Genomic DNA, 56,605 nt, shown 5'->3' with positions numbered 1-56,605 from the left:
CTCTACCCGCGTCAAACCGCTTGCACCATCGGCCGCGGCCGGCCCGGTCGCCCTCCTGATCGCCACGCGCAAGGGCGCATTCATACTCAAGTCCGATCCGGCGCGGCGCACATGGACCAGCAGCGCACCAATATTTTTTGGTCATATCGTGCATCACATGGTGCTCGATCCGCGCGACCGAAAGACGTTGCTGCTGGCCGCGCGCACCGGCCATCTGGGACCAAGCGTGTTCCGCTCCGGCAATTTCGGCAAGACATGGGCGGAAGCGGCGCGGCCACCGGCATTTCCCAAAGCGGCGCCGGGTGAAAAGGGCCGCGTCGTCAATCACACTTTCTGGTTGACGCCCGGCCATGCCAGCGAGCCACGGGTCTGGTACGCGGGTACCTCGCCGCAAGGCTTGTTTCGCACTGAAGACGGCGGCGCGACGTGGAATCCGGTGTCAGGCTTCAACGATCATCCGATGTACCAAAAATGGACCGGCGGCGAACAGGACGGCACCCCTGACGGACCCAAGCTGCATTCGATCAACATCGACCCGCGCGATCCGTGCCATCTTTATATCGGCCTGTCGAGCGGCGGCGTGTTCGAGAGCACGGATCGTGGCGCAAACTGGCAGCCGCTGAATGCCGGTTGTGCGGCGGACTTTCTGCCCTTCCCCGACCCGGAATACGGACACGATCCGCATTGCGTGCGCCTGCATCCGCTGGCGCCAGACGTGCTGTACCAGCAGAATCACTGCGGCATCTACCGCATGGATCGGGCACTGGGGAAATGGAAACGCATTGGCATGAAAATGCCGAAGAAGATCGGCGACATCGGGTTCCCGGTCGTATTGCATCCGCGCGATCCGGACACGCTGTGGGTGTTTCCGATGGACGGCACCGCGGTGTGGCCGCGCACCAGTGTCGGCGGAAAACCGGCTGCCTACGTCTCGCGCAATGCGGGCAGAACCTGGCACCGCCTCGATGCCGGCTTGCCACCCAATCAGGGCTGGTTCACGGTGCTGCGCCAGTCGATGAGCTGCGATGCCCACGATCCGCCAGGACTCTACTTCGGCACCACGGGCGGCGAAGTCTGGGCCAGCCGGAACGAGGGTGAAAAATGGTCCTGCATCGCGCAACACCTGCCGCAGATCTACGCGGTCGAAGCCGTTGAGTTGGCGCGGTGAAAGTTTCCATTCCGACTCCGTTGCGTTCCTATACCGGCGAACAACGCGAGGTCGAGGCCGATGGCAACACGCTGGGCGAATTGCTCATCGATCTGGATCGCCGCTACCCCGGCATCCGCTTTCGCATGATCGACGAACAGGACGCCATACGGCGCCACATCCGCATCTGGGTGAATCAGGATCAGGCAGCCGCGCTGGACACGCCGCTGCGCAGCAGCGATGAGGTGATTATTTTCCAGGCACTCAGTGGCGGCTGATCGGCAGGCGATCAGGCATTGTTTTTCTTGCCGAAGCCGCCCAGCAATGCAGCGACGGGTTTGACCGGCCGCCGTGGCGGGGCGGCGGATTTGCTTGCCGCACCCTCGCCAGTTTTGCCTTCATAGGGTTTGCTGAAATCAAAGCCGTCGGGTGCGATAGTCGGCACATGCGCCGCAGGACGCGGCAGGGCCACCGAACTGCGCGGGCCATGCGGGCGGTGTTCTTCGCGTTCGCGAATATGCCCGTGGCGGCTGCGGCCGCGGACGCGGTCACGATCTTCGTGGTACACGGCTGTGCCAGGATCAAAATCGGGTAGCGTGACCTGTTCGATCTTGAACTTGATCAGCTTCTCGATATCGGCGAGGCGCGGTTTCTCTTCGGGGGCAACCAAGGAAGTCGCGTCGCCCCTCTTGCCGGCGCGGCCGGTGCGGCCGATGCGGTGAATGTAATCCTCGGCGGTATGCGGCAATTCGTAGTTGATGACGTGGGGCAGATCGTCGATGTCGAGGCCGCGTGCCGCGACGTCGGTGGCGACCAATACCCGCACCGTGCCGGCCTTGAAGGCTTCGAGCGCTTCGCTGCGCTGTTGCTGGCTTTTGTCGCCGTGAATGGCGGTGGCATTGATGCCCTGCCGCTCCAGCCACACCGACAGGCGGCTGGCGCCAAACTTGGTGCCGACGAAGACCAATACCTGCGACAGGTTCGATTCCTTGAGCAGATGCAGCAGCAGATGCCGCTTGTGATCGGCCGACACCATATGCACGCGGTGCGAGATGGTCTCCGACACCGTGTTGCGGCGCGCGACTTCGATCAACTGCGGATTTTTCAGCATCACGTCGGCGAGCTTCTTGATCTCTTCCGAGAAAGTGGCCGAGAACAGCAGGCTCTGCCGCGTTGCGGGCAGCATGGCGAGAATGCGCTTGATGTCGGGGATGAAGCCCATGTCGAGCATGCGGTCGGCTTCGTCGAGGACCAGCACTTCGACTTGCGCAAAGCTGACGCTTTTTTGCTGCACGTGATCGAGCAGGCGGCCGGGCGTGGCGACGACGATCTCGCGGCCTTCCTTGAGTTCGGCGATCTGTGGTTTGATATCCACGCCGCCGTAGATGCAGACCGAGCGCAGCGGCAGGTATTTGCTGTAGGTCTTGACGCTGTCTTCGACCTGGATCGCCAGTTCCCGCGTCGGCGCCAGGATCAGCGCGCGCACCGGATGACGGGCCGGGGAGGATGAAGTACTGGCGTGATGGGCGAGGCGTTGCAGCATGGGCAGAGTGAAGCCTGCAGTCTTGCCGGTGCCGGTCTGCGCGCCGCCCATCATGTCGAGGCCTTGCAGCACAATGGGAATTGCCTGGGCCTGGATCGGCGTCGGCTCGGTATAGCCGGCTTCGTGCACAGCTTTCAACAGTTCGGGCAACAGCCCGAGATCATCGAATGTCATCGCGCCTCCGCAGAGCCGTCTGCGCAAGCGCAGAGATACAGGACACCCCACCTTCCTCCCCCTCCAAGAGGGGGGAGGTAACCAATCGCCCCCGCCCTTGGGGCGGGGGAAGGGGGGTGGGCGCTGTTTTTCCCAAAGGGGGACACTTGTGTCCCCCTTTCCTTGGGAAAGGGGATAGGGGTAAGGCTGCCATAAATACTCCTGAATCGGCCCGTCCCTTGCGGGATACCGGTTCAGGCGGCGAAACTTTGTTGGGGGGTGAAACGAAGCCAGAACGGCCCAGAGTTTGCGCGCCAACCGGTGGGGCGCGACCCGCGCATTATACGGTGGGAGAGCTCTTGGCGGAAGAAATCGTCTTCATATGGGCTTTCAGCGTCGCCAGCAGGGAGTGGAGTTGATAGCGGTCCATCTCCTTCATGCCGTCGAAAAATTCGATGACCCATTTTTCGTAGATTATCGCCATTTTGGCGAACGCCTCGTGACCTTGCGGCGTGAACTTGACGATATAGGCGCGGCGGTCCTCTGGGTTGCCTTCACGCACCACGAGTCCCTCCGCCACGAGTTGGTCGGTGATGCCGGTGATATTGCCCCCGGTCACCATCATGCGTTTCGACAGTTCGCCCATCCTGAGGCCTTTGGGAGAGCGCTCCAGTTGCGCCATCAGGTCATAGCGCGGCAGCGTGATATCGAACTGGCTGCGCAGGCGGCTGCGGATTTGGCCCTGAATAAGGTTGCTACAGGCCTGCAGCCGCAGCCAGAGCCGCAGGGTATGGTGATCCTGTGACGTGGCGCGAGTTTCGGTGTCCAGCGTGTTGTTTTTGTCGTTCATGATGGGTCTCTCTTGGGGAATGAAACGATCCGGACAGTGTTGAGCCAACTCTTCCCCACGATAGTCGCATTTGAGAATTTTTAGAAGTGAAATGATTTGCCTTTAAGTAACACGAAGCAACCTTTCGGACAAGCGATTTGTTGTGGGATAGACTTATTGGTATACGTTCGGGATGGCGAAAATGAGAAAAGCCGTATTAGCCGTATTTCTGCTGAGCTTCGGAATTTCCCTGCATGCGCAGGAGGTGACCTTGCGCCACGCACTGAGCGCACGCAATCTCGACACCCTGTCGACGCTTGTTGTGCGCTTTAATGCCGCGCAAAAGGGCAAGGGCAAAGTGGTGTTGCAGGATATAAAAAGCGCCAATGATGGCCGCCATCTGCCGCACATGGCGCTGCTCGACAGCGACGACAGCATCACCTTCTTCGGCACCCTGCCGCGCTTCAAGCCGCTGTATCAGGCAATGAAGGAGTCCGGCGTGCCGCTTGATGCTGCCGGCATGTATCCGCAAATCGCCGAGGCGATGAGCGAAAAGCCGGGCCAGTTGCAGGCCCTGCCGCTGGGCCTGTCTTTGCCGGTGATCTACTGGAACAAGGAGCTGTTTCGCAAGGCCGGTCTTGCGCCCGATACCGCGCCGCGCACCTGGCACGAGGTGCAGACGGCGGCAGGGGCGCTTAATGATGCCGGCATTGCCTGCCCGCTGACTTCTTCGCGCTTCAGCTGGGTGCATCTGGAGAACGTCACCACGCAGCAGGGGCAGCCGATCTTCGGCCAATCCAATCGCGTGGCCCTGAACGGACTCATCAATGTCAAGCACATGGCCATGCTGGCGAGCTGGTATCGCAGTTCGTACTTCCGCTATTACGGCGCCCGCAGCGAAGCGGACGCGCGCTTCCTGTCCGGCGAGTGCGCCATGCTGACCGGCGAATCCTCGCTCTATGCCGACATCTATGCAGCGGGACGCATCAAGGCCGGTGTCGGCAGCTTGCCGTACTACGAAGACGAATATGGCGTAACGCCGGGCAACGTGGTACCGGATGGTGCGGGCTTGTGGATACTGGCCGGCAAAAGCAAAGAAGAATACAAATTGATGGCGCGTTTCGTCGCTTTCCTGATGCAGCCGGAAGTGCAGCGCGACTGGGTCAAGGGCACCGGCTACCTGCCGATGACGGCACAGGCAATCGCAGCGCTGCGCGAATCAGGCGCGCCGCCGGCGGTGCTCGACGCAGCCGCGCGCCGACTATCCATTCGCAGCGACAAGCCACGTTTGAAAAGCGGCGCCTTGCTGACGCGACTGCGCGACAACATCGGTGAACAGATCGAACTGGTCTGGCGCGACAAGATATCGGCCAAACAGGCGCTTGACGTCGCCATGCAGCGCGTCAATGCCATTGCAATTAAACAATAAGCGGTCAAGCCATGCCAAATCCTGCGAAAACGTTCGAGCGCAGCGAGCAAATTGGTAGCCGCCCCTTGAGGGGCGGATGGGTGGGGTGGGGCTTCAATTCGCCTTTCCGGCCAAACACCAAAGCACTTCATCGAACTCTCTCCTGTTTGGTTTCGGCTTGGCCGGTTTAGCAAATGTGGCCCTATCCGCGCCTAATCGTGCATCGCCTTGGCGGCGCCCTGGCGCCGGAGAACACGCTGGCGGGACTCGCCATTACCGCACGGCTTGGCTGCATGGGTGTTGAATTCGATGTCATGCTGTCGAAGGACGGCGTGCCGCTGGTGATTCACGACGAGACGCTGGAACGTACCACCAGCGGAACCGGTTGCGTCGCCGATCATGAGGCTGACATGCTGCGCCAGCTGGACGCCGGTGCCAAACACCATGCCGCTTTCGCCGGTGAAAAGATTCCCACCTTTGCCGAAGTGCTTGATGCCTGCCAGCGCCACGGCATCCTGCCCAATGTCGAAATCAAGCCGGCGCGGGGCTTCGATGTCGAAACCGCCGAAGCGACGGTGCGTGCCGTAACCGAACACTGGCGCGGCACCACATTGCCGCTGCTGTCATCGTTCTCCTATGCGGCGCTGGAGCGGGTGCGCGACATCGCCCCGCATCTGCCACGTGCGCTGGAGGTCGTCGAGATCCCGGCCGATTGGCAGGCCCAGGTGAGGGCACTGGGCTGTGTCGGCTTTCACGCGTCCGTCGAAGATAACGATCTCGAAATGTTGCGTGAATGCCGAAGTCATGGCCTGCAAATGGCGATCTGGACCGTGAACAACCGGCAGCAGGCCGAAGCGCTGTTTGCGGCCGGCATGGATGCAGTGTTCTCCGACCGCCCGGATTTGTTTCCGGCCGAATAGCGCGACTTGCGGCTGCTGTTTCGGCGGCACGGCGGCTTCCCACGGGGATTTCCGCCGGCCATCCCACGGGATTCGTTCCAGTCGTCCCATGGGATTCCCTCTGGTCATCGCGTAAAATCCGCGCATCGCCCATTGTTCATCAGCCCCGTCATGAAAAGCGCCGAGATCCGCAAGAAGTTCCTTGACTACTTCGCCTCCAAAGGCCATCAGGTCGTCGCATCGAGTTCCCTGGTACCGCACGACGATCCGACCCTGCTGTTCACCAACGCGGGCATGAACCAGTTCAAGGACGTGTTCCTCGGCTTCGACAAGCGGCCCTACACGCGCGCCACCACGTCGCAGAAATGCGTGCGCGCCGGCGGCAAGCACAACGACCTCGAAAACGTCGGCTACACCGCGCGCCACCACACTTTCTTCGAAATGCTGGGCAACTTCAGCTTCGGCGATTACTTCAAGCGCGACGCCATTCAATATGCATGGGAACTGCTGACCGAAGTCTTTAAGCTGCCAAGGGACAAGCTCTACGTCACCGTGTATGCCGAGGACGATGAGGCCTACGATATCTGGACCAAGGCGGTCGGTCTCGCGTCAGAGCGCGTCATCCGCATCGGCGACAACAAGGGTGCGCGTTATGCCAGCGACAATTTCTGGATGATGGGCGACACCGGCCCCTGCGGCCCGTGCACCGAAATCTTCTACGACCATGGCGCCGAGATTCCCGGCGGACTGCCCGGCACACCGGAAGAAGACGGCGACCGCTACATCGAAATCTGGAACAACGTCTTCATGCAGTTCAACCGCGACGAGGCCGGCGTGATGCATCCGCTGCCCAAGCCCAGCGTCGATACCGGCATGGGGCTGGAACGCATCTCGGCGGTGTTGCAGCACGTCCATTCCAATTACGAAATCGACCTGATGCAGGCATTGGTGAAAGCGGCAGCGCGCGAGACGAATTGCAGCGACATGGAGAGTCCGTCGCTGCGCGTGCTGGCCGACCACATCCGCGCCTGCTCCTTCCTGATTGCCGACGGCGTGATTCCGGGCAACGAAGGGCGTGGCTATGTCCTGCGCCGCATCATCCGGCGCGCGATTCGCCACGGCTACAAACTCGGTGCGCGCGCCGCATTTTTCCACCGCATGGTGAATGATCTTGTCGTAGAGATGGGTGATGCTTACCCGGAACTTAAGGACGGGCAGCAGCGCGTGACCGAGGTATTGAAACAGGAAGAGGACCGTTTTTTCGCCACCATCGAGCACGGGATGGCGATACTGGAATCTGATCTGGCCGAAAATTCGGGCAAGGTATTTAATGGTGAAACCGCATTCAAACTGCATGATACCTACGGCTTCCCGCTTGACCTGACCGCCGACATTTGCCGCGAGCGCGGCGTTAGTGTCGACACCGCTGCCTTCGACTCTGCCATGGCGCGGCAGAAGGAGCAGGCGCGCGCGGCAGGCAAGTTCAAGATGGCAACCAATCTCGACTATTCCGGGCCCACGACAACCTTCCACGGCTATGAGTCGCTCGAAGCCAAAGGCAATGTGCTGGCGCTGTACAAGGATGGCGCGGCGGTCAATGAATTGGATGAAGGCGATTCCGGCGTGGTCGTGCTCGACGCCACGCCGTTCTATGCCGAGTCCGGCGGTCAGGTCGGCGATCGCGGCGAGCTGCGCTCGACGCACGGCATCTTCGCGGTCGAAGACACGCAGAAGATCCAGGCCACGGTATTCGGCCATCATGGCGTGGTCAAGACCGGCAAGCTCGCCGTAGGCAACAGCGTCGCGGCACGCGTCGACGTGCAAGCGCGCCTGCGCACCATGCGCAACCATTCGGCCACGCACCTGATGCACAAGGCCTTGCGCGAAGTGCTCGGCCCGCACGTGCAGCAGAAGGGTTCGCTGGTTGACACCGACAAGACGCGTTTCGATTTCGCCCATACGCAACCGCTCGGCGATGACGAGATTCGTCGCATCGAGCAACTGGTCAATGCGGAAATCATCGCCAACAGCGCGACCGAAGCGCGCGTCATGGCCATCGACGAAGCGCAGAAGACCGGTGCGATGATGTTGTTCGGCGAGAAGTATGGCGACGAGGTGCGCGTGCTTGACATCGGTTCCTCGCGCGAACTATGCGGTGGCACGCATGTGAAACGTACCGGCGACATCGGCCTGTTCAAGATCGTGATGGAAGGCGGCGTCGCTGCCGGCGTGCGCCGCATCGAGGCAGTGACGGGCGATAACGCCCTGTCTTACGTGCAACTACAGCTGGCCCAGCTCGATGATGTCGCAGCGCAGGTGAAGACGCCGACAGAGGAAGCAGCAGCGCGCGTGGCGCAGATCGTCGATAGCGTGAAGGCGCTGGAAAAGGAACTGGCACGGCTCAAGTCGAAACTCGCGGCAAGTCAGGGTGATGATCTGCTGAGCGCAGTGATCGACGTGAAGGGCATCAAGGTGCTGGCGGCCCAGCTCGATGGCGCCGATGCCAAGGCCTTGCGCGAGACGCTGGACAAGTTCAAGGGCAAACTGAAGAGCGCGGTCATCGTGCTCGGCAGCGCCGCCGACGGCAAGGTGACTTTGATCGCGGGTGTGACGCCGGACCTCACGGCGAAAGTGAAAGCCGGCGAGCTGGTGAATGCCGTCGCCCAGCAGGTCGGCGGCAAGGGCGGCGGGCGGCCTGATATGGCGCAGGCCGGCGGCACGCAACCGGAACATCTTGCTGCCGCCATCGCTTCGGTCAGGAACTGGGTCGAGAGCAAACTTTAACGCGCATGGTCGCCAGCGCCAGCATCTAAAGATGAAAATGAGTAAAGGCAAATTGAACGCCCACCACCCCCATACCCCGCCCCGGGGCGGGGCTACTGATCAGCTCGCTGCGCTCGATACCACCATGCGCTCCGCTTCTGCTCTATCCCGTTAAGGGCGTCCCTCGATGCGCTTTTGTCCATTCTGTGCAGAACCGTTGGTCGATCTGCCGCTGGCAGGTCGTCAGAGGAGAGTGTGTGCTGACCCGCAATGCGGTTGGGTGCATTGGGACAATCCGCTGCCCGTGGTCGCGGCAATCGTCGAACACACCGATTCGGAGGGGAAAATTCTTCTGGCGCGCAATCGCGCCTGGGAGGCCGTTTTCTTCGGCCTCATCACCGGCTTCATTGAGCGTGGCGAATCGCCCGAAGAGGCCGCCGCGCGCGAAGTGAAGGAGGAGGTCGGCCTCGATGTTACCGCCACCTCACTGGTGGGCGTCTATGACTTCCAGCGCAAGAACGAACTCATCATTGCCTATCACGTCCGGGCGCAAGGCGAGATCGTGCTCAACGAGGAATTGTGCGACTACCGGCTGATTGCGCCGGAGAAACTGAGACCTTGGGATGCCGGCACCGGCCTGGCCGTGCGCGACTGGCTGGCACGACGCGGTTAACGTGAAAAAGCGGAACCAGTGCCCGGCGTGATATCGAGCGCAGCGAGCCAATTGATAGCCCCGCCTTGAGGCGGGGTATGAGGGTGGGGGGCGTTTAATTCGCCTTTGCGCATTTCTATCCTCAGGGGTAGCGCTGGCGACCCATATGCGCTAAGCGCCTGCCGGCGGTACGGTCTCGATGAACGAGGGGCGCTGCATCAACTTGTCATAGAGTCGCGTCAGATTCGGCTGCGCAGCGCGCCAATCGATGTCCGAAAAGCGGAAATCCAGATAGCCGAGCGCACAGCCGATGGCGATATCGGCGAGCCCGAAATGCGTGCCCATGCTCCAGGTGTTTTCGCCGAGGCGCTGTTCCATGGTCAGCAGGCTGCGTCCGATGACCAAATGATTGCGCTCGATCGCCGCGTTGTCGCGCACTTTGGCCGGACGCTGCGATTCCATGCGGATGGCGACCGCCGCGTCAAGCAAACCATCGGCGAGCGCTTCGCGGCATTTGACCTCGATGCGCTCACGATTCGGTTGCGGTGTCAGCTTGCTGTTGGGAGCGACGTTGTCGAGATATTCGACAATCACCGGCGAATCGAATATTGATGTGTCATCATCCAGCACCAGCACCGGCACCCGGGCCAGCGGGTTGTAATGGGCGACAGCCTCGCTATTTCGCGGGTTCTCAAGCACGAGTTCACAGTCGATTTTCTTTTCCGCCAGGACGACGCGGACTTTGCGTGCGTAAGGGCTGGTAAGCGTACAGAAGAGTTTCATTGCGTGTGCTGCGTCGTATGTCGATTTGCGTGTGGAGAGTATAGCATCGGCGCTGCAAGCGCCTTCCGCGGCATGTTGCCTGGGAGGCACATGCTAAAATTGCTTTACATTTACAAAGGTGTATTGATGTCCTCCAACCTTACCGCCCTGTCGCCGCTGGACGGCCGTTATGCCGCCAAAATCGAGCCGCTGCGCAGTCATTTTTCCGAATTCGGCCTGATCCGCAACCGTGTTCGAGTCGAGATCGAATGGCTCAAGGCACTGGCCGCGGAAAATGGACTGAAGGAGATCGCGCCGTTCTCGTCGGCAACGATTGCCGAACTGGATCGGATGGTATCCGCTTTTGCCGAGGCCGATGCGGAAGCGGTGAAGCGCATCGAGGCGCGCACCAATCACGATGTCAAGGCAGTCGAATACTGGCTGGTCGAGCGCTTTGCCGGTAATGCGGAAATCATTCGCGCGGCCAGATTCATCCACTTCGCCTGCACCTCGGAGGACATCAACAACCTTTCGCATGCCCTGATGTTGCGCGATGCACGCGCGCTGAACCTGCTGCCGCTCATCGGCAGCCTGATCGAAAAATTCCGCCGCCTCGCGCATGAGCATGCGGCGCTGCCGATGCTTTCCCGCACGCATGGCCAGACCGCGACGCCGACCACGCTGGGCAAGGAAATGGCGAACATCACGGCGCGCCTCCTGCGTGCGCGCGATCGCATTGCCGCCGTATCGCTCACGGCGAAGTTTAACGGCGCGGTCGGCAATTACAACGCGCATCTGGCCGCCTATCCTAATTTTGACTGGGAAAGCTTCAACCGCCGCTTCGTCGAATCGTTCGGCATCGAGTTTAATCCCCATACCATCCAGATCGAGCCACATGATGCGATGGCGGAACTGTTCGATGCCATCGCGCGCACCAACACCATCCTCATCGATGCCAACCGCGATCTCTGGCAATACATATCGCTGGGCTACTTCAAACAGCAGCCCAAGGCGGGTGAGATCGGCTCATCGACCATGCCGCACAAGATCAACCCGATCGATTTCGAGAATGCCGAAGGCAACCTCGGCCTCGCCAATGCGCTGCTGCGCCATCTGTCCGAGAAGCTGCCGATTTCGCGCCTTCAGCGCGACCTGACCGATTCGACGGTGCTGCGCAATATGGGCGTCGCCTTCGGTTACAGCATACTGGCCTACGATTCCTGTTTGCGTGGCCTCGGCAAACTCGAAGCCGATCCGAAACGACTGGCCGAGGATCTCGACGCGGCGTGGGAAGTGCTGGCCGAACCGGTGCAGACCGTGATGCGCCGCTACGGCATCGAGAATCCCTACGAGCAGTTGAAGGAGCTCACGCGCGGCAAGGGCATCGAACGCGATGCGCTGCACGCCTTCATCCGCGGCTTGGCGATCCCGGAGGCCGAGAAAACGCGCTTGCTGGCCATGACGCCGTCCAGCTATATCGGTAAGGCGGTGGAGCTAGCAGGAAGAATTTAAAATTAAAAAACCTCTCATCACAGAGAACACGAAGGACGCAGAGGAAGGCAAGAGCAACCTATAAAAGCGGGGGCTTTGGCCAAGTGTCAAGGATTTTGATTCCCTTTGTGTACTCTGTGGTGAAAAAGATTATCAGGAATCAATATGACTTTCGCCGACAATCTCAAGCAACTGCCGAAAATTTCGCATCTGGCGGCGATTGATCTGCTCGATGCGGAAGGCAACATGGTCGCCACCATTGAGAACAAACAAGGGCAGACCGGCTCGCTGATGGTGTACAACCATCTCGGTCAGATCTATGGTTCGATCACGCCGGAAGCGGCAGGAAAAGGCCTCGAACTCTATGCCGAGCATACGGAGGATGCGCGTGCCCATCCCGGCAAGCATCCCAACATCGACCGGCTGCTTGCCATTGAAGCCGGCGCAGGGGCCTTGCGCGTCAAACACCGATTCGCCACCTGATTCCAACGCGGGGGTTGACATTGGTACTAGGTAGAACTATATTGGTTCTACCTAGTACGAATTGCGTCGACTCCACATGTCCAAAACTGCCCGTCGGGCTCCGTTTCTTTCCGTCCTGCGCGAACTGACGCAGTGTTACCAGGCTTTCGAGCGTTATTCGGCGGCGCACATCCAGACGCTGAAGCTCACGCCGCCGCAGTTCGACGTCATCGCCACGCTCGGCAACACGCAGGGGATGACCTTCCGCGAATTGGGTGAGCGCACACTGATTACCAAAGGTACCTTGACCGGGGTTGTCGACCGGCTGGAGGCCAAAGGCATCGTGAGCCGCGAGAGTTGCCCGGAAGACGGGCGTGCGACCATCGTGCGCCTGACGCGCCAGGGCGATAAGATATTCGACCGGGCATTCCCGGCGCACATCAGCCATTTGCGCGAAGCTTTCGGGCAGGTTTGCGAACAGGAACTTGCTGTGCTGGAGCAAGGCCTCAGCAGTTTGCGAAAAGCACTCTCGGCCGCGGCCGATAATAAAAAGGAAAACCAATGATGGAACGCTACAACCCGGTTTCGATTGCACTGCACTGGCTGATTGCGCTGCTGATCTTTGGCGCTTTCCCGCTTGGCCTTTACATGGCCGACCTGCCACTATCGCCGCAAAAACTTCAGTATTACTCGTGGCATAAATGGGCCGGCGTGACGATATTTTTGCTTGTTCTGATCCGCATTCTCTGGCGCATTGGCCACAAGCCGCCGGCACCTGTACCGATGCCGCGCTGGCAGCGACAAGCGTCGGATGCCGTGCATTACATGCTGTATGCATTCATGATCGTCATTCCACTGAGCGGCTGGCTGTTGAGTTCGGCCAAAGGGATGCAGACCGTGTGGTTCGGCGTGCTGCCGCTGCCGGATCTGGTGGGCAAGAACAAGGAACTGGGCGAGACGCTGCATGAACTGCACGAAATGCTCAATTACGGCATGCTGCTGCTGTTCGGTCTTCACGTAGCGGCGGCGCTCAAGCACCAATTTATCGACAAGGATCATCTCCTGTCGCGCATGAATCCCTTTGCCAGGACATAGGAGGTGATATGAAATCGTTATTGGCCTTTATGGCGGCGGCCGCGATTGCCTGCGGCGCAGATGCCGCTGAGTTGAATCAGGTGGCGGCGGAGAAAAGCCACATCACGTTCGTCGGCAAGCAGATGGGCGTAGCGGTGGACGGAAGTTTCAAAAAGTTCGATGCCCAGATATCGATTGACCCGGCACGGCCGGAGGCCGGCAAGGCGCGGGTGGACGTCGATCTGGCGAGCATCGATGCCGGCAGCAACGAAGCCACGACTGAGGTAAAAGGAAAGAATTGGCTGAACATAGCCATCTTTCCCAAGGCCAGCTTCCTCGCCAGCAGTGTCAAGCCGCTCGGCGCGGGCCGTTATGAAGCCCGCGGTACGCTGAGCATCAAAGGCATCAGCCGGAATACCGTAATTTCGTTTTCGATCCGCAATGAAGGCCCCGGTAGCTGGCTGGAAGGCGGATTTGTTTTGCCCCGCTTGCAGTTCAAGATCGGCGAAGGCGAATGGGCGGATACGAGTACCGTCGCCGATGATATTCAAGTGAAGTTCAAGCTGTTTCTTTTCCCCAAGAAGTAGCCCCAAAACCCCAAGGAGATAATGATGAAAAAACTGTTTTCCACAATTGCACTGTCCGCGGCATTGATTACATCGGTTGCACCCGCTTTCGCCGCACCCGTCACCTATAACCTCGATCCAAGCCACACCTACCCGAGTTTTGAAGCCGACCACATGGGCGGTCTGTCGACCTGGCGCGGCAAATTCACCCGCAGCTCCGGTACCGTCGTTCTGGATGTTGAGAATAAGACCGGTACGGTCGAAGTCAACATCGATACGGGCTCCATTGATTTCGGCATGGCGAAGCTGAACGAGCACGCCAAGTCAGAGGAAATGTTTGATGTGGCCAAGTATCCGACCGCTACCTACAAGGGCAGGTTTACGAAGTTCGATGGTAACAAGCCCGCTGTCATTGTAGGGGATCTGACCCTGCATGGCGTCACCAAGCCGGTCACGCTACAGATCAATCAGTTCCTCTGCAAACCGCATCCCATGCTCAAGAAGGAAGCCTGTGGCGCCGATGCGCTGGCTACCCTCAATCGCAAGGATTTCGGCATTGCCTATGGCGAGGGGTACGGCTTCAAGATGGATGTCACCTTGCGTATCCAGGTGGAAGGATTACGCGCAGACTAAACATGGTTCGGCGCCAACAAAAAAGCCCGTTTGCGACGGGCTTTTTTGTTGGCCGTGACTGTGCATTCAAGCAGCTTGCTGTAGTACCGGCTCCAGCAATTTCTTCAATTCGCCGGAAGCATACATTTCGCTGACAATGTCGCAGCCGCCGATGAATTCGCCGTTGACATAAAGCTGCGGAACCGTCGGCCAATTCGCATACTCCTTGATGCCTTGGCGAACCTCTTCGTTGGCAAGCACATTCACGGCCGCAAAATCCTTGACGCCCGATGCTTTCAACATCTGCACTACTTTGGATGAAAAACCGCATTGCGGAAACTGTGGAGTACCTTTCATGAACAGCACGACCGGTTTGGAGGTCACAGTCTCGCGAATCAACTCTTGCACGCCCATTGGGAATCCCCATTTAATTGCCGACTGAAATAGTCGGGCATAAGTGTAGCGGCAAAATTGGCGCTGCGTCAACTGTGTTCATACCAGCGCTTCAGCCGGGCCGTGCGAAATACCAGGGTCGAAAGCGCCGTTACCAGCGCCACGCCGCCAAGAATCAGCACCAGCCTCAATACAGGCTGCCCGGCTTCGAATCGTGCAGCAACCCGCTCCACCAGTGTTCGCACCCATTCGGCAGCGCCGAGGAGAAGAGCTGTCTGGACCGTGTATGCAGCCCAGCGGCGGCGCACGAACACCAGCCCGATAATCACAAGAGCGACAGCCACCATGATGAGATTCCCTTCTCGCAGGAAATGGGCCCCAAGCACGATGAGGCTGAGCACCACGGGCAAGAACAGAAGTCCGGTCAAATTATTTTCTCCTATGGCATTGCAATTTTACCGGCACATTATCCGGTCTACTGAAAAAAATATGGCCATCCGCAATTTATAGCCATTTGACATGATGCAGCGCATATAGCATAGGCAAAAACTTCGCGTTACAGAATCGGTGCGATGCTCCACCGGCTACTGCTCTTGTCCTGACTGGCTAGCTTAACGAAATAAAACAAGCGCCAATTGCGGATTCTCAGTTATTGATATGGACCGATTATCGCCACATAAAGTTCTTGTTCTGCTTGCGCTTATCTAAAATTTATATTAGAAGTATGGGCAGTGGGTGGAGCGGTTCAGCGGGATTTTCGAATCTACCCATCAAAATGAGCGGCGCTGCATTAGTTGCTGCCTCTCATAGAGTTTTCTGTTTATGACAAAGCCAGACGTAAAGCCTGAATGTCATGCCAAAGGGATGATTGTATGTCACAACAAGACCTGGAGTTACGCGAGAAATTTCTCTTTACATTGGAATGGCTACTGGCGGTAACAGAACGCTACACTGGCCATGTTCAATTCGGTCTTATCCATATCGATTTTGTAAATCCCAGGGTGCTCGGTGACGCATTCGGCGCACAAGAAGCGTCGAAAAAACTTGATGAGGTTTTGCATTGCTTAAGCAAATCCTTCCGCAAGACTGATTTGGTAATGCGTGACGGGGTTGATTTCTGGATTCTGGTGCCTTATACGGCGGCCGACGGGAGGCTTGCCGAGAAAGTCAAGGACATCATCGAAATCGCATCGCAAAGTGGCCTTCATCTCGTAGAACGTGATATTTCCATTTTCTCATTGCCCTTTAATAAACGTGAACTGGAGCAAAACTGCTCCGCCACGGAATTTCTCGCACACCTCAAGAAAAATCATATTGCGCTCGCGAATCACGTCATTTCGCTACCGCCAGGGTCAACCTTTAGTACAATGGCCAAGGCGAGAGCTTGATAGTCACTTTTTTCAGTTGACTACCCGCGACTCCCTTCTTTAGCGGCCTGCTAATCGTCGAGGTTCCATCCCGACCAGCCCGACTGAATAATCATTCGGGATATGTGGTATTGGCCGAGCTGCGGCCGTGGCACATCAGTCCCAAAGCATTTGGCATCGCGTAATAGAAAATCAATCACACATTACGGATACCCAAAAATAGCCGCCCGTACGGGGCGCGTCAGAAACCCTGATCGGGAAACGCGCTTACCTCGCTGCCGCCTTGCGCCACGGTTTGTGCAAGTCCTGCAGCCGAACTGGCGACGTGGCTGAAATAAAACTGGGCCAGTGCGATTTGCGAGCGGTAATAGTCCGCATCGGTACTGCCCGCCTGGATGGCCTTTGCGGCGGCAGTCGTGGCGCGTCCCCACTGCCAGGCGCCACAGACAACGCCGGTCAGATGCAGGAAAGGTACGGCCACGCCCAATGCCGCGCCCATGTTGCCCATGCCGGTAACCAGCAAACTGTGCCCACCCTTGCCCAGCGTGTCGATCGCATTTTTCAGTGCGGGCGCCAGCGCAGCGGCTTCGGGCAAAGGTGCCGCCGCCAGCGCTTCGGCATCACGCAGCATGGTGCCGATCAGCAGTTTCAGGCTCTCGCCTCCGTCGCGCGCCAGCTTGCGCCCGAGCAGGTCGAGCGCCTGGATGCCGGTGGTGCCTTCGTAGATGGTGAGAATGCGCGCATCGCGCAGATGCTGCGCGGCGCCTGTTTCTTCGATGAAACCCATGCCACCGTGAATCTGTACGCCAAGCTGGACCGACTCATTGCCGATCTCGGTGCTCCACGCCTTGACCACTGGAATCAGCAGATCGACCAGCGCCTGGCTTTGCTTGCGGGCCTCTGCATCGGCGTGGTGCAGCGCCCTGTCGAATTGGGCCGCCACGGCATAGGCCAGCATGCGCGCGGCCTGGGTACGCGATTTCATCAAGAGCAGCATGCGCCGCACGTCGGGGTGGCGGATGATGGCAACGTCATGCTCGCCGCTCACGGCATCATGCCCCTGTATGCGTTCGCGCGCATAGGCCAGTGCTTGTTGATAAGATCGCTCGGCGACGGCGATGCCCTGCAGGCCGACGGAAAAGCGCGCCTCGTTCATCATCACAAACATGTGTTCGAGGCCGCGGTTGGCGCTGCCCACCAGATGGCCGACCGCCCCGCCTTCATCGCCGTAGGCCATGACGCAGGTCGGGCTGGCATGGATGCCGAGCTTGTGCTCGATGGAAACGCATTTCACGTCGTTGCGGGCGCCAAGCGAACCATCAGCATTGACGAGGAACTTCGGCACCACGAACAGCGAGATGCCCTTCACGCCGGGCGGCGCATCGGGCAGGCGCGCCAGCACCAGATGGATGATGTTTTCGGTGCAATCGTGTTCGCCATAAGTGATAAAGATTTTCTGCCCGGAAATGCGGTAGCTGCCGTCGGGTTGAGGCTCGGCGCGCGTGCGCACGGCGCCGAGGTCGGAACCGGCCTGCGGCTCGGTCAGGTTCATGGTACCGCTCCAGGTGCCGTCGATCATCTTCGGCAGGTACTTGTGCTTGAGTTCGGTGGAGGCGGTGCGCAACAAGGCATCAATGGCGCCGAAGCTCAGCAGCGGCAGTAGCGAAAAAGCAAGGTTTGCCGATTGCCACATTTCCTGCAGCGGTGTGGCGACTATCTTGGCGAGATTTTGTCCCCCGAATTCCTGCGGCCCTGCAACGCCGGTCCAGCCCGCTTCGCGGTAGGCGGCGTAGGCATCCTTCCAGCCCTTGGGCGTGGTGACGACGTTGTTCTGAAGACGGCAACCCTCGCGGTCACCGCTGCGATTGAGCGGGGCGAGCATTGCGGCGGCAAATTTACCGGCTTCCTCGAGAATCGCAAACGTGACATCTGCCGTGATTTCCTCCTGGCCAGGAAGAACGGCGACCTCGCCGAGGTAGCCCATGTCTTCGAGAATAAAGCGCATATCGCGCAAGGGGGGGGTGTAGTCAGCCATGACAACTCCTTTTCGGCTATGTGCCGGATGACGCAGTTTACGCCGGAAGCCGCCGCTTCGACATGCGCGCTGGATTTTTCCCGGTCCCGGCCGGCTGCCACGCCGGCACCAGATGCTTCTTGCCGCTACCGATCAGCTCGGCCCGGCCCATCTGTTTCAGCGCCTCGCGCAGGACGGGCCAGTTGGCCGGATCGTGATAGCGCAGGAAGGCCTTGTGCAGCTTGCGCTGGCGCGCACCGCGCGCGACCATGACGTTCTCCGATTCGGCCGCTACTCTGTGCAGTGGATTTTTCCCCGTGTGCCACATCGCCGTGGCCAGTGCCAGCGGCGTCGGCAGGAAAGTCTGCACCTGGTCGAGACGGAAGCCGTTTTTCTTCAGCCACAGCGCGAGGTTGAGCATGTCCTCATCAGTCGTGCCCGGATGTGCGGCGATGAAGTAGGGAATCAGGTACTGCTCCTTCCCGGCTTCCTTCGAGTAGCGGTCGAACATCTGCTTGAATTTGTCATAGCTGCCGATGCCCGGTTTCATCATTTTCGACAGCGGCCCCGGCTCGATATGTTCGGGTGCGATCTTGAGATAACCGCCGACATGATGCTGCACCAGTTCCTTGACGTATTCCGGCGCGCGCACGGCGAGGTCGTAGCGCAGGCCGGAGCCGATCAGCACTTTTTTGATGCCGGGCAGGGCGCGCGCCTTGCGATAGAGCTGAATCAGCGGTGCGTGGTCGGTGTTGAGGTTGGCGCAGATGTCGGGATAGACGCAGGAAAGCCGTCGGCAGTTTTCCTCGATCTTCTGGTCCTTGCAGGCTAATCGGTACATGTTCGCGGTCGGACCGCCGAGATCGGAAACGATGCCGGTAAAGCCGGGGGTCTTGTCGCGGATTTCCTCTATTTCATGCAGGATGGATGCTTCGGAACGGCTCTGGATGATGCGCCCTTCGTGTTCGGTGATGGAGCAGAAAGTGCAGCCGCCGAAGCAGCCGCGCATGATGTTCACCGAAAAACGGATCATCTCCCAGGCGGGAATCCTGGCTTCGCCATAAGCCGGATGCGGGCGGCGCGCGTAGGGCAAGGCAAAGACGTAATCCATCTCTGCCGTGGTGAGCGGCAGCGGCGGCGGATTCAGCCACACGTCGCGTTCGCCGTGCGCCTGCACCAGCGCGCGCGCATTGCCGGGATTGGATTCGAGATGGAATGTGCGCGAGGCATGCGCATACAGCACCGGGTTGTCCTTGACGACTTCATACGCCGGCAACCTTACGACGCTATGCGCGCGCGCATCCTGGCGAACCGCAAGCCGCTCGTTTTTCGACAACACTCGAATTGGTTGCGCAATAGTCCGAACCCTTCCCCCTTCCCCCTTCTCCCTTCCCGGCTCTTCCATGACATACGGATCGGCATGCCTAAGCAGCGCCCCCGGCGTGTCGACACTGCTCGAATCCGCCTCCACCCATGCGTCCGATGGACGCCAGCCGCGCGGCACCATGAAGGCGCTGCCGCGCAGGTCGCGAATGTCCTCGATGCGCTCCTTCTTCGCCAGCCGATGCGCGAGTTCGATCAGCGCGCGTTCGGCATTGCCGAAGAGCAGCAGGTCGGCCTTGCTGTCGGGCAGCACCGAGCGCCGCACCTTGTCCGACCAGTAATCGTAATGCGCGATGCGGCGCAGCGAGGCCTCGATGCTGCCGATCACGATATTGGCGTCGGGAAAAGCCTCGCGCGCGCGTTGCGCATACACGACCACGGCATGGTCGGGGCGCCGGTCGGGCGCAGCATCGGGCGTATAGGCATCATCGGAGCGCGGCTTGCGGTCGGCGGTATAGCGATTCACCATCGAATCCATATTGCCTGCGGTGATGCCGAAAAAAAGATTCGGCTGGCCGAGCCGCCTGAAATCCTTGGCCGAATGCCAATCGGGCTGGCTGATGATGCCGACGCGAAACCCTTGCGCTTCAAGCAGGCGCCCGACCAGGGCCATGCCGAAACTCGGATGATCGATGTAAGCGTCGCCGGTAACGACGATTACATCGCATGAATCCCAGCCGAGCGCTTCCATCTCCGCGCGCGTAGTGGGCAGGAAAGGTGCGATGCCAAAGCGCTTGGCCCAGTAGGGGCGATAGCTGTTGATGGGTTTTGCAGTATTCATCGCGGCCAAGTATATTCGTGAACCCCTCTGCTTTCCGCCGTATTTTCCAGCCTTTGCAATGGCTTCAAACCCTCATTACGACCATGGTCTGCTCTGGCGCGCGCTTGCCGTGTCGCTGCTGCTGCATGCCGTGTTGTTGCTGCAGCCAGGGCCGGGCCCTATGTCATCGCGTTCTTCCACCGGACCCTCGCTGCTGGCCCTGCTACGGCCCAAGGCGCTGCCTCCGTCGACGCCGGCAGCGGCGAAGGCTCCGCCAGCGCATGCGGCGCCCGCAGCGATGCTGGCGCGCGAAGTTCCCGCTGCAGCGGCGCGCGAGGTCGCTGTCGCCGCGCCCCCGCAACAGGGCATGGCGGAAACAGTTGCCGCGCCGACCGGGAGTGCGGGCACCTCAAGCAAAGCGTATGACAACAGCACTGCGGCAGCGGCCTCTGCCGGCGATGCCGGACTCGACTTCGCCGAAGCGCAAAAATCCTATGTGTTCGCGCTTGCCGCCGAGGCGCGACGGGTCAGGAAATATCCGCCGCGCGCCTTGAGCGCAGGATGGACGGGAACGGCGCAGATCCGCGTGACGATCAAGGCGGGCGGCAATGCGCAGGCGCCGCAGTTGCAGAAGTCGAGCGACTATGTCGACATCGACAATGCAGCGCTGTCGTTCGTTGGCATTGCCTTGAAACGAACTCCGGTGCCCGAAAATCTGCGCTCACGAAATTTCGACTTTATATTGCCCGTCAGCTTCACCATCAATGACGAGTAGTTGCCTACTCGCGCGGCTCTAGCTCCAGCGTGCGAAACCGGTACTGCCCTTCGCGCCGGTCGGCAAAATAGTGCTCCAGCGTGAGCTGCACGGTGCGGAAGGCGATCTCGTCCCAGGGAATTTCGTCTTCGCGGAACAGCCGCAATTCAATGGTTTCCTCACCCGGCGCGAAATCGAGGTCGAGCAGTTCGGCGCGATAGAACACATGCACCTGACTGATGTGCGGCAGGCTGATCATGGTCGACACATCACCGAGCGCGACGCGGGCGCAGGCTTCTTCCAGGGTCTCGCGCAGCGCCGCCGCGGCCACTGATTCGTCATTTTCCATGAAGCCGGCCGGCAGCGTCCATTTGCCGTAGCGCGGTTCGATGGCGCGCCGGCACAGCAGCACCTGATCGCCCCAGATCGGCATGGCACCGACCACCAGTTTGGGATTGCGGTAATGAATGGTCTGACAGGCATCGCAGACATGGCGCGGCAGGCTGTCGCCGGCGGGCACCTTGTGGCTTACCTTGGCGCCGCAAACACTGCAATAATTGATTTCGGGATCCATGCCCGATTCTAACCGCGCCGCGCAACGCTTCAAATACAGCATAGGCAAAGAGCGGAATAGCGGCCCTTCTTGCCACTCTGCTCGGCCTACTGCCGCGTCCAGCTTCGGTTACGATGCTGTCGTCGGCCAAGCACATGATGCTTCCACCGCATGAACCGCCACGGAATGTAGCGCCAGTTTTGGCACGTTTTGGTTCATGCAATCAAACAAATAGACATATTTTGTAAGGTTTTTTCTTACAGAGAAATGCTATTTGCCCTGACACAAAATCCCGCGGTCCACCACTGTTATTAAGTCTGTGGGTAAACAAGAATGTGTCCATTGCCTCAATTATTTACGGGCAACATTTTAGGGAGCGCATGATGAATCTGGCCGATACCCACAATGATATTAAGGAAGTCAATCTCGCCTACCTGATGCTGGCTCAGAACATGGTGCGGGCCGATCGCGAAGGCGCCATCTTCCGTCTTGGCATCAGCGATGAAATCGCCGATATCCTGGATCGGTTAACCCCGGGCCAGGTGCTCAAGATGGCCTCCTCCGACATGCTGATCTGCAATTTCCGCTTCGATGACACCCTGCTGCTGAACCTGCTCTCCAATCACGAACGCGAACGCGGCGTCGGTCACATTCATGCCGCCATCCTTGCCGCCGGCAAGCCCGTCGAAAGCGTTGCCTGACTGGGGAGAATCTCCATGCGCAACAAGTCACTGATTCTGGAAGCGCGCGATATTCGTCTTGCCGTCGAATTGATCGAACTCGGTGCCCGCCTGCAGTTGCTGGAGGCCGAGACCAAGCTGTCGCGCGAACGCCTGCTCAAGCTCTACAAGGAAGTGCGCGGCGAATCTCCGCCCAAGGGCATGCTGCCGTTTTCGACGGACTGGTTCATGACCTGGCAACCGAATATCCATGCTTCCCTGTTCATGGCCTATTACCGCTTCTTCGAACGGCACACCAAGCTGCGCGGGCTGGAACTGATCATCAAGGCCTACCGGATGTATCTGGAACAGGTCGAGCGCGGCCAGATGGAACGCGTGCTGTCGCTGACTCGCGCCTGGACCATGGTGCGTTTCTTCGAGGCCAGAATGCTGCAGATGGCGACGTGCAAGGAATGCGGCGGCGAATTCGTCGCCCACGCCTACGATCCGACCAAGGGCTATGTCTGCGGTCTTTGCCACATGCCGGCCCGCGCCGGCAAGACGCGCAAGGCGATCGAAGCCGCTGCCGCCGGCGCCTGACCGCTCTGCACCCGAACCGACCCCTCCCGCGCCAGACGGAGGGGTTTTTGTTTGGAAAAAACATTTGTCATTCCAGCATCCCCGGCAGCATTGCCACCCGCAACGTCGCGTGCAGTTTGCTGCCTTCCGGCGCTGAGCGCAGCCACCACAGCGCGCCTTTCCTGATGTCCCACGCCTCCGGATGACCGCACATGAGCAGGGCGGCGAGCTGGCCGAGAGTGGGCTGATGGCCGACCAGCAACACGTTGCCAGCGGCCGGCCAGCGCGCGGCGGCAAGATGGTCGGCGAGCGAGGCGCCGGTGGATATCTGCTCACAGAGTTCGAATTCGCGCCCGAGCGCCGCGGCGGTTTGTACAGCGCGCGTTGCCGGGCTGACAAGGATACGAATGTCATGCGGTAACCGCGGCGTCAGCCATTCAGCCATTTTCCGCGCCTGTCTTTTCCCTTTCGCGGTGAGCCTGCGTTCCTCGTCGCCGCCCCCGTTGTGGTCTTCGGCTTCGGCGTGACGCCAGAGCATGAGGTCCATTCAGTCTCCTTTCGGCAAACGCAGCTTGTGCAGTTTCACCAGCGTTTGCGGTATCTCAGTCAGCAGGCTGGCATAGCGCTGGCCATGCCAGCCGCCGATCAGGCTTACCGCTTCGCGCAGACCGGCCTCGGCGGCGGCGCAATCCATCAGCAGTACGCCGGCATTGGCGAGATCGTTGAGTTTCCCCAGCTTGTCCTGCAATTGCGTCAAGTGGTCAATGAGCGTGGCGACCCGTCGGGCAGGCAGCAGCGGAACAAAAAATTCGAGCGCATAGCGCAGACGTTTGGCCGCAATGCGTAATGCATGAAGACTGGCTGGGTCGTTTTGGCGTGCGGCGAGTGCGATGCGTAGTGTCTTGCGCCGCAAGCGTTTGAGGTGCGTGACGGCGAACGCACCAAGCGGCGTTTCGACGACTTCGGTTTCGCCAGCGGCGAGGCTGTTCAGTCTGGCCATGGCGAGCAGCAGCAGGCGTCCGTATTCGGGCGCGCCGAGCAGGGCGATTACCTGTTGCCGCGCGTGGCAGCGGCGTTCGGCAACCAGGCTGGCCAGCGCGGCGATGCGCGGTTCCTGCGGCAGTGCGGCAACGACGGGGGCAACGATTTCCGTGGCCAGCACGTCGAGATCGCGCGCGGTGCCAAGCACCGTCATCAGGCGGTGCAACGGCGGCAGCAACTGTTCGTCGAAATCAGCGGGCAACGCCACACGGAACAGGCGCATGGCGGCGCGCAGGCGACGCAGGGCCACGCGCATCTGGTGAATGTACTCGGCATCTTCGCTGTATATCGCGCCATGGTGATTCTGTTGCAGGTGGTTGAGACAGGAGTGCGCGATATGGCGAAACGCGGTAACTGGCGTCATTGCGCTGCCGAGTGCCACCGGCACGGCATGCGCGGGACGATCCGGCGTGCCGAGAAACAGGCGGTAGCCACGCTCGGCTTTGGACCATGGGCCAGGGGTGAGAGAAAAATGCTGTGCCAGCCGGCTGGCAAAGGTGAAAATCTGATCGACATGTCCGCCGGCCAGTTCGATTTCCACTTCCGAGATCGCGATTAATTTGCCATTGGCAATGATGCTGCCGCGATCCAGCACGATGACGAATTCGCTTCCTGTCTCGCGCATTTTCCATGTGGTGCGATGGAAATTGGTCTCGAATATCGGGCCGAAACGGGGCTTGAGCCGCTCGAGCCGTTTGCGCGTGAGGGGATCGTCGATGGCGCCGAAATCGAAATGGCCAGCGTAGGGGCTTTCCCACTCGGGCCGGGACGAAAGCCCGGCGTGGGAGAGACCGGCGCACTTGACCGTTTGCAGCCAGCGCCGCCGGCTTTGGCGCAAACGCAGGGCGATGCCATTGCAATGGAGGGCAAGATCGGGCGTGTCGTAATAAATATTGACCAGGCGTTCCGTGCTGCGCTGGGCTGCATGGCGCAACAGTGGGCTGCGCAGGAAACGGCGCTGTTCGGCTACCGGCAGGGAGAGTTTAAGTTCGACTTCCTGCGCCATGATCCGGCTTACTTTGGGGCCGCTGTCCAGTGCCCCGACTTGCCGCCGGATTTTTCCAGCAGCCGGATATTTTCGATGGCCATGCCGCGATCGACCGCCTTGACCATGTCATAGATGGTAAGCAGGGCAACGGAGACGGCCGTCAGCGCCTCCATCTCGACACCGGTGCGACCGAAGGTTTCGGCCACGGTTTCGCAGTCGATGGCATGCGCGCTGGCATCTGGCGTGAAGTCGACGGCAACGCGCGTGAGTCCGAGCGGGTGACACAGCGGGATCAGCTCGCCGGTACGCTTGGCGGCCTGGATCGCGGCGATGCGCGCGATCCCCAGCACATCGCCTTTTTTCGCCGTGCCGGCGAGAATCAGGGCGAAGGTGGTGGGCAGCATGACAATGCGGCCGCCGGCGCGGGCAATGCGACGGGTTTCGGGTTTGGCGCCGACATCGACCATATGCGCCTGGCCCTGCGGATCAAAATGGGTGAGTTCCATGAGGTTGTTTTGTTAACGTGAAAAAGGAGAAATGGCACTTATTGTGATATCGAGCGCAGCGAGCCAATTGGTAGCCCCGCCCTGGGGGTTGAGGCGGGGTTTCGCAAAGCACAGCTTTGCGCCGCCGAGACGGGCGAGCCATGCAGGGCGAGCCCTGGAGCAGGTATGGGGGTGGGGGACGCTCAATTTGTCTTTACACATTTTTATCCTCGGAGCTGGCGCTGGCGACCATGCGCGTTAGCCTGATTTACCAGCGGTAACACTTCGGTTGCGGCGGCGTCGCAAGATGAGGCGCCGAACCGAAGCTCCAAAACGCTATCATAGGCCGTATGAGGAAAACCTTGTTGTACTTGCTGGTACTGGCGCTTGTCCTGCCGCCCCCGATATTCGCGGATGGTTTGCCCGATCTGGGCGAATCTTCGCAGGTCGAGTTGTCCCCCTTCGCCGAGCGCAGTATCGGCGAAGCGGTGATGAACGATATCCGCCTGCACGAGCCAACCTATCTCGACGACCCGGAGATTGCCGCCTATCTCAATGAGCTTGGCCATCGACTCACCGCGCAGACGGAGGACGCGCATCAGGAGTTCGAGTTCTTCGTGTTGCATGATGCGACGGTGAATGCGTTTGCCATGCCAGGCGGCTATATCGGCGTGCACAGCGGACTGATCCTGCTGACCCAATCCGAATCCGAACTGGCTTCGGTGCTGGCGCACGAAATCTCGCACATCACGCAGCATCACCTGGCGCGCCAGTTGCGGCCGCAGGCCCAGTCGCAAATGCTCGCCATGTTGTCCATGGCCGCGGCGCTGATCGCGGCGCGCAGCCGGCCCGATCTGGCGCAGGGTGCGCTCATGGCCGGACAGGGCGCGGCGATCCAGACCCAGCTCAGCTACTCGCGCGATTTCGAGCGTGAGGCCGACCGCATCGGGATCAGATTACTGGAACGCGCGGGCTTCGATATTTACGCCATGGAAACCTTTTTTGGCCGCATGGAGAAGAATACCCGCCTCTATGAGGCCAACGCGCAGTCCTATCTGATGACCCACCCGCTGACCAGCGATCGCATGGCCGACATGGCCAATCGCATCCAAGCGCATCCCTACCATCAGGTCGTGGATTCACCGGCATACTGGCTGGTGCGCGCCAAGCTCACGGCGATGGAAGGTACGCCGCAGGAAGCGATCACCATTTTCCGTACCCAGATCAATGATCGCAAATTCAACTCCGAGTCCGCGGCGCACTATGGCCTGGCACTGGCGCTTTCACGCAACAAGAACTACAAGGGCGCCGAGGATGAGCTACTGGCGGCACGCAGGAACAAGATGTCCTCGCCCATGTTCGAGACGCTGGCGGCCGATCTCAAGCTCAAGCAGAACGACCCCGCCGCAGCGCTTGCCATCCTGCAGGCAGCCCAGGCGAAATACCCGCAGAGCCGGGCCGTGGTGTACCAGCTGCTCGATACGCAAATCCGCAATGGCCGCTTGCCGCAAGCGCTGCAACTCAGTTCACGCGAACTGCAGAGCTATACCGCCGATCCCAAACTGTATGAATTCCAGGCTCGCACCTACGCCGGCATGGGCAAGGTGATGCTGGAGCATCGTGCCCAGGCGGAAGCCTATGCGCTCTATGGCCAGAATGTCGCCGCCATCGAGCAACTCCTGCTGGCACAGAAGGCGCCTGACGGCGATTTCTATGAACGATCGCAGGTTGATGCGCGGTTGCGCGCATTGCGCGCGATAGAAGCGGCCAAGCCCCGCGCCGAGCAAGGCAGGGAACAACGTCATAACTGGAAAGGAGAGCATCACGATGGATTTTGATCTCGAAGTCGACGCGCGCGGCCTGGCCTGTCCGCTGCCGATCCTGCGTACCAAGAAAGCGCTGGCCACCATGCAGACGGGGCAGGTGCTGCGCATCGTCGCCACCGATCCCGGATCGGTGAAGGACTTTGAGGCATTCTCGCAGCAGACCGGCAATGAACTTCTTGGCCAGACGCAGAAGGACAAGGAGTTCGAGTTTTTCATGAAGCGGAAATAGCACCGGCTAATCGCCGTCAGCCCTTGTCGAAGGGCGGCGTCATCCCGCGGCGACTCCCTCTGATCTTTACGCGGAGACTGCACCTTTAACTGCGTGGTAACGACTGAAAAATCCTTAGGGGATAACCGGACGGAATTTCAGTCAGTTATTGTCGAATTGCGGTTTGAGCGCGTAGGCAGCCATGGCGTCTATCACCAGGCTTGACTCCCCCGCTGGCACCGCGACAGCAATCGCAATACCGGGGTGACGCTCCATGGCACTCACCACGAGTTGCGGCAGATCCTTGGCAATGTGACCGCCAGTCGCCAAAAATATCGGCACGATGTCGATTTCGGTCGCGCCATGCTTGACCAACTCGTCAATGGCTTCGTCGAGCGTCGGCCGCATGGACTCAAGAAAGGCCAGTGCCACCGGCGTGCCTGGCGAACGGGAATGAATCACTTCCCGAATGGCATGGAAGGGCTGCGCCCAATCGGAATTGCGCGAACCATGGCCGAACAGCACGATGCCTTTCATGTTCATGCGCTAGGTGAGTTAGTATTTATACATGATACTCGCCAGCATGCGATCAACGCGCATCCCCTTTGCTTCATAATTCCCGCAGGTTTCTTTTCCCCAGACCTACAAGCCCATGTCCCCCTCCATCGCCGAATTGGTCGCCACCACATTGTTTGCCGTCGCAGTGCTGCACACCTTCTCGACCAAGTATTTCGCCCGCCTTGCCCATTTCCAGCCCAAGCATGCGGGCCTGTTCCATCTGCTCGGCGAGGTGGAGGTGGTGTTCGGCTTCTGGGCCTTCGTGATGATGGCGGCCCTGATCGCACTCATCGGCAAGTCCGACGCACTCGCTTACCTGGACCAGCGCAACTTCACCGAACCGTTATTCGTCTTCGCCATCATGGTGATTGCCGGTACGCGGGCCGTGCTGCAGGCGGTGCTGCATGTCGTGCGGCAAATCTCGCGTGCGATTCCCTGGCCACCGGCGCTGTCGATCTATTTTCTCTCGCTCTCACTGGTGCCGCTGCTCGGCTCCTTCATCACCGAGCCAGCGGCGATGACGCTGGCAGCAATAATACTGCGCGATTCGTATTTTTCGCGGCAACTGTCGGCGCGTCTCAAATATGCGACGCTTGGCGTGCTGTTCGTGAACGTCTCGATCGGCGGCACGCTGACTACCTTCGCCGCGCCGCCGGTGCTGATGGTGGCGACGACCTGGAGCTGGGACGTGCCCTTTATGTTCGCCCATTTCGGCTGGAAGGCGATGCTCGCCGTGTCGATCAGCGCGCTGATCATCACGCTCGCCTTCCGCCGCGAGCTAGTGGCCAAGGGCAAGCCTGACTACAGCCGCGCCAAGCAGAAGCACCTACCCGGCCTCGTCATCGCGATCCACCTGTTATTCCTGCTCGGCATAGTCGTCTTCGCTCACTATCCGCCGGCCTTCATGGGCCTGCTGCTGTTGTTCATGGGCTTCGCCACCGCCTATCCGCAATTCCAGGATCGTCTGATCCTGCGCGAGGGACTGCTGGTCGCCTTTTTCCTCGCCGGACTGGTAGTGCTGGGCGGACTGCAACAGTGGTGGTTGCAACCGGCGCTGCAAGGCATCAACGACAAGGTGCTGTTCTTCGTCGCCGTAGCACTCACCGCCATCACCGATAATGCCTCGCTGACCTATCTCGGTTCGCTGGTGGAGGGAACCGATGCCGGCTTCCGCTACGCCTTGGTGGCTGGCGCCGTCGCCGGCGGCGGCCTGACGGTAATCGCCAATGCGCCCAACCCGGCTGGTTTGTCGATCCTGAAGGATCATTTCCCGGACCAGGCAGTGAGTCCGCTCGGCTTGTTGCTGGCCGCGCTGCCGCCGACGCTGATCGCAATCGCGGCGTTTATCGGGCTGAATTGATCAGCCGGCGGTCGGGCGCCGGATCACTGAACTTTCGATCCAGCGCCTGATGCGGTTGGCATCGCCGATACGAGTCAGCTTGCCCCAGGAATCGAGCAGCACGATGATGGTCGGCTTGTTGTTGACCCAGGCCTGCATCACCAGGCATTTGCCGGCCTCGTTGATATAGCCGGTCTTGGAGAGGCCGATCTCCCAGTCGTTGTTGCGGGAACGCACCAACGGATTGGTGTTGCGGAAAGTCTGCGTCCTTCCATTCATCTCCACGTCGTATTCGGCAGTGGTGGTGAACTCGCGAATCAGCGGATAGCTGTGGGCGGCGGCAACCATTTTGACCAGATCGCGGGCGCTGGAGACATTGGCAGCCGTGAGTCCGGTCGGGTCTTCGAAATGGGTATCGACCAAGCCGAGCATTTTCGCCTTGGCATTCATCGCCGCGACAAAGGTTGTCCGGCCGCCCGGGTAATAGCGCGACAAGGCAGACGCGGCACGATTCTCGGAGGACATCAGGGCCAGGCGCAGCATTTCTTCGCGGCTCAATTGGGTGCCGACCCGGAGCCGCGAGCGCGTGCCCTTGAGGACATCAACGTCTTCGTCGCCGATGGTCACGGCCTCGTTCAGATTCGGGTTGGCATCGAGCGTGACCATCGCGGTCATCAGCTTGGTAACCGATGCGATCGGCAGTACCGCTTCGGCATTTTTTTCGAACAGAACCGCGCCGGTGGTTTCATCCTGTACCAGCACCGCGGATGACTGGACTATCAAATGCCGGGGAGCTTTCGACACTGCGCGAAGATGGCGTTTGGCGTGGGGAGTTTTTTTGACGCCCTGCGTCGCGGCATCGGCCATGCCGGATACGCCGCCGGCGATCATCCCGGCGGCAATCATTAGCGAGATCAGGCGTTTTTTCATGGCATTTCCTCGGACGAATATTTATAGTGTAGCAGGCCGCCACGATTTTGGTCGCAGAGATAACGGCTTATTACATTGGGAAATTAAAGGGATATCCCTGAAACCTAATCTGCCGCCTCAAGCCTTGACGAGGAAATTTCGGACTTCATCCCTGCGCGTCATGGTGTCGCCATAGCCCAGATCGATCAACGCTCGCGTATAAGACGCCTCGAACAACAGGTAGCTGGTCAAGGCGCCGCCGTCGGGATTCATCGCCCCGATGCCGCGCAACAGGGCACGAACCAGCCAGGGCAGGGAGTGGGCATGCTGTACGGCAAGGTAATCGAGCCGCTGTGAAGGACTGATGACCAGAACATCGATCGGCCGCAGCGGCGTGCCATTTTGCCGCCTCTCTTCCGGGATCATCGACACGGTATGGTTGATGCGATTCATGCGCTCTAGATCCATCCATAAACTATCGAGAAAAATGCTCGACAAAGTATGGCCCGCAATTTGCGCAAGGGAAGGGTAACCTGTCACCTCCGGCCGCTCGGGCCCCTCCGCCAGGCGCCCCGCGCCGATAACCAGGATTCTTTCGGCGCCGAGATGAATCGCTGGTGAAATCGGCGCCAGTTGCCGCATCGAACCATCGCCGAAATACTCCCGATGCAGTTTGACTGCGGGAAAGATGAAGGGAATCGCGCTCGACGCCATGAGATGATCGATTTCGATCTTGACGTGTGAGCCGACACGCTGCGAACGCCGCCATGGTTCAAGGTCAGCGCGACCCTGAAAAAAACTGACGCTTTCTCCCGAGTTGTAGCCGGAACAGGTGATGCTGATTGCTCGCAGCGCCTGATGGGCGATGGCGTCGTCGATGCGCAACAAATTCACATAGTGCTCAAGCAAACGACGCAATGGTGAATTGTCAAGCAGGGAATGGGGTGAGCGGTGAGTCAGCCAGCCGAACGCCAGCGAACCAAGCCAACTCAACGCCGTCTTGGCAATGCCCGCAGGATCGGTGCGATAGACCTGGTCTGCATGAAAGTTTTGCCAGACCTCGAGCAGGCCTTCGACGCCCACGGCAAAATTTCTGGCGTGCGTGGCCAGCACTGCAGCATTGACCGCGCCCGCCGAAGTGCCGGCCAGAATCGGGAAAGGATTGGGGGTCGACTTCGGCAGCAGTTCGCGGACCGCCTTGAGCACGCCCACCTGATAGGCGGCGCGCGCGCCGCCGCCGGTCAACACGAGTGCCGTATTCGTGCTAACCGACGTCATGACAGATCAGTTGTTCTTGCCGACTTCGACCGACAACAGCGCGGCGAGGTTAACGATGCGGCGCACGGTCGCCGTCGGGGTGAGAATATGCACCGGCCGCGCCGAACCGAGCAGCAGCGGGCCCACGGTGAAACCGTCTCCGGCGACGGTCTTGAGCAGGCTGTAGGAAATGTTGGCGGCATCGAGCGTCGGCATGATCAGCAGATTGGCATCTCCCCGCAGACGCGAACCCGGAAATATCTGCTCGCGAATCGCCCCCGAGAGGGCGGCATCGCCATGCATTTCCCCATCGACTTCCAGTTGCGGCGCGGCTTTCTGGATCATGGCCAGCGCTTCGCGCATCTTGCGCGCTGCCGGCGTTTCTTCATTGCCGAAGTTCGAATACGACAGCAGCGCCACCTTCGGCGCGATGCCGAAACGGCGTACTTCCTCGGCGGCGAGCAAGGTCATCTCGGCGAGCTGTGCTGCGGTCGGATCATAGTTGACGTTGGTGTCGCCGATGAAGATCGGTCCCGTCGACAGTACCAGCATGTTGATGGTGTAGTAGCTGCCGATGCCCGGACGCTTGCCGAGGACATCCTCGACGTAGCGCAGGTGCTGCGCGTGGCGGCCATAGGTGCCGCACAGCATGGCGTCGACAAAGCCATGCTTGACCAGCATGGCTCCGATCAGCGTGGTGCGGCGGCGCATCTCGCGCTTGGCGTATTCGACGCTGACGCCGCGCCGGCACATGATGTTGTAGTAGTCCTGCCAGAGTTCCTTGTAGCGCGGATCGGAGTCGGGATTGACCAGTTCGAAGTGTTCGCCGGCGCGAATGCGCAAGCCGCATTTCTCGATGTGCATGTTGACGACGTCGGGGCGGCCGATCAGCACCGGCCTGGCCAGGCCGTCATCGACTACCGTCTGCGCCGCGCGCAGGACCCGTTCGTCTTCGCCTTCGCAGAAGGCGATGCGCGCCGGCGTTTTCTTGGCCGCGAGGAAGACGGGGCGCATCTGCAGGCCGGAGTGGTAGACGAACTCGTTGAGCTGCTGGCGATAAGACTCCATGTCGGCCAGCGGTCGCGTCGCGACGCCGGAGTCCATCGCCGCCTGCGCCACGGCCGGCGCCACCTTGACGATCAGGCGCGGATCGAAGGGCTTCGGGATCAGGTATTCGGGTCCGAACTTGAGTTCTTCGTCGGCGTAGGCGGCGCTGACCAGGTCCGATTGTTCGGCAAAGGCGAGTTCGGCGATGGCTTTCACCGCGGCGGCCTTCATCTCGTCGGTAATGCTGGTGGCGCCGACATCGAGCGCGCCGCGGAAGATGTAGGGGAAACAGAGGACGTTGTTGATCTGGTTGGGGTAGTCGGAGCGTCCCGTGCCGATGATCGCGTCCGGGCGCACCGCCTTGGCGACTTCAGGCAAAATTTCCGGTACCGGGTTGGCCATGGCGAAGATCAGCGGGTTTGCCGCCATCTCCTTGACCATCTCCGGCTTGAGCACGCCCGCGGTCGACACGCCGAGGAAGACATCCGCGCCGGGCATCACATCCGCCAGCTGGCGCGCCTCGGTTTTTTGCGCATAGCGCGCCTTGGTGGGGGCGAAGTTTTCATCGCGGCCGACATAGACGACGCCCTTGCTGTCGATGATGTGGACGTTCTTGGGATTCAGGCCGAGCGTGCACATCAGGTCGAGACAGGCGATCGCCGCGGCGCCGGCACCAGAGCAGACCAGCTTGATCTGGCCGATGTCCTTGCCCACCAGGCGCAGGCCGTTCAGTATCGCCGCGCTGGCGATGATCGCGGTGCCGTGCTGGTCGTCGTGAAAAACCGGGATGGAGAGACGTTCTTTCAGCTTCTGTTCGATGTAGAAACACTCGGGCGCCTTGATGTCTTCAAGGTTGATGCCACCAAAGGTGGGTTCGAGCGCGGCGATGATCTCGACGATCTTTCCCGGATCGTTCTCGTTGACCTCGATGTCGAATACGTCAACACCGGCGAATTTCTTGAACAGCACGCCCTTGCCTTCCATCACCGGCTTGCCGGCCAGCGCGCCGATGTTGCCAAGACCCAGCACGGCGGTGCCGTTGGTGATCACGGCAACCAGGTTGCCACGCGAGGTGTATTTATAGGCGTTGGCCGGATCCTTGACGATTTCATCACAGGCCGCCGCTACTCCCGGCGAGTAGGCCAGCGCCAGATCGTTTTGGGTGTTCAGCGCCTTGGTGGGGGTGACTTCAATCTTGCCAGGCTTCGGGTATAGGTGATATTCCAGCGCCGATGCGCGTATTGATTCATCCATGACAGTATGAATAACCTTTCTTGTCAGATGCTAATTTGTTAGTTGCGGGATTGTAGCGCCAAAGCATTGTTTCCCATCCAAAGCGATGTGAGATAATTGGGCCACGACAGGTAATGCATCCATCCGCTTCACGCCCATATACATGTCGCGTCCGCACAAGCGGCACATCTATCTATACAGGATTTGCGTGAAATTCATCTGGACATGCCAGATGATGGATACAAGTAGTGGAGATTTTTTGAATGAATCAGCACATTTCCGATATGGCTGCCTCGGCCGCTCCCGCTTTCGTTAAACATCAAAAACTGAAGTCCTGGGTGGCTGACATAGCAGCCTTGACACAGCCTGACCAGATAGTCTGGTGCGATGGTTCACAGGAGGAATCGGATCGCCTTTTTGCCCAGATGGTGAAGGCCGGCAGCATGATCAAGCTGAACCCGGCCAAACGCCCCAACTCCTACCTTGCCTTTTCCGATCCTTCTGATGTCGCGCGTGTCGAAGACCGTACTTTCGTCTGCCCGCGGCATGCCGAAGATGCCGGCCCCAACAACAATTGGGAAGACCCGGACAAGATGAAGGAAACCCTCAACGGCCTGTTTAAAGGCTGCATGCGCGGGCGCACGATGTATGTGATCCCGTTCAGCATGGGACCGATCGGCTCCCCGATCGCCCATATCGGCGTCGAAATTTCCGACAGTCCCTATGTCGTGGTGAGCATGCGCGTCATGACCCGCATGGGGCGCAAGGTGCTCGACCAATTGGGTAGCGAGGGTGCATTCGTGCCCTGCGTACATTCCGTCGGCCATCCGCTCGAACCCGGCCAGCAGGATGTCAAATGGCCCTGCAACAAGACCAAGTACATTTGTCATTTTCCCGAAACGCGCGAAATCTGGTCGTTCGGTTCCGGTTACGGCGGCAACGCCCTGCTCGGCAAGAAATGCTTCGCGCTACGCATTGCCTCGACCATGGCGCGCGAAGAGGGCTGGCTGGCCGAGCACATGCTGATTCTCGGCATCGAATCTCCCCAAGGGGACAAGCAATACCTGGCGGCAGCCTTTCCCTCGGCCTGCGGCAAAACCAATCTGGCCATGCTGATTCCGCCAAAGTCCATGGACGGCTGGAAAGTCACGACAGTCGGCGACGACATCGCCTGGATCAAGCCGGGCAAGGATGGGCGTCTCTATGCCATCAACCCGGAAGCCGGCATCTTTGGCGTCGCGCCGGGCACCTCGGAAAAAACCAATTTCAACGCGATGGCAACGCTGAAGGAAAATGTCATTTTCACCAATGTCGCCCTGACCGATGATGGAGATGTATGGTGGGAAGGCATGACCAAGGAACCCCCGGCGCACCTGATCGACTGGCAGGGCAACGATTGGACACCGGCCGACGGCAAAGCCGGGCGCAAGGCAGCGCATGCGAATTCGCGTTTTACCGCACCTGCAAGTCAATGTCCTTCCATTGACGAGAACTGGGAAGCCCAGGCGGGCGTGCCGATTTCGGCCTTCGTTTTCGGCGGGCGGCGCGCAACAACCGTACCGCTGGTGTTTGAAGCCTTCAACTGGAACTACGGTGTATATATCGCCGCGACCCTGGGTTCGGAAACCACGGCGGCCGCTGTGGGAAAACAAGGCGTGGTGCGGCGCGACCCATTCGCGATGTTGCCCTTCTGCGGCTATCACATGGGCGACTACTTCAATCACTGGTTGCGTATCGGCCATCAGATCGAGCATGCGCCGCGCATCTTCAGCGTCAACTGGTTCCGCCAGGATGCGGAGGGCAACTTCATGTGGCCCGGCTTCGGCGAGAATATGCGCGTGCTGAAGTGGATCATCGAACGCTGTCGCGGCACTGCCGGCGCACGTCAATCCATGCTGGGTTGGATGCCCAAGTACGAGGATATCGACTGGACGGGTGCCGATGGCGTCACCAAGGAGCAATTCGAAGCCCTGACCAAGGTCGACGAGGATGCGTGGCGCGCCGAACTGAAACTTCACGCCGAATGGTTCGAGAAATTGAAGAGCCGTCTGCCGCGCTCCTTGCATCTCAAGCGGGAGTTATTCGAAATCGGACTGGTCGACTGACCGATACGAAGACTGCCTGACACGGCCGCCATTGAGCGGCCGTTTTTTATACCGGTACGCCGGAAAAGAAAAACGCGCGGGAAACTCGAAAGTTCTCCGCGCGCTGCTCGGAAACATGCGGACAACCCGGAGGCTGTCCGCACGCGCCGATACCGACAATCAGGACGGACGCGAGCCGGTCGGGAACGGCCAAGCCGCCGCAGGATTCAGCGACGACTTCAACCCGGGCGCAGCAGCCGTCGACGGAATCGACGCAGCAGGCGCGGGCGCAGCAGGCTTCTTTGCTACCGCCTTTTTCGCAGCCGGCTTTTTCGCGGCCTTTTTCGCCGGCTTCTTGGCAGCCTTTTTCGCAGCCGGCTTTTTCGCGGCCTTTTTCGCCGGCTTCTTGGCAGCCTTTTTCGCAGCCGGCTTTTTCGCGGCCTTTTTTGCGACTTTTTTCGCCGCCGGTTTCTTGGCGACCTTCTTCGCCGCCGGTTTCTTGGCTACTTTTTTTGCAGCCGGTTTCTTGGCTGCAGTTTTCTTCGCCGCCGGTTTCTTGACAGCCTTCTTCACCGCCGGTTTCTTGGCGGCTTTCTTTGCTGCGGGCTTCTTGGCAGCAGTTTTCTTCGCCGCCGGTTTCTTGGCAATAGCCATGTTGAACCTCCATGAACAAAGTAACAGAAAAGAATCTACTACTGCACTTCAACCCGTTTGGGTTAGCACGGATTATTCAACACTTTCAATAAGTGAAAGCGACGAATTCCTCACGTTTATCGGCCTATCACTTCGTTTATGAATGGCCACGGCGCTATATGACGAATGATAATAGCCACATCCTGCCCTTTCAATGCAGGCACTCATGCCTTGGAAACCCGCTACTGGAGAGGGTTCCCAAAATAAATGCAAGAAAGAGCAGCGATTCCATCGCTCCTGCGCGCCGGCGCGAAAGATTCTGATCAGTGCGATAGTTTTTTGCTGGCGCGAGACAGATGGCTGCGTCGTAGTGACGCAATATCCAGAAAATCGTCACGGGAAACCATGCGGAAAATTCGACGCGCTGCTGACGCGCCTAACGCTCAGCGTCCGGTGATGCGTGCCCAGTCGAAGCGGGGACCGGGATCGGTCTTGCGCCCCGGGGCGATATCAGAGTGGCCGACGATCGCCGCAATCGGATAGCGTTGCTTCAATGCGGCATTGAGCTGGTTGAGCGTTTCGTATTGCGCTGCTTCAAAATTCCATTCATCACAACCTTCGAGTTCGATGCCGACCGAAAAATCGTTGCAGCGCTCGCGGCCGCGCCACTCGGACGTTCCCGCATGCCAGGCACGGCGGTCGCAGGGCACGAACTGGATCAGTTCTCCGCCACGCCGGATGAAGAAGTGCGCCGAAACCCTGAGCCCGTCGATCTCGCGATAGTAAGGATGCTCAGCCGGGTCGAGCCTGTTGGTAAATAATGCCTCAACGCCGTGGCCGCCGAACTCGCCCGGCGGCAGGCTGATGGCATGGACCACCAACAGGGAAACCTTTTCTCCCGCCGACCGTTCATCGCAATTCGGCGACGGGATGAAGCGAACGCCTTCAAGAAGACCGCCTTCATCCTGCGACCAGATCAGCGTCATCGCATTAAGCCGGCCACGCCGGAACCAAAGCGGTGTGACTTCGATTACGGACTTTTCCACGGCTGACTTTGCACAGCCAGTCGGCTACGGCGGCGCGGAGCAGTGCTCCGCGAAACCCCGCCTTCACCCCCCTCGCAGGAGAGGCGACGATCATGCTCGTTTCGCTCGCAATTTTGCTCACAATTTGTCAAGACTTCGGCGCTAAGAAACTATTCGTTCAGGTTGAGGCGCTGCATGCGATAACGCAGGGAACGGAAGGTGACGCCCAGCAGCTTGGCCGCCGCGGTGCGGTTAAAGCGGGTTTTTTGCAGTGCTTCCAGAATGGTCTTCTTCTCGACGCCATCCAGATAATCCTGCAATGAGGATGGCGCTTCCGCCGTTTCCGCCATCACCGGCGACAGATGCAGATCGACGGCATCAATGACATCACCCTGCAACAGCGCGATTGCCCGCTCCAGAATGTTTTCCAGCTCGCGCACATTGCCCGGAAAAGGATATTCGGTCAGGGCGCGCAGCGCGGAAGCGGACAGTTTCGGCGTCACGAGACCAGAGGCAAGCGCCAGCTTTTCCAGAATCATCGTGGAGAGCAGGCCGATGTCTTCGCGGCAGTCGCGCAACGCAGGCATACTGACCTCGATAACATTGAGCCGATAAAACAAATCCTGGCGAAACTTGCCGGCATCGACCATATCCTTGAGCTGCTGGTGGGTGGCACTGATGACGCGCACGTCAACGGGCTCCTCGTTCGGGCTGCCGACCTTGCGCACTCGCTTCTCCTGAATTGCGCGCAGCAGCTTGACCTGCATCAGCAGGGGCAGGTCGGCGACTTCGTCAAGGAACAGCGTGCCGCCGTTTGCCGTCTGGAAAAAGCCGTCGCGATCGCCGTCGGCCCCCGTGAAGGCGCCCTTGCGATAGCCGAAAAATTCACTTTCCATCAGGTTCTCGGGAATCGCGCCGCAGTTCACCGGCACGAAGGAACCGTTCTGGCGAGCGCTTAATTGGTGGATCAAACGCGCGGCGAGTTCCTTGCCGCTGCCCGATTCACCGCCAATATGCACCGGCGCCTGGCTGCGCGCGACGCGCTCGATCATCGCCCGCACTTCAACGATGGCTCGCGATTCGCCGAGCAGTGCCAGGTCCTGGGCCACCCCGCCTTCAATGGCATTCTGCGGCAGGTCGAGCGCCGATTTGATCAGGGCGCGCAGTTGGTCCAGCGCCACCGGCTTGGCCAGATAATCGAAAGCGCCGGCCTTCAACGCACTGACGGCGTTCTCCATGCTGCCATGTGCCGTAATCACCGCTACCGGCAGATCGGTGCACGTCTCGCCAATGTAGCGCACCAGATCGAGTCCCTCTCCATCCGGCAGGCGCATGTCGGTGAGACACAAACGATAGCGACGCGCCTTCAGCAGCGCACGCGCCTCTGCCAGCGTCGCCGCGCAGTCCGCTTCGAACCCCATGCGCACCAATGTCAGATCGAGCAGCTCGCGAATATCGGCCTCGTCGTCGACAACGAGAACCCGCCTTTTCCTGCGCTCTATCGTGGTGCTGTTCATTGTTCCCCTTTGCCGCTGAGGCGGAATTGCGTTCCCTGCCCCGTTGTTTCCCTCAATTCAAGATCGCTGCCATTTGCCGCACACAACTCCCGCGCAATATACAGTCCCAGGCCGGTGCCGTCGCTTCGCGTAGTAAAAAATGGCTCGAACAAATGCTGCCGGGCTTCGACGGGAATGCCCGTGCCGTCGTCCCCGATCAGCACCTCAACCATGCCGGTCGTTGCTGCATACGTTGCTGTAATGCGCACGCAGCCGGGACTACCCGAGCAGTAGCGCAGGGCATTCTCGATCAGGTTGGTCAATACACGATGTAAATGGCCGCGGTCAAACCTGAGCTTCAACGCCGCCTCGCATTCGAGAACGACGATATCGCGCGCACGCGGTGCCATTAGCGCCAGATCCTCGACGAGAAAGGCAATGGATTCGTGCAGGCGGATCAACTCCGGTTGTGCGCGATCGCGCCGGCCCAGTTCCATCACGTCCGTCACCATGCGATTGAGACGCCGCGTGTTGTCATTGATGATCCGGGTCAGCCGGCTTTGTGTTGCCGTCTCTTGCCCCTCCGCCAACAATTCCGCGGCATGGCTGATGGCTGCCAGAGGATTGCGGATTTCATGCGCCATGTTGGCTGTCAGCCGTCCCAATGCGACCAATTTGATCTGCTGCGCCTGGGCCTGGATGCGTTCCATGTCCTCGATGTAGAGCAAGGCATTGTCCGTCTCCCCCGCCGGCAGGAAACGCACCCTGAGCATCCTGCCGCTGCGCGGCACGCGCAGGGTCTCGGTCACCTCCGTCATCGAACGACGCCACTCCTGGTAGCGCAAGGCCAGATCAGCGGAAAAATCCTCCAGTCGCGCCTCAAACGCCGGAGCGCAATCCCACAGACTTGCGGCGCGCGGATTGTATTGGCTCACCCTGCCTTCGGCATCCACCACCAGCACGCCGTCCAGCATGTCGCGAATCACGCGCTGATTGATCTCCAACTGCGTGGCGAGTTCGACGCCGCGCCGGCGCGCCAGCATTTCGTTGGCGACCACGCGCCGGGCCAGCAGCTGTGCGCTGGCCGCCGTCGTAAAAAAACCGATACTGATGATGCCGGTATGCGTAAAGTCTCCAGGTTCGCCGGCACCCATCAAGGCGCGATGGCCCTGCTCCAGCAACAGGGCCACGGTTGCCAGCGCTGCATAGAACAAAGTCAAACGGCCCTGTCCCACCAGGCCCGCGGCCGCCAGCACCACCAGCAGCAGATAGCCCAGGCCGCTGTGATTGCCGCCGCTGGCCGACATCAACAGGGTCAGCGCCACAATGTCGATGAAGACTTCCGTCGTCAGCAGGAAATTGAATGGCGGCTTCCAGTACAGCAATACCAGCGGAATGACGGCTGCCAGAACCGCATAACTCTTGCTGACCCAACGCGCCAGAAAAATATTCTCACTGCCGAAAGGCAACGACCAATCGGGAAAAATCGTCGCCAGCACGAACAGGCTGGCGACGGCGAAACGGTACAGGTGGAAGTAATTCAGCGAACGCCAGAATGATGCCGGCGGAACATAGTCGCCGCGCAAGGCGACGAGCGTCGAGTTCAGTGGCCTGGCTTCCATGCGGCGCGATGCTGCTCACAACAGAAGTAATGGTCCTCGCCGAGGACGGCCTCGTTCTGAGGGAAATGAATGCCGCATTGGGCGCACTTGACCATCTGTTCAACACGCCCGCGTGCCGGTCCGGAAGGACGCGACACCGTAACACGCGACCACCAGCGGTAAGCCACATAAGCAATAACCAACAGCATCAACCATTTATACATCTAGCATCTCCGGTAAAACGATGCCGCCTGAATCAAAACGCCGGTTCCAAAGCGGGTACCGGCGTAAGGTGGTTTCGATATGATCAGGGAGTGGAAGGATACGAAACTCCGACATCTGCGTCCTGCGCGCTATTTTATACCGCCTGACACCACCATCGTGGTAGCGCTTCCGGCCGCAGTGCATTGCCCCGATCCGGGCCGCGAATGTCAAAAGGGTAACGCGGAGTTTATGGGCAACGCGTGGTCGCGATTAAGGCCACTAAACAGGCAAATATGGTTAGAATCAAAAAAATAAGTTATTACAAGATACAGTTCGGCAATAGACCGGGCTTGATGTTGAGGAGAGGGCAATCATGATGGTCTTGACAACAAGACGGCTCGCCGTCTTGGACTGCGACCGTTGTTGCGGCTATTGCTGCAATGACTTGAGGCCGCTGGCTGTTGTAGCGGCTAGCTGCTTGCTTCTTGTCTCACGGCCCAGCCTGCCTGTTGGATGTTGTTGTTCCATGACAGCCATTCTGTGACGGGTAGAACCATACTCATGCCAGTAACTGCGCTCCTCTCAGTCGTTGCCAGAGTCATCAAGCCTCGCTTTCGTCGTGCCCAGAAGCTGCCCGGCGCAAATCTCGACAAAAAGCCGAATGAAGAGATTGCCATCCCAAAAAGTGATGAGAATGTCCTGGATTGGAGCAAAAAGTCTGCGGAAGCAAGGTTGAAGAAGGAACAGATGATGATGGCAGCCATCGTCGAGTCTTCCGAGGATGCCATCATCGGCGGAACGCTGGACGGCTTTGTGACCAGCTGGAACCCGGCCGCGCAAAGAATCTTCGGCTACCCGGTACAGGAGATAGTGGGACAATCCGTGCTCGCGCTCTTTCCTCACGGGCGCCACGCCGAGCTGGAGACCTTTCACTCGGCCGTCCGCAAGGGCAAATCGGTAAGACAGTTCCACACCGAGCGTATCCGCAAGAATGGCGAACGAATAGACGTTTCCCTCACTGTGTCGCCCATCCGCGACGAAGAGGGAGTGATCATCGGCGCATCGTCGATCGTTCGCGACATCACCGAAAGAAAGGCCGCCGAAAGGGAACGCAATCGTACCAACGCCATACTGAAAACATCAAGCGATGGCATTCATATCCTGGACAGCGACGGCACGCTGGTGGAGGCTAACGATGCATTCCTCAACATGCTTGGCTATGATCGTTCGGTTATCGGCAAATTGCACATCACGGATTGGCAGACACACCGTTCTGGCGCGGCGATAATTGCAGAGATTCATGATCTGATCAGACAAAACGGTCAGAAGATTATTGAAACCAGGCACCGCCGCAGCGACGGCGCATTGATCGATGTCGAGATCAACATGTCGGCGAGCGAGATCGATGACAAGGGCTATCTCTACGCGGCATCGCGTGACATCACCGGACGCAAGCAGACGGAACAGGCATTGCGCCTTGCCGCCACCGTGTTCGAATCGCAGGAAGGCATGGTCATTACCGATGCCGGCGGGGCGATATTGCAGGTCAACCGCGCATTCACAAAAATCGCCGGCTATACCCAGGAAGACATCGTTGGCCAGAACCCGCGCCGGCTCAAATCGGGCCATCACGACGTTGCGTTTTATCGCGAAATGTGGGCATGCATCAACCATAGCGGCGGCTGGCAGGGGGAAATACGGAATCGGCGCAAGAACGGCGAGGTCTACCTGGAATGGCTGGTGATCACTGCCGTGAAGAACAATCAGGGTCTGGTGACCCACTACGTCGGCACCTTCACCGATATCACCTCGCACAAGACGGCCGAAGATGAGATCAAGAATCTGGCATTCTACGATCCGCTGACTCGCCTGCCCAACCGCAGGCTGCTGCTCGACCGATTGCAACATGCCATGGCGTCGAGCAACCGCAGCGAAAAATATGGCGCGTTGCTGCTATTGGATCTGGATAACTTCAAGTCGCTTAACGACACCCTCGGCCATGAGGTCGGCGACCAGTTGCTGCAACAGGTTTCGGCTCGCCTGGTCTCCTGCGTTCGTCAGGGCGACACTGTGGCGCGCCTGGGGGGCGACGAATTCGTGGTAATGCTGGAAGGCCTGAGCGGAAATCCGGACGAGGCCGCGAGCCAGGTCGAAGCCCTGGGCGGGAAAATCCTCGCCACGCTCGACAAGGCCTACCAACTTGCGGGCTTCGTGCATCACTGCAGCGCCAGTATCGGTGCCACCCTGTTTCTGGATCACCTTGACTCGACCGATGCTCTCCTGCAACGGTCGGATCTCGCCATGTACCGTGCCAAGGGGGCGGGCCGCAACACGCTATGCTTTTTCGACCAGGAGATGCAGGCCCTGGTCATGCGCCGAGTGGCACTGGAAGCAGAACTGCGCGACGCCATCCTGAAAGGCCAGCTTCATGTCCATTATCAGGCCCAGGTGGATGGCAATCGGTTTGTAACCGGGGCGGAAGCGCTGTTGCGCTGGCAGCACCCGCTGCGCGGTCCGGTGTCGCCTTCCGAGTTCATTCCCATCGCCGAGGAAACCGGGTTGATCCTGTCGTTGGGTTCCTGGGTGCTGCAAACCGCCTGCACTCAACTGGCGCTTTGGGCCACACTTCCCGAGATGGCTCATCTTACGATAGCGGTGAATGTCAGCGCCCGTCAGTTCCGCCACAAGGATTTTGTGGGCGAGGTGATGAGCATGCTCAATCGTACCGGCGCCAATCCGAAGAAATTGAAGCTGGAACTCACTGAAGGCATGCTCCTGGATAACGTGGATGACACCATTGTCAAGATGACAAAGTTGAGAAAAGAAGGCATTAGATTTTCGCTGGACGACTTTGGTACCGGTTATTCATCGCTCTCTTACCTGAAGCGCCTCCCCCTGGATCAGTTGAAAATCGACCAGTCCTTTGTCCGGGACATTCTCACCGATCCTAACGATTGCGGCATCGTCCGCACGGTCATTGCCCTTGGGAAAAATCTCGGGCTGACGGTAATAGCTGAAGGCGTGGAAACCGAGACTCAGCGCAGTTTTCTCAATGAAAACGGCTGCCTTGCCTATCAGGGGCATCTTTTTGGCCACCCATTGCCCATCGAGGGCTTCGAGCAGCTTGTGAACAGAGACAATACCAACAAGCTGCCTGCCAGTGCCGACTACGTTATATGACACCCTGAATCGAAAGCAACAGGCCTGGGTGAGTCATTCATTGTGCCGAGTTTATCCAAAACAGCTTGGTTTCAGGCACGCCCCGGTTTCGGAAAATTGGATCCCTTCAACATTCCGTCCCAATACATCACCGGCAGCACGTAGCGCTTCAGCAAATACATGCTGTAGCGCTCCTTGCGCTGGTCAAAGGGAAAGGTTTCACAGGGGTTCAGGTCGTAGTCGAATTCGGCCAGGATCAACTTGCCATAGCCGGTAATCAGCGGGCAGGAGGTATAGCCGTCGTAATTGGCCGTCGGTTGCCGGCCCGCGATGACCGCCAGCAGATTCGTCACCAGGAACGGGCTTTGTGCGCGTACCGCCGCCGCGGTCTTGGAAGTGGGCAGGCTGCTGGCATCGCCAATGCTGAATACGTTCGGATAGCGTACATGCTGCAGAGTTTCCTTGCTCACGTCCACATAGCCGGCCGCGTTGGCGAGCGGGCTTTGCTTGACGAAATCAGGTGCGCTCATGGGCGGCACCACATGCAGCATGTCGTAGGGCTGGAGAATGGTTTCGCCGTTGTCCAGGTTCTGGATGACAGCCTCCTTGGCGGCGGCGCGGATTTCGACCAGATCATGCTTGAAATGCACCTCGATGTCGCGCGGCTTGACCACTTGTTCGGTAAGGGCCTTGGCGTAATGGGGCGCGCTGAAAATGGTGGGCGTGGCGCAGTAGTACACCAGCCGCGATTTATCCCGTATGCCCTGCCGACGGAAATAGTCCTCCGCCAGATACATGGCCTTTTGCGGTGCGCCGGCACACTTGATCGGTGGCGGCGGGAAATTGAACACGGCATTGCCGCCCTTGAAGTTCCTGATGTTTTCCCAGGTGCTGTTGACTGCGTCATAGCTGTAGTTGCTGCACACGCCATTTTTGCCGAGACTTTCCGGCAGCCCCTTGATCTTGTGCCAGTCGATCTGCAAGCCGGGGGCAACGACCAGATAGTCGTAGCTGATGTCCTTGCCGCCCCGCGTCCTGAGCCGGTTTGCGGCGGGATCGAATTCGCTGACTGCGTCCTGAATCCATTTCGCTCCATTTGGAATCAAGCCCGCCGTGGGTCGCACCGACTGTTCGCGCTTGACGACCCCGGCGCCGACCAGGGTCCAAAACGGCTGGTAATAATGCTTGTCCGATGGCTCAATGATGGCCACGTTCTTGCAGCCCGCATGTGCCAAGCGGGCGGCAACGCCGAGTCCGGCGGCGCCGCCGCCGACAATGACAATTTGATGATGGATACTATTGGCCATGTGCAACCCTCCCGTTGGTGGCGAATTGACGGATTCTAGACTGGAATCAACCGCCCACGGCATCACCGCAATGGCCGATCCGCAGGCGCAGGAATACAATCCTTTTGCCAGCGGGTGAAAGTTGAGGCACTTGACCTGAATCATTTTTTCCTGCGCCGCCCCGCCCTATGCTTCGACTTACTGCAAGCGAGCGAAATGAAAACCGACCACACCATGCCCCGCCAGGCCATTGAATTTACCACCGACAAGCGCTTCATCAAGCGCTCACGCGAGTTGAAGACCATCGCAACGATGGTGGACATGTATTGCCGCGGCCACGGCCACGACAGGCGCGGGACGCTTTGTCCGAGTTGCGTCATGCTGCTTGAATATGCGGCGCGGCGCCTCGAGCGCTGCGTGTTCGGCGATGCCAAGCCGACCTGCGCGAACTGCGTCGTCCATTGCTATAGTGCAAATATGCGTGAGCAAATCAGGGTAGTGATGCAATGGGCCGGACCGCGCATGCTCTTGCGCCACCCCATCCAGGCCATCATGCACTTGCTGCACGGGCGCCGGTTGGCACCCGCGTTGCCAGCCAGGCCGGCACGAGACCGCGCGGACCCGTAACTGAATAAAATTGATTCGTATCAATGCAATCCACCGAGCCGGTGCGGAGAATTCCTCCCACTGACCAATGTCAGAAAAAGGAGAATCAATCATGAGCGTTACCACTGCCCTGCAGGACCACCATCACCATTGCGACGATGATTTCGCCAGCACCGAGGAAGCTGCCCAGCGCGGCGATTGGCCGGCCTGCGCGACAGCGTTTGCCAAACTGCATGATGACATGCAGTGTCACTTCCACATCGAGGAAGACGTGCTCTTCGCCGCGTTTGAAGCAGAAACTGGCATGGCCGGCGGACCGACTGAGGTCATGCGCCACGAACACAAGCAAATGCTTGAGTTGCTGAAACAACTGGAAACCGCGCTACAGAACAAGGATAAGGATGAATTCGGCGGCGTGGCGGAGACACTGCTGGTACTGATGCAGCAGCACAACATGAAGGAAGAGAACATCCTCTATCCGATGTGCGACCAGGCTCTCGGCGGCAACCAGGAAGTTGCCGCGAGCATCAACCAAGGGCTTCACGCTTAACGCGCATAATCGCCAGCGCCGCCTCCGAGGATGAAAATGCGTAAAGGCAAATTGAACGCCCCCCACCCCCATACCTGCTCCAGGGCTCGCTTTGCACAGCTCGCCCGTCTCGGCGGCGCAAAGCGCTGCTTTGCGAATTTCCGCCTCAACCCCCGGGGCGGGGCTATCAATCGGCTCGCTACGCTCGATATCACAAGGCGCTCCATTTTTGCTTTTCATGTTAATACCCATGCCTGAACAGCATATAGTCGATGGGCGCGGACTATTGCCGCCTGAGCCGCTGGAGTTGACGATAGCGGCGCTCGAGAAGCTGCCCGAGGGGGAAGAGCTTCTGGTTCTGCTCTATTGCACCCCGCATCCCCTGTATGCCGTTCTCGAACAGAACGGCTATCGGCACGAATCGCACATGCAGGCGGACGGGACCATGGAAGTCCGCATCCGCAAGCGCTGATGGCTACTTCAAACCGGGCAAGCTGGAACCAAACAAGGTTGGCTTCGATGAAAGACTTTGATGCTTGGCCGGAAAAGCAAATTAAAGCCCGCCCCCTCCCGCCCTCCCCCTCACGGAGGAGGCGACTAACTGGCTCGCTTTGCTCGAAATTCTTCACGCGATTTGTCATAAATTAACTGGTTTATGATTAAACAACCCGTCCTCTCGTTTGAACAGGCACCGCCCATCTCGATGCCGTTTCGTTTCTTTCTGACGGCGCCGTTGTTCGGCATCGCAGCCGCGCTGCTGCTGCTCTGGCAACCGTCCGCCATTCTCGATTCGCGCTGGGCGCCGGCAACGTTCGCGCTGACCCATCTGATCGTGTTGGGCTTCATGCTTCAAGTCATGTGCGGCGCCCTGCTACAAATGATCCCCGTCGTCGTTGGCGCCAATATCTGGCAGCCGCGCCGCGTGACGACGTTCACCCATGCCGGTCTCACCCTCGGCACGATCCTGCTGGTCGGTGGATTCATCGCGGGATCGCCGCTGCTGTTCCGCGTTGCCACGCCGTTTCTGGGCGTCTCCCTGGGCGGTTTTGCGCTGGTCGTCCTGGTCGCGTTGTTGCGGACGCCGGCGGTAGGGCCGACGCTGCTCGCACTGCGCTTGTCCGTGCTCGCCGTCCTCGTCACGATCCTGCTCGGCGTCGCCCTCGGCGCGAGCGCCGGCTGGCCCATCGTGCTGCCATCGATCGACTGGACCGATATTCATGCGGCATGGGGCCTGGTGGGCTGGAGCCTGCTGCTGGTTACCGGCGTGGCCTTTCTCGTGGTGCCGATGTTCCAGTTGACGCCGGCATATCCGGCACTGCTGACGCGCTACCTTCCTGGCGCCCTGTTCGCCGTGCTATGTCTGTGGTCGTTCGGTTCGCAATACGCGGAAACAGCGCGGATCGCGCTCGGCTCCATCGGAGCTGCGCTCACCGTCTGGTTCGCGCTGGTCACGCTGCGGCTGCAAGCGCGGCGACGGCGCAAGATTGTCGAGTCGACACTGCTGTTCTGGCGCTTGTCGATGATCGCATTGGCGCTGGTGGCGGCATTGTTCATCGCCCAGCAAGTCTTGCGACCGGTTGCGGATTTCACCGCAACACCCTACCTGCTCGGAACGATGCTGTTCGCAGGTGTATTCGCCGGGGTCATCTGCGGCATGCTCTACAAGATCGTGCCGTTCCTGATCTGGCTGCACCTGCAGAAATACGCGCTGGCCGGGCTGCCGGTGCCCAACATGAAGCAGATCATCCCGGAGCGAAACATGAAGGCACAGTTTCTCGTGCACCTGCTGGCGTTCGTGCTGCTCCTCGCGGCGCCCGCGCTACCGTTGCTGGCCTATGCCAGTGCCGTCACATTGACGCTTTCGTTTATCCTGCTGGAATGGAACCTGATCGTGGCGACACGGATGTTCATTCGCGCAGGCCGCGAATTGGAGCAGCAGCACCAGGCAGCTTTGGCCTGATGCCGTCTTCCTGAGCGACGGTCAATGTCGTCCGCCTGGCCCGGCTTTGGATTTGAGGTCTGGACCAGTTTTGTGGAAGTAGCTTGGTCTCATCGTAAAATACGATCTGGTAGTAACGATTAGCCCTACTCAACACAACACTTGTACGGAGTTCAGATGAAAAAGGTTTTTTTTATTCTGCTGGTAGTCGCTATCTCTTTTTCGGCCGCATGTTCAAAATCCTCACCCGAGACAAAATCCGCGACAACCGAAACAGGAGCAACGCAGGTTGATTACAAGAAAATTTGCGAGCATCTTATTCAGATTTCACCTGAAAAGACTGATGGGCTGGCTTGCGAAGCGAAATACCGGGGCTTCCTGCCCTCCTGTCAAAATGCCGAAGCGGTTACTGACTGCTACCTGAAAATCAAGACTTGGGATGAGCGACTTGCCTGTTTCGACAGCTGCGTGCGCGAAGCCAAACCGGCGAAATAAGTACCGCTAAAGAGGTAAATGGTTTTTGCTTGATTTGGCGTTATGCGAAGAAGCGGCTTTCAAATGCGCTTCGAACCATTCCGCCTGTAGGAGATTTGGGGAAGTGTGCACAACAATAAATCCGCATTACGCTTTGTAACACTGCTTGATCTTTCTGCGCGATTTTGTTTTGATGCCCGCCGCATGAAGCGTATTTGCCGCCCTTTCCTTGCGTTGCTGCTGTCTCTGCTGCTGATCGGTTCGCAGCAGGCGGCATTCGCGCACCTGCTGAGCCACTGGCATGGCGGTTCGGCGGTGGTCGCGCAATACCAGGACGATGAAGGTGGCGCCGATCATCCCGCCAATGCCTGCGCCATCTGTATCGCCTTCGCCGGCATCGGCGGCGGTGCACCGCCCTCCCCCGCGCCAGTTTTCCTCGCTGTTTTTGCCGGTGACAGCTACTGCCTGCCGCTTGCGTCTTCCGTCTTTACGCGGCCGGTTATCACCTGCCGCGCCCGAGCTCCTCCCCCGCTTCTCTAAAACCTGACTGTTGTTCTTCCGTCCCAAGTCGGGGTGGTGTTTGTCATTGTTTTGGAGAAACCCATGAAACCGTTTCGCATGAATGCGGTCGCCACATTGTTTGGCGCAGCGCTGATCACTTTGCCAGCAGCGTCCCTGGCGGCAACCGATCCAGATTTGAAGGCCCTGCGCGACGAAATCGCGCAAATGAAACAAACCTATGAACAGCGCATTGACGCGCTGGAAAAACGTCTCGCCCAGGCCGAAGAGAAAGCCGGCGAGGCTCAGGCCGTTGCGCAGCAGGCCGTAGCCCAGCACCCTCCCGCCGCGCCGGCGCAGAGCAACAGCTTTAATCCCGAAGTGTCGATGATCCTGCAAGGTTCCTATAACAATCTCAAGCAGAACCCGAGCGCGTACCAGATTAGCGGCTTCGTGCCGACGTTGGGCGATGTCGGTCCCGGCTCCCGCGGTTTCAGTCTCGGCGAATCGGAACTGACAATATCGGCCAATATCGATCCTGACTGGCGCGGGACGGCGATTGCCTCGCTCAAGCCCGAGGGCGGCGTCGATATGGAGAACGCCTTCTTTCAGAGCCTCGGCCTTGGCAACGGACTCAGCTTCAAGGGCGGCCGCTTCTTCTCCGGCATCGGCTACATGAACGAACAGCACCAGCACGCCTGGGATTTTACCGATGCACCGCTGGTCTACAAGGCTTTCCTCGGCAATCAGCTTGGCGACGACGGCGTGCAGCTCAAGTGGCTGGCGCCGACGGATATGTTTTTGGAATTCGGTGCCGAAGCCGGGCGCGGCCGCACTTTCCCTGGCGCCGACAACAACAAGAATGGCGTTTCGCAGGGCGCGCTATTCGCGCATCTCGGCGGCGATGCCGGCGTCAGCAATGCCTGGCGCGTCGGTCTTTCATGGCTGGGGAGCAGCCCAAGCAATCGCAGCTATGACGACGTCGACCATCTGGGCAATGCGGTGAGCAACAGCTTCACAGGCAAGAGCCGCCTGTGGATCGCCGACGGTATCTGGAAATGGGCGCCGGAGGGCAACAGTACAGTGACCAATTTCAAGTTGCAGGGCGAGTATTTCCGCCGCCGCGAGGACGGCACGCTGGCGAGCAATTCGGTGGCGAGTACTTGCGGCAGCGGCTGTGCCGATGGTTATGACAGCGATCAGAGCGGCTGGTATTTGCAAGGCGTGTACCAGTTCATGCCGCACTGGCGCGTTGGCCTGCGCCACGACGCGCTGATCTACGGCACGGTGAACATTGGGCTCGTGAATGGCGGCGTACTCACTGCGGCCGACTTTCCGCTGCTTGCCGCGCATGACCCGAAGCGCAATAGCGTGATGCTCGATTACAGTCCAAGCGAATTCACGCGCTTCCGCCTGCAATGGGCGCACGACAACTCGGGCAGCGGCGCCAGCGACAACCAGATTTTCCTGCAATACTTATTCAGCATTGGCACGCACGGTGCACATCAGTTTTGATTGGAGCAAAAAATGAAACGACTTTTTTTCGTGTTACTCAGTCTGCTCTCGCTTGCGGCGCATGCCGATCTCAAGGTGTTCGCCACGGTTCCCGAGTGGGGCGCGCTGGCGAAAGAAATTGGCGGCAAGCATGTCGATGTATTTACCGCAACAGGGGGCTTGCAGGACCCGCATCACGTCGAAGCCAAGCCATCGCTGATCGCGCGGGCGCGCAATGCCGACCTGATCGCAGCCACCGGCGCCGAGCTGGAAGTGGGCTGGTTGCCGGTGGTGCTGCGCGATTCAGGCAATCCGCATGTGCAGCCAGGGCAACCGGGTAATTTCGAAGCGGCACGCTATGTGCATATGCTCGAGGTGCCAACGCGGCTCGATCGTGCCGATGGCGACGTACATGCCGGCGGCAATCCGCACATTCAGACCGATCCGCGCAATTTCCTTAAAGTCGGCGAAGCGCTTGCAGGGCGCATGGCGCAGCTCGATGCTGCCAATGCGGCTGAATACCAGGCCAATTTCAAGAGTTTCGCCGAGCGCTGGAAAGCTGCCATCGCAAAGTGGGAAGCCAGCGCAACGCCGTTACGCGGCATGCATGTGGTGACGCAGCACAAGGCTTTCCCTTATCTCTATGACTGGCTGGGCATCGTCGAGGTCGGCACGCTGGAGCCGAAACCCGGCGTTGAGCCCTCGGTGTCTTACCTTAGCCAGGTCGTGGCGGATGTGGAAACCAGGAAGCCGCGTATGGCGATTCGCGCGGCGTGGAACTCACCGCGCCCGACCGAGTGGTTCAGCGAACATGCGCACCTGCCGGCGGTGGCGCTGCCCTTCACGGTTGGTGGCAGCGACCGGGCCAAGGATTTATTCGGCCTCTTCGACGACACCGTGGCGCAACTGCTGAAGGCGGTCAAATGAACGCCTTCGACTGGAACCTGTTGGCAGCGCCATTCGTGGCGGGACTGTTGGTGCTGGCTACTCATGTACCTCTTGGGCGCGAAGTATTAAAGCGCGGCATCATTTTCATCGACCTGGCGATTGCGCAAGTCGCCGGGCTCGGCGTGATGCTGGCGCAACTGCTCGAATGGAGCCATAGCGAAACCGGTACCGATGCGGCAACCCAGCTTACCGCGGCCGCTGCGGCCTGCCTCGGCGCCATGCTACTGACATGGAGCGGCAAGCGCTGGCCGGAAATCCAGGAAGCACTGATCGGCCTGCTCTTCGTCTTTGCCGCGTCAGCCGGCATCCTGCTGCTGGCGCACAATCCGCATGGCGGCGAGCACCTCAAGGACATGCTGGCCGGGCAGATTCTCTGGGTGAGCTGGTCGCAGCTCGCGTTGCCGGCGGCGATTTACGCAGCCATCATCGTGGTCGTGGCCTGGTTCACATTGCGCCAGCGTTTCGGCGATGGCGGCTTTTATCTGCTGTTCGCCTTAACGGTGACGCTCTCGGTGCAACTGGTCGGCGTGTTTCTGGTCTTCACCAGCCTGATTGCGCCGGCGCTGGCTAGCCGCAATCAAGCAGGATGGCGCGGACTGGGCTTTGCCTATGCCATCGGCGCTGTGGGCTACGGCGTCGGACTTGCCGCCTCGGCCTGGTGGGATCTGCCGTCTGGCGCGGCGATTGCCTGCGTTTTGTGCGGTTTGGCGTGCGTTGGGTTAAGAGCGCGCCCCCTGACTCAAATTCGCCGGTAAACTGCCGCTTCGATCAGGAGCAGCAAACATGGAGCAATACCACGGCACCACCATCCTTTCCGTGCGGCGCGGCACTCAGGTCGCGCTCGGCGGCGACGGCCAGGTCACGCTGGGCAACATCGTCATCAAGGCCAGCGCGCGCAAGGTTCGCACCTTGTACAACGACAAGATTCTGGCCGGCTTCGCCGGTGGCACCGCCGACGCCTTCACCCTGTTCGAGCGCTTCGAGGCCAAGCTGGAAAAGCATCAGGGCAATCTGGTGCGCTCGGCGGTCGAACTGGCCAAGGACTGGCGCACCGACCGCATGCTGCGCCGGCTCGAAGCCATGCTCGCCGTGGCCGACCGCGAAAGCTCGCTGGTGATTACTGGCAACGGCGATGTGCTGGAGCCGGAACTCGGCATCGTCGCCATCGGCAGCGGCGGTCCCTACGCGCAATCCGCCGCGCGCGCCCTGCTCGAAAACACCGATCTTGCGGCGACCGATATCGTAAAGAAATCGCTCGCCATCGCCGGCGACATTTGCATCTATACCAACCAGAACCACATCATCGAAACACTGGATTGATGCGGAACCGGTAGGCGAACAGTATGTGCAACTTGCCTGTCCGGGCATCGGGCGATAATTCAATTCAATACGGGTTCCCAACATGTCCCAAATAATGTCGCAAATGACTCCAGCGGAAATCGTTTCCGAACTGGACAAGAACATCGTCGGCCAGGGGCGCGCCAAGCGTGCCGTGGCGATCGCATTGCGCAATCGCTGGCGCCGCGCCCAGGTGGCGGAGCCGCTGCGCACCGAGATCACACCGAAGAATATCCTGATGATCGGACCGACCGGCGTCGGCAAGACCGAGATCGCGCGGCGCCTGGCGCGGCTGGCCAACGCGCCCTTCGTCAAGGTCGAGGCGAGCAAGTTCACCGAGGTTGGCTATGTCGGCCGCGATGTCGATACCATCATCCGCGATCTCGCCGAGACCGCGATCAAGGATGCGCGCGAGCAGGCGATGCGCGGCGTGCATAACCGCGCCATGGATGCCGCCGAGGATCGCGTGCTGGATACGCTGCTGCCATCGGCGCGCAGCGGCAGCGAACCGGCGTCCAGCGAGGATTCGGCGACGCGGCAGAAATTCCGCAAGAAACTGCGCGAGGGCGAGCTCAACGACAAGGAAATCGAGATCGAGGTCGCCTCGCCATCGGCACAGATGGAAATTCTCGCCCCGCCCGGTATGGAAGATTTGACCCAGCAGATTCAGGGCATGTTTCAGAACATGGGCTCGGGCCGCCGCCGCACGCGCAAGATGAAAATTGCCGATGCGCTGAAGGCGCTCGCCGATGAAGAAGCGGCACGCATGATCAACGACGACGAAGTAAAGGCCCAGGCGCTGAAGAACGTCGAGCAGAACGGCATCGTCTTCCTCGACGAGATCGACAAGATCGCCTCGCGCTCGGAGATGCACGGCGCCGATGTCTCGCGCCAGGGCGTGCAGCGCGACCTGCTGCCATTGGTGGAGGGAACCACCGTGTCCACCAAGTACGGCATGATCAAGACCGACCACGTCCTGTTCATCGCCAGCGGCGCATTTCATCTGTCGAAGCCGTCGGACCTGATCCCCGAACTGCAGGGGCGTTTCCCGATTCGCGTCGAACTCGATTCGCTCTCGGTGGAAGACTTTCGCTGCATCCTGACCCAGACCGATGCCTGTCTCACGCGTCAGTATGAAGCCTTGCTGGCAACCGAGGACACCAGGGTCAGCTTTACCGACGACGGCATCCGGCGCATGGCCGAGATCGCCTTCCAGGTCAACGAAAAGACCGAGAACATCGGCGCGCGGCGGCTGCATACCGTGATGGAAAAGCTGCTCGAGGAAATCTCCTTCAACGCCGGCCGCCACGGCGCCGAAACCCATGTCATCGATGCCGCGTATGTGAATGAGCGCCTGTCAGATCTTGCCGACAACGAGGATCTGTCGCGCTACGTTTTGTAAAAATCTAAATCTTTTTAGCCACAGAGGACACAGAGTTCACAGAGAAAAGCACAACACAACCATAGCTATGTCATATATTTCCTTTGGCATGATTTTGACTTTCTCTGTGTCCTCTGTGTCCTCTGTCCCACGGGGATTTCCTTCGGTCATGGCTGATGCTTTAATGTCTTATGATTTTTAAAATAATCTCGATCCTGTTCCCCGTCTTCGCGCTGGTCGCGCTCGGCTATTTTTACGGCCGCAAGCACGCCTCGGACATGACGGTGGCAAACCGGCTCAACATGCACATATTTACCCCGGCGCTGATATTTGCCGGGCTGTCGACCCGTTCCTACGATTTCGCCACCTACGGATCGCTGGCGCTGGCCGTGGTGGTCATGGTGCTGGGCTGCGGCGTTGTTGCGGGGTTTCTGGCGCGCCTGACGCATGCCCGGCTGCCGACGCTGGCCCTGCCGCTGATGTTCAACAACAGCATCAATCTCTGTGTGCCGCTGGCGATGCTGACCTTCGGCAACGACATCCTGCCGCTGTCCATTCTGCTCTTCGTCGTGACGATGGCGCTGCACTTCTCGCTCGGCGTCTGGTTGCTCGATCATCAGGCAAGAATCGGCAATCTGTGGCGCAACCCGGTCATACTGACCGCTGCGGCCGGCTTCGTTGCCGGTGCATTCAACATCACGATATGGCCGCCGTTGCAAACATCGGTGCGCATGCTGGGCGACATCTCGATTCCGCTCGCCCTGTTCGGCCTCGGCGTCAGGCTGACCGACGGCGCCATGAAGCACTGGCGCATCGGCCTGGTGGCGGCAATTGCACGGCCGGTTGCAGGCATGGCGATCACCTGGTGCGCGGGACGATTGCTCGCACTGGAAGCGCGTCAGGCGCAATTGCTGCTGCTCTATGGAGCGATGCCGCCAGCGGTGATCAACTATATCCTCGCCGAGCACTATGGCCGCGATGCGGACAAAATGGCCTCGATCGTGCTGATCGGTAATCTGGCGGCCATCGTTTTCGTGCCGATCGCGCTGGTGATGATTCTTTAGGATGCACTTAGGATTGAGCGCATGCTGCGTCTACACGTTTGCAATTGCCTGTGGGGTAAAAATGAAAAATTTTAAACTCATATTATTGACCGCCCTGTTTGCGTCAATGGCGGCAAATGCTGCCGATATCGAAATAAAGTCCGCCTGGGTGCGTGGCACGGTGCCGGCGCAAACGATGAGCGCCGCCTACATGGAACTCACCAGCAAGGGCGGTGCGACGCTGCTCGGCGCCAGTACGCCGCTGGCCGAGGATGCCGAAGTGCATGAGATGCGGCTCGAAGGCGGCGTGATGAAAATGCGCGCTGCGCCGCGGCTGGCCCTGCCCGCCGGCGCGACCGTAAGCCTCAAGCCCGGCGGCTACCACATCATGCTGATGGGCCTGAAACGGCAGCTGAAGCCGGGCGACACGGTGCCCATCACGCTCAGGATCGAGAATGCCCACAAGAAAACCGAGGCGGTGGCCGTCAACGCGGAAGTCCATGATCTGGCCGAGCCTCCCGCTGCAGAGTCTCACGACCACATGCACATGCATTGACGAAACCGGCGGGCTGTTTCCTGCTGATTGACTTCGCTTCCGGCGGCGGCAATACTCGCGGATCGGGCAGCGCAATGCCTATCTGTTAATCATAATCAGGAATGCATCATGTTGAACAAGTTTGCCTCTTTTGCCGGCATCAGCGGCCCGGTGGTCACCATCATCATGGATGGCTACGGCATCCCCAAATCCGACGCGGGCAGCGCCATCGCGGCGGCGCGCAAGCCGACGCTCGACCGGCTTTTCGCCCATTACCCGAACATCACTTTGCGCGCCCACGGCACCGCGGTCGGCATGCCCTCCGACGATGACATGGGCAACTCCGAAGTCGGCCACAACGCCATCGGCGCCGGCCAGATTTACAGCCAGGGCGCGGCGCTGGTGGCCGACGCCATCGCCTCCGGCGCCATCTGGCAGGGCGAAGCCTGGCGCCAGGTCGTGGCGGGAGCGAAGGCCGGGTGCGGGACGATTCACTTCATCGGTCTGTTTTCCGATGGCAACGTGCATAGCCATCTCGACCATCTGAAGGCCATGATCGTTCGCGCCAGGGAAGAAGGCATCAAAACGGTTCGCATCCACGCCCTGCTCGACGGCCGC

The 56,605-nt window shown here is 59.6% G+C and carries 56 protein-coding genes (2 of these 56 only partly in view); 35 read left to right on the top strand and 21 right to left on the bottom strand.

Features of this window, described 5'->3' with window-relative positions:
• Both K5E80_RS15730 and K5E80_RS15725 read left to right on the top strand, forming a co-directional pair.
• Positions 1-1,168 carry the 3' portion of a sialidase family protein gene (locus K5E80_RS15730; protein WP_220637047.1) on the top strand. 8 nt of this gene lie to the left of the window's left edge, so only the last 1,168 of its 1,176 coding nucleotides appear in the window; its start codon lies off the left edge, out of view; it ends in the stop codon at positions 1,166-1,168.
• The gene (locus K5E80_RS15725) at positions 1,165-1,425 is read left to right on the top strand and encodes a MoaD/ThiS family protein (RefSeq protein ID WP_220637046.1); all 261 of its coding nucleotides are present in this window, start codon (positions 1,165-1,167) and stop codon (positions 1,423-1,425) included. Before K5E80_RS15730 ends, K5E80_RS15725 begins: the two co-directional genes overlap by 4 nt.
• An 11-nt stretch (positions 1,426-1,436) precedes the next feature.
• Here K5E80_RS15725 and K5E80_RS15720 read toward each other — a convergent pair whose 3' ends face one another.
• Positions 1,437-2,864: a DEAD/DEAH box helicase gene (locus tag K5E80_RS15720; RefSeq protein WP_220637045.1), complete on the bottom strand. Its 1,428-nt coding sequence runs from the start codon at positions 2,862-2,864 to the stop codon at positions 1,437-1,439.
• A gap of 319 nt (positions 2,865-3,183) precedes the next feature.
• The gene (locus K5E80_RS15715; protein ID WP_220637044.1) at positions 3,184-3,693 is read right to left on the bottom strand and encodes a MarR family winged helix-turn-helix transcriptional regulator; all 510 of its coding nucleotides are present in this window, start codon (positions 3,691-3,693) and stop codon (positions 3,184-3,186) included.
• A 181-nt stretch (positions 3,694-3,874) separates the two neighbouring features.
• Here K5E80_RS15715 and K5E80_RS15710 point away from each other — a divergent pair, with 181 nt between their 5' ends.
• The 4 genes from K5E80_RS15710 (at position 3,875) to K5E80_RS15695 (ending at position 9,415) form a co-directional block, all read left to right on the top strand.
• Positions 3,875-5,101 carry an extracellular solute-binding protein gene (locus tag K5E80_RS15710; RefSeq protein WP_220637043.1) on the top strand — a complete coding sequence of 409 codons (1,227 nt, stop codon included), beginning with the start codon at positions 3,875-3,877 and terminating at the stop codon, positions 5,099-5,101.
• Between the two features lie 173 nt (positions 5,102-5,274).
• Positions 5,275-6,000, top strand: a complete 726-nt coding sequence (gene ugpQ, locus K5E80_RS15705) for a glycerophosphodiester phosphodiesterase (protein ID WP_220637042.1) — start codon at positions 5,275-5,277, stop codon at positions 5,998-6,000.
• Between the two features lie 150 nt (positions 6,001-6,150).
• On the top strand, positions 6,151-8,763 hold the full coding sequence (gene alaS, locus K5E80_RS15700; RefSeq protein ID WP_220637041.1) for an alanine--tRNA ligase: 2,613 nt from the start codon (positions 6,151-6,153) through the stop codon (positions 8,761-8,763).
• 232 nt (positions 8,764-8,995) lie between these two features.
• Positions 8,996-9,415 carry an NUDIX domain-containing protein gene (locus K5E80_RS15695; protein ID WP_220637040.1) on the top strand — a complete coding sequence of 140 codons (420 nt, stop codon included), beginning with the start codon at positions 8,996-8,998 and terminating at the stop codon, positions 9,413-9,415.
• Positions 9,416-9,565: 150 nt separating this feature from the next.
• Here K5E80_RS15695 and K5E80_RS15690 read toward each other — a convergent pair whose 3' ends face one another.
• Positions 9,566-10,177 carry a glutathione S-transferase N-terminal domain-containing protein gene (locus tag K5E80_RS15690; RefSeq protein WP_220637039.1) on the bottom strand — a complete coding sequence of 204 codons (612 nt, stop codon included), beginning with the start codon at positions 10,175-10,177 and terminating at the stop codon, positions 9,566-9,568.
• A 126-nt stretch (positions 10,178-10,303) separates the two neighbouring features.
• On the opposite strand from K5E80_RS15690, the gene purB reads away from it, so the two are divergent.
• From purB to K5E80_RS15660, 6 genes are all read left to right on the top strand, one after another.
• Positions 10,304-11,668 carry an adenylosuccinate lyase gene (gene purB, locus K5E80_RS15685; RefSeq protein ID WP_220637038.1) on the top strand — a complete coding sequence of 455 codons (1,365 nt, stop codon included), beginning with the start codon at positions 10,304-10,306 and terminating at the stop codon, positions 11,666-11,668.
• Between the two features lie 144 nt (positions 11,669-11,812).
• Entirely contained in the window at positions 11,813-12,130 is a 318-nt protein-coding gene (locus K5E80_RS15680; protein ID WP_220637037.1) for a DUF2322 family protein, read from the top strand.
• Between the two features lie 76 nt (positions 12,131-12,206).
• A complete protein-coding gene (locus K5E80_RS15675; protein ID WP_220637036.1) occupies positions 12,207-12,674 on the top strand; it encodes a MarR family winged helix-turn-helix transcriptional regulator in 468 nt (155 codons plus the stop codon).
• Positions 12,671-13,204 carry a cytochrome b gene (locus K5E80_RS15670; RefSeq protein ID WP_220637035.1) on the top strand — a complete coding sequence of 178 codons (534 nt, stop codon included), beginning with the start codon at positions 12,671-12,673 and terminating at the stop codon, positions 13,202-13,204. Before K5E80_RS15675 ends, K5E80_RS15670 begins: the two co-directional genes overlap by 4 nt.
• Before the next feature lie 8 nt (positions 13,205-13,212).
• Entirely contained in the window at positions 13,213-13,770 is a 558-nt protein-coding gene (locus tag K5E80_RS15665; protein ID WP_220637034.1) for a YceI family protein, read from the top strand.
• 24 nt (positions 13,771-13,794) lie between these two features.
• Positions 13,795-14,382: a YceI family protein gene (locus K5E80_RS15660; RefSeq protein WP_220637033.1), complete on the top strand. Its 588-nt coding sequence runs from the start codon at positions 13,795-13,797 to the stop codon at positions 14,380-14,382.
• Between the two features lie 66 nt (positions 14,383-14,448).
• Here K5E80_RS15660 and grxD read toward each other — a convergent pair whose 3' ends face one another.
• Both grxD and K5E80_RS15650 read right to left on the bottom strand, forming a co-directional pair.
• Entirely contained in the window at positions 14,449-14,775 is a 327-nt protein-coding gene (gene grxD, locus K5E80_RS15655; protein WP_220637367.1) for a Grx4 family monothiol glutaredoxin, read from the bottom strand.
• 68 nt (positions 14,776-14,843) lie between these two features.
• Entirely contained in the window at positions 14,844-15,182 is a 339-nt protein-coding gene (locus K5E80_RS15650; protein ID WP_220637032.1) for a hypothetical protein, read from the bottom strand.
• A 444-nt stretch (positions 15,183-15,626) separates the two neighbouring features.
• Here K5E80_RS15650 and K5E80_RS15645 point away from each other — a divergent pair, with 444 nt between their 5' ends.
• Positions 15,627-16,142: a diguanylate cyclase domain-containing protein gene (locus tag K5E80_RS15645; protein ID WP_220637031.1), complete on the top strand. Its 516-nt coding sequence runs from the start codon at positions 15,627-15,629 to the stop codon at positions 16,140-16,142.
• A 220-nt stretch (positions 16,143-16,362) separates the two neighbouring features.
• Here K5E80_RS15645 and K5E80_RS15640 read toward each other — a convergent pair whose 3' ends face one another.
• Both K5E80_RS15640 and K5E80_RS15635 read right to left on the bottom strand, forming a co-directional pair.
• Positions 16,363-18,156, bottom strand: a complete 1,794-nt coding sequence (locus tag K5E80_RS15640) for an acyl-CoA dehydrogenase family protein (RefSeq protein WP_220637030.1) — start codon at positions 18,154-18,156, stop codon at positions 16,363-16,365.
• Positions 18,157-18,193: 37 nt separating this feature from the next.
• Entirely contained in the window at positions 18,194-20,299 is a 2,106-nt protein-coding gene (locus tag K5E80_RS15635; protein WP_220637029.1) for a YgiQ family radical SAM protein, read from the bottom strand.
• Positions 20,300-20,357: 58 nt separating this feature from the next.
• On the opposite strand from K5E80_RS15635, the gene K5E80_RS15630 reads away from it, so the two are divergent.
• The gene (locus K5E80_RS15630; RefSeq protein ID WP_220637028.1) at positions 20,358-21,053 is read left to right on the top strand and encodes an energy transducer TonB; all 696 of its coding nucleotides are present in this window, start codon (positions 20,358-20,360) and stop codon (positions 21,051-21,053) included.
• Positions 21,054-21,057: 4 nt separating this feature from the next.
• Here K5E80_RS15630 and K5E80_RS15625 read toward each other — a convergent pair whose 3' ends face one another.
• Entirely contained in the window at positions 21,058-21,594 is a 537-nt protein-coding gene (locus tag K5E80_RS15625; protein WP_220637366.1) for an NUDIX hydrolase, read from the bottom strand.
• A gap of 374 nt (positions 21,595-21,968) precedes the next feature.
• Between K5E80_RS15625 and flhD the strand changes: the two genes are divergently transcribed.
• Together flhD and flhC are read left to right on the top strand one after the other, a co-directional pair.
• Positions 21,969-22,286 (top strand): flagellar transcriptional regulator FlhD, encoded by a 318-nt coding sequence (flhD, locus tag K5E80_RS15620; RefSeq protein ID WP_220637027.1) that lies wholly within the window; start codon positions 21,969-21,971, stop codon positions 22,284-22,286.
• A gap of 15 nt (positions 22,287-22,301) precedes the next feature.
• Entirely contained in the window at positions 22,302-22,844 is a 543-nt protein-coding gene (gene flhC, locus K5E80_RS15615; protein ID WP_220637026.1) for a flagellar transcriptional regulator FlhC, read from the top strand.
• A gap of 67 nt (positions 22,845-22,911) precedes the next feature.
• Here the strand turns inward: flhC and K5E80_RS15610 are convergent, their stop codons facing one another.
• The 3 genes from K5E80_RS15610 to moaC are packed head-to-tail and all read right to left on the bottom strand — an operon-like array spanning position 22,912 to position 25,358.
• Positions 22,912-23,370 (bottom strand): SixA phosphatase family protein, encoded by a 459-nt coding sequence (locus K5E80_RS15610; RefSeq protein WP_220637025.1) that lies wholly within the window; start codon positions 23,368-23,370, stop codon positions 22,912-22,914.
• Positions 23,371-24,870 (bottom strand): CYTH and CHAD domain-containing protein, encoded by a 1,500-nt coding sequence (locus K5E80_RS15605; protein ID WP_220637024.1) that lies wholly within the window; start codon positions 24,868-24,870, stop codon positions 23,371-23,373.
• Positions 24,871-24,878: 8 nt separating this feature from the next.
• Positions 24,879-25,358, bottom strand: coding sequence for a cyclic pyranopterin monophosphate synthase MoaC (gene moaC, locus K5E80_RS15600; RefSeq protein ID WP_220637023.1), 480 nt, complete (start codon positions 25,356-25,358; stop codon positions 24,879-24,881).
• Between the two features lie 341 nt (positions 25,359-25,699).
• On the opposite strand from moaC, the gene K5E80_RS15595 reads away from it, so the two are divergent.
• Complete coding sequence (locus K5E80_RS15595) at positions 25,700-27,175, top strand: M48 family metalloprotease (protein WP_246591009.1); 1,476 nt, start codon at positions 25,700-25,702, stop codon at positions 27,173-27,175.
• The gene (locus K5E80_RS15590; protein WP_220637021.1) at positions 27,165-27,392 is read left to right on the top strand and encodes a sulfurtransferase TusA family protein; all 228 of its coding nucleotides are present in this window, start codon (positions 27,165-27,167) and stop codon (positions 27,390-27,392) included. The genes K5E80_RS15595 and K5E80_RS15590 overlap by 11 nt, the downstream gene beginning before the upstream one ends.
• A 141-nt stretch (positions 27,393-27,533) precedes the next feature.
• On the opposite strand, the gene K5E80_RS15585 is transcribed toward K5E80_RS15590, so the two are convergent.
• Complete coding sequence (locus tag K5E80_RS15585) at positions 27,534-27,914, bottom strand: sirohydrochlorin chelatase (RefSeq protein WP_220637020.1); 381 nt, start codon at positions 27,912-27,914, stop codon at positions 27,534-27,536.
• Positions 27,915-28,023: 109 nt separating this feature from the next.
• Here K5E80_RS15585 and K5E80_RS15580 point away from each other — a divergent pair, with 109 nt between their 5' ends.
• Positions 28,024-29,289 carry a putative Na+/H+ antiporter gene (locus K5E80_RS15580; RefSeq protein ID WP_220637019.1) on the top strand — a complete coding sequence of 422 codons (1,266 nt, stop codon included), beginning with the start codon at positions 28,024-28,026 and terminating at the stop codon, positions 29,287-29,289.
• Here the strand turns inward: K5E80_RS15580 and pbpG are convergent, their stop codons facing one another.
• The 3 genes from pbpG to K5E80_RS15565 form a co-directional block, all read right to left on the bottom strand.
• Positions 29,290-30,198, bottom strand: a complete 909-nt coding sequence (pbpG, locus tag K5E80_RS15575; protein ID WP_220637018.1) for a D-alanyl-D-alanine endopeptidase — start codon at positions 30,196-30,198, stop codon at positions 29,290-29,292.
• Between the two features lie 117 nt (positions 30,199-30,315).
• Entirely contained in the window at positions 30,316-31,455 is a 1,140-nt protein-coding gene (locus tag K5E80_RS15570; protein ID WP_220637017.1) for a patatin-like phospholipase family protein, read from the bottom strand.
• Between the two features lie 6 nt (positions 31,456-31,461).
• Positions 31,462-33,735 carry an NADP-dependent malic enzyme gene (locus K5E80_RS15565; RefSeq protein ID WP_220637016.1) on the bottom strand — a complete coding sequence of 758 codons (2,274 nt, stop codon included), beginning with the start codon at positions 33,733-33,735 and terminating at the stop codon, positions 31,462-31,464.
• A gap of 242 nt (positions 33,736-33,977) precedes the next feature.
• On the opposite strand from K5E80_RS15565, the gene K5E80_RS15560 reads away from it, so the two are divergent.
• Positions 33,978-35,819, top strand: a complete 1,842-nt coding sequence (locus tag K5E80_RS15560) for a phosphoenolpyruvate carboxykinase (GTP) (protein ID WP_220637015.1) — start codon at positions 33,978-33,980, stop codon at positions 35,817-35,819.
• Between the two features lie 159 nt (positions 35,820-35,978).
• On the opposite strand, the gene K5E80_RS15555 is transcribed toward K5E80_RS15560, so the two are convergent.
• The 5 genes from K5E80_RS15555 to K5E80_RS15535 all read right to left on the bottom strand — a co-directional run bounded on the left by K5E80_RS15555 (position 35,979) and on the right by K5E80_RS15535 (position 40,777).
• Positions 35,979-36,452, bottom strand: coding sequence for a histone H1-like DNA-binding protein (locus K5E80_RS15555; RefSeq protein ID WP_220637014.1), 474 nt, complete (start codon positions 36,450-36,452; stop codon positions 35,979-35,981).
• 422 nt (positions 36,453-36,874) lie between these two features.
• Positions 36,875-37,417 (bottom strand): 1,6-anhydro-N-acetylmuramyl-L-alanine amidase AmpD, encoded by a 543-nt coding sequence (gene ampD / locus K5E80_RS15550; protein ID WP_220637365.1) that lies wholly within the window; start codon positions 37,415-37,417, stop codon positions 36,875-36,877.
• 209 nt (positions 37,418-37,626) lie between these two features.
• Positions 37,627-38,973 carry a sigma-54-dependent transcriptional regulator gene (locus K5E80_RS15545; RefSeq protein ID WP_220637013.1) on the bottom strand — a complete coding sequence of 449 codons (1,347 nt, stop codon included), beginning with the start codon at positions 38,971-38,973 and terminating at the stop codon, positions 37,627-37,629.
• Positions 38,970-40,574, bottom strand: a complete 1,605-nt coding sequence (locus K5E80_RS15540; RefSeq protein WP_220637012.1) for a sensor histidine kinase — start codon at positions 40,572-40,574, stop codon at positions 38,970-38,972. Before K5E80_RS15540 ends, K5E80_RS15545 begins: the two co-directional genes overlap by 4 nt.
• Positions 40,556-40,777: a PP0621 family protein gene (locus K5E80_RS15535; protein WP_220637011.1), complete on the bottom strand. Its 222-nt coding sequence runs from the start codon at positions 40,775-40,777 to the stop codon at positions 40,556-40,558. Before K5E80_RS15535 ends, K5E80_RS15540 begins: the two co-directional genes overlap by 19 nt.
• Before the next feature lie 712 nt (positions 40,778-41,489).
• Between K5E80_RS15535 and K5E80_RS15530 the strand changes: the two genes are divergently transcribed.
• Entirely contained in the window at positions 41,490-43,937 is a 2,448-nt protein-coding gene (locus K5E80_RS15530; RefSeq protein WP_220637010.1) for a sensor domain-containing protein, read from the top strand.
• A gap of 71 nt (positions 43,938-44,008) precedes the next feature.
• Here K5E80_RS15530 and K5E80_RS15525 read toward each other — a convergent pair whose 3' ends face one another.
• Positions 44,009-45,223 (bottom strand): NAD(P)/FAD-dependent oxidoreductase, encoded by a 1,215-nt coding sequence (locus K5E80_RS15525; RefSeq protein ID WP_220637009.1) that lies wholly within the window; start codon positions 45,221-45,223, stop codon positions 44,009-44,011.
• A 195-nt stretch (positions 45,224-45,418) separates the two neighbouring features.
• Between K5E80_RS15525 and K5E80_RS15520 the strand changes: the two genes are divergently transcribed.
• From K5E80_RS15520 to gpmI, 14 genes are all read left to right on the top strand, one after another.
• Positions 45,419-45,829 (top strand): nitrous oxide-stimulated promoter family protein, encoded by a 411-nt coding sequence (locus tag K5E80_RS15520; RefSeq protein ID WP_220637008.1) that lies wholly within the window; start codon positions 45,419-45,421, stop codon positions 45,827-45,829.
• Between the two features lie 91 nt (positions 45,830-45,920).
• The gene (locus tag K5E80_RS15515; protein WP_220637007.1) at positions 45,921-46,358 is read left to right on the top strand and encodes a hemerythrin domain-containing protein; all 438 of its coding nucleotides are present in this window, start codon (positions 45,921-45,923) and stop codon (positions 46,356-46,358) included.
• A 229-nt stretch (positions 46,359-46,587) separates the two neighbouring features.
• The gene (locus K5E80_RS15510) at positions 46,588-46,809 is read left to right on the top strand and encodes a sulfurtransferase TusA family protein (protein ID WP_220637006.1); all 222 of its coding nucleotides are present in this window, start codon (positions 46,588-46,590) and stop codon (positions 46,807-46,809) included.
• A 183-nt stretch (positions 46,810-46,992) separates the two neighbouring features.
• Positions 46,993-48,297, top strand: coding sequence for a hypothetical protein (locus K5E80_RS15505; RefSeq protein WP_220637005.1), 1,305 nt, complete (start codon positions 46,993-46,995; stop codon positions 48,295-48,297).
• Between the two features lie 156 nt (positions 48,298-48,453).
• A complete protein-coding gene (locus K5E80_RS15500) occupies positions 48,454-48,771 on the top strand; it encodes a hypothetical protein (RefSeq protein WP_220637004.1) in 318 nt (105 codons plus the stop codon).
• A 183-nt stretch (positions 48,772-48,954) separates the two neighbouring features.
• Positions 48,955-49,290, top strand: a complete 336-nt coding sequence (locus K5E80_RS15495; protein ID WP_220637003.1) for a hypothetical protein — start codon at positions 48,955-48,957, stop codon at positions 49,288-49,290.
• A 63-nt stretch (positions 49,291-49,353) separates the two neighbouring features.
• Positions 49,354-50,763, top strand: a complete 1,410-nt coding sequence (locus K5E80_RS15490; protein ID WP_246591008.1) for a coiled-coil domain-containing protein — start codon at positions 49,354-49,356, stop codon at positions 50,761-50,763.
• A 12-nt stretch (positions 50,764-50,775) separates the two neighbouring features.
• Positions 50,776-51,669: a metal ABC transporter substrate-binding protein gene (locus K5E80_RS15485; RefSeq protein ID WP_220637002.1), complete on the top strand. Its 894-nt coding sequence runs from the start codon at positions 50,776-50,778 to the stop codon at positions 51,667-51,669.
• On the top strand, positions 51,666-52,445 hold the full coding sequence (locus K5E80_RS15480) for a metal ABC transporter permease (protein WP_220637001.1): 780 nt from the start codon (positions 51,666-51,668) through the stop codon (positions 52,443-52,445). Before K5E80_RS15485 ends, K5E80_RS15480 begins: the two co-directional genes overlap by 4 nt.
• Before the next feature lie 28 nt (positions 52,446-52,473).
• On the top strand, positions 52,474-53,010 hold the full coding sequence (gene hslV / locus K5E80_RS15475) for an ATP-dependent protease subunit HslV (protein ID WP_220637000.1): 537 nt from the start codon (positions 52,474-52,476) through the stop codon (positions 53,008-53,010).
• A 94-nt stretch (positions 53,011-53,104) separates the two neighbouring features.
• Positions 53,105-54,430 (top strand): ATP-dependent protease ATPase subunit HslU, encoded by a 1,326-nt coding sequence (gene hslU / locus K5E80_RS15470; RefSeq protein ID WP_220637363.1) that lies wholly within the window; start codon positions 53,105-53,107, stop codon positions 54,428-54,430.
• 170 nt (positions 54,431-54,600) lie between these two features.
• The gene (locus K5E80_RS15465; RefSeq protein WP_220636999.1) at positions 54,601-55,473 is read left to right on the top strand and encodes an AEC family transporter; all 873 of its coding nucleotides are present in this window, start codon (positions 54,601-54,603) and stop codon (positions 55,471-55,473) included.
• A 61-nt stretch (positions 55,474-55,534) separates the two neighbouring features.
• Positions 55,535-56,008, top strand: coding sequence for a copper chaperone PCu(A)C (locus K5E80_RS15460; RefSeq protein ID WP_220636998.1), 474 nt, complete (start codon positions 55,535-55,537; stop codon positions 56,006-56,008).
• A gap of 108 nt (positions 56,009-56,116) precedes the next feature.
• Positions 56,117-56,605, top strand: the 5' portion of a protein-coding gene (gene gpmI, locus K5E80_RS15455; protein ID WP_220636997.1) for a 2,3-bisphosphoglycerate-independent phosphoglycerate mutase. It continues 1,152 nt past the right edge of the window; 489 of the gene's 1,641 nt are visible here — the first part of the coding sequence; its start codon is at positions 56,117-56,119; the stop codon falls past the right edge of the window.

This window comes from Georgfuchsia toluolica, from assembly GCF_907163265.1.
Taxonomy (GTDB): Bacteria; Pseudomonadota; Gammaproteobacteria; order Burkholderiales; family Rhodocyclaceae; genus Georgfuchsia; species Georgfuchsia toluolica.
The sequence above is the reverse complement of the archived record's forward strand: the minus strand, read 5'-3'. Positions and strand labels throughout refer to the sequence as shown.

Bases quoted from the DNA above. Each gene is read 5' to 3' on its own strand.
- K5E80_RS15710 (WP_220637043.1), top strand. From the start codon at position 3,875: ATGAGAAAAGCCGTATTAGCCGTATTTCTGCTGAGCTTCGGAATTTCC.
- K5E80_RS15610 (WP_220637025.1), bottom strand. From the start codon at position 23,370: ATGGACCTCATGCTCTGGCGTCACGCCGAAGCCGAAGACCACAACGGG.
- K5E80_RS15485 (WP_220637002.1), top strand. From the start codon at position 50,776: ATGAAACGACTTTTTTTCGTGTTACTCAGTCTGCTCTCGCTTGCGGCG.
- K5E80_RS15535 (WP_220637011.1), bottom strand. From the start codon at position 40,777: ATGTATAAATGGTTGATGCTGTTGGTTATTGCTTATGTGGCTTACCGC.
- K5E80_RS15555 (WP_220637014.1), bottom strand. From the start codon at position 36,452: ATGGCTATTGCCAAGAAACCGGCGGCGAAGAAAACTGCTGCCAAGAAG.
- K5E80_RS15590 (WP_220637021.1), top strand. From the start codon at position 27,165: ATGGATTTTGATCTCGAAGTCGACGCGCGCGGCCTGGCCTGTCCGCTG.
- K5E80_RS15665 (WP_220637034.1), top strand. From the start codon at position 13,213: ATGAAATCGTTATTGGCCTTTATGGCGGCGGCCGCGATTGCCTGCGGC.
- K5E80_RS15505 (WP_220637005.1), top strand. From the start codon at position 46,993: ATGATTAAACAACCCGTCCTCTCGTTTGAACAGGCACCGCCCATCTCG.
- K5E80_RS15585 (WP_220637020.1), bottom strand. From the start codon at position 27,914: ATGAACATGAAAGGCATCGTGCTGTTCGGCCATGGTTCGCGCAATTCC.
- K5E80_RS15680 (WP_220637037.1), top strand. From the start codon at position 11,813: ATGACTTTCGCCGACAATCTCAAGCAACTGCCGAAAATTTCGCATCTG.
- grxD (WP_220637367.1), bottom strand. From the start codon at position 14,775: ATGGGCGTGCAAGAGTTGATTCGCGAGACTGTGACCTCCAAACCGGTC.
- ugpQ (WP_220637042.1), top strand. From the start codon at position 5,275: ATGTGGCCCTATCCGCGCCTAATCGTGCATCGCCTTGGCGGCGCCCTG.
- K5E80_RS15480 (WP_220637001.1), top strand. From the start codon at position 51,666: ATGAACGCCTTCGACTGGAACCTGTTGGCAGCGCCATTCGTGGCGGGA.
- hslV (WP_220637000.1), top strand. From the start codon at position 52,474: ATGGAGCAATACCACGGCACCACCATCCTTTCCGTGCGGCGCGGCACT.
- K5E80_RS15540 (WP_220637012.1), bottom strand. From the start codon at position 40,574: ATGGAAGCCAGGCCACTGAACTCGACGCTCGTCGCCTTGCGCGGCGAC.
- purB (WP_220637038.1), top strand. From the start codon at position 10,304: ATGTCCTCCAACCTTACCGCCCTGTCGCCGCTGGACGGCCGTTATGCC.
- K5E80_RS15545 (WP_220637013.1), bottom strand. From the start codon at position 38,973: ATGAACAGCACCACGATAGAGCGCAGGAAAAGGCGGGTTCTCGTTGTC.
- K5E80_RS15635 (WP_220637029.1), bottom strand. From the start codon at position 20,299: ATGAATACTGCAAAACCCATCAACAGCTATCGCCCCTACTGGGCCAAG.
- flhC (WP_220637026.1), top strand. From the start codon at position 22,302: ATGCGCAACAAGTCACTGATTCTGGAAGCGCGCGATATTCGTCTTGCC.
- K5E80_RS15500 (WP_220637004.1), top strand. From the start codon at position 48,454: ATGAAAAAGGTTTTTTTTATTCTGCTGGTAGTCGCTATCTCTTTTTCG.
- K5E80_RS15465 (WP_220636999.1), top strand. From the start codon at position 54,601: ATGATTTTTAAAATAATCTCGATCCTGTTCCCCGTCTTCGCGCTGGTC.
- K5E80_RS15675 (WP_220637036.1), top strand. From the start codon at position 12,207: ATGTCCAAAACTGCCCGTCGGGCTCCGTTTCTTTCCGTCCTGCGCGAA.
- alaS (WP_220637041.1), top strand. From the start codon at position 6,151: ATGAAAAGCGCCGAGATCCGCAAGAAGTTCCTTGACTACTTCGCCTCC.
- K5E80_RS15640 (WP_220637030.1), bottom strand. From the start codon at position 18,156: ATGGCTGACTACACCCCCCCCTTGCGCGATATGCGCTTTATTCTCGAA.
- K5E80_RS15605 (WP_220637024.1), bottom strand. From the start codon at position 24,870: ATGGCGCAGGAAGTCGAACTTAAACTCTCCCTGCCGGTAGCCGAACAG.
- K5E80_RS15630 (WP_220637028.1), top strand. From the start codon at position 20,358: ATGGCTTCAAACCCTCATTACGACCATGGTCTGCTCTGGCGCGCGCTT.
- K5E80_RS15660 (WP_220637033.1), top strand. From the start codon at position 13,795: ATGAAAAAACTGTTTTCCACAATTGCACTGTCCGCGGCATTGATTACA.
- K5E80_RS15510 (WP_220637006.1), top strand. From the start codon at position 46,588: ATGCCTGAACAGCATATAGTCGATGGGCGCGGACTATTGCCGCCTGAG.
- moaC (WP_220637023.1), bottom strand. From the start codon at position 25,358: ATGGAACTCACCCATTTTGATCCGCAGGGCCAGGCGCATATGGTCGAT.
- K5E80_RS15520 (WP_220637008.1), top strand. From the start codon at position 45,419: ATGAAAACCGACCACACCATGCCCCGCCAGGCCATTGAATTTACCACC.
- hslU (WP_220637363.1), top strand. From the start codon at position 53,105: ATGTCGCAAATGACTCCAGCGGAAATCGTTTCCGAACTGGACAAGAAC.
- K5E80_RS15565 (WP_220637016.1), bottom strand. From the start codon at position 33,735: ATGGATGAATCAATACGCGCATCGGCGCTGGAATATCACCTATACCCG.
- K5E80_RS15560 (WP_220637015.1), top strand. From the start codon at position 33,978: ATGAATCAGCACATTTCCGATATGGCTGCCTCGGCCGCTCCCGCTTTC.
- K5E80_RS15525 (WP_220637009.1), bottom strand. From the start codon at position 45,223: ATGGCCAATAGTATCCATCATCAAATTGTCATTGTCGGCGGCGGCGCC.
- pbpG (WP_220637018.1), bottom strand. From the start codon at position 30,198: ATGAAAAAACGCCTGATCTCGCTAATGATTGCCGCCGGGATGATCGCC.
- K5E80_RS15570 (WP_220637017.1), bottom strand. From the start codon at position 31,455: ATGACGTCGGTTAGCACGAATACGGCACTCGTGTTGACCGGCGGCGGC.
- K5E80_RS15645 (WP_220637031.1), top strand. From the start codon at position 15,627: ATGTCACAACAAGACCTGGAGTTACGCGAGAAATTTCTCTTTACATTG.
- K5E80_RS15670 (WP_220637035.1), top strand. From the start codon at position 12,671: ATGATGGAACGCTACAACCCGGTTTCGATTGCACTGCACTGGCTGATT.
- K5E80_RS15495 (WP_220637003.1), top strand. From the start codon at position 48,955: ATGAAGCGTATTTGCCGCCCTTTCCTTGCGTTGCTGCTGTCTCTGCTG.
- K5E80_RS15515 (WP_220637007.1), top strand. From the start codon at position 45,921: ATGAGCGTTACCACTGCCCTGCAGGACCACCATCACCATTGCGACGAT.
- K5E80_RS15460 (WP_220636998.1), top strand. From the start codon at position 55,535: ATGAAAAATTTTAAACTCATATTATTGACCGCCCTGTTTGCGTCAATG.
- flhD (WP_220637027.1), top strand. From the start codon at position 21,969: ATGAATCTGGCCGATACCCACAATGATATTAAGGAAGTCAATCTCGCC.
- K5E80_RS15490 (WP_246591008.1), top strand. From the start codon at position 49,354: ATGAAACCGTTTCGCATGAATGCGGTCGCCACATTGTTTGGCGCAGCG.
- K5E80_RS15715 (WP_220637044.1), bottom strand. From the start codon at position 3,693: ATGAACGACAAAAACAACACGCTGGACACCGAAACTCGCGCCACGTCA.
- K5E80_RS15690 (WP_220637039.1), bottom strand. From the start codon at position 10,177: ATGAAACTCTTCTGTACGCTTACCAGCCCTTACGCACGCAAAGTCCGC.
- K5E80_RS15720 (WP_220637045.1), bottom strand. From the start codon at position 2,864: ATGACATTCGATGATCTCGGGCTGTTGCCCGAACTGTTGAAAGCTGTG.
- K5E80_RS15580 (WP_220637019.1), top strand. From the start codon at position 28,024: ATGTCCCCCTCCATCGCCGAATTGGTCGCCACCACATTGTTTGCCGTC.
- ampD (WP_220637365.1), bottom strand. From the start codon at position 37,417: ATGACGCTGATCTGGTCGCAGGATGAAGGCGGTCTTCTTGAAGGCGTT.